Origin of the sequence: Microseira sp. BLCC-F43, from assembly GCF_041929235.1 — a bacterium.
Taxonomy (GTDB): Bacteria; Cyanobacteriota; Cyanobacteriia; order Cyanobacteriales; family Aerosakkonemataceae; genus Microseira.
On record NZ_JBHFNP010000058.1, the window covers coordinates 1 to 42,629 of the forward strand.

Below are 42,629 nucleotides of genomic sequence, written 5' to 3' on the forward strand. Positions count from 1 at the left end.
AAGATACATTGACTGGCAACTTCCGTCATCACGACTCTGGTCATCACCTCATCGGTGCCTTCGATTAATTCCCGATCTATAGATGCGATTTTCATAGACTTGTTTAGCCTCTACCCTATCAGCATAAAATCCTGTAGCTGAGAAGGCAGTAAGAATTGCTACGGAAAGCGATATGCCAAGGGATAGCTACGCGATCGCGCGCTTCAATTCAAGGTTCTGCCTCCTGCTGGGGTTTCTGTTGTGGTTCCCCAGGATGTTTACCTGTTCCGATGTACGCTGCTTGAGCTAGCATTGTCGCCGCCATATTACTAATCGTGCGATTTTCCTGAGCAGCTCGATTAGCAATGATCTCGTAAACTTCCGGCTCTACGTAGGTCGTGATGCGCTTTAGGTGCTTAGCAGGCAAGTTTTTTATCTCAATTATTCCAAATAGGTGGGCAATTCAGCAGGGGTAGCCAGTGGTAGCTATGTGAGCATGAAAAGAGAGGGTCAACTGTTACTAGGTTCATTTGATTTATCTGTTTTTGCTTTGCGCTTATCGAGCCACTCTTCGATCAGTTCGCATACAACCTGACTCATGTTGACCCCTTCGAGTACGCAACAGGACTTGAATTCTTTTTTCAAGTCTGTGGGGATAACAACGTGCATTGTAGTTTCTTTAGTCATCTTTGCTGCTTCATTCTTTTGCCTCATACCGGGGTTTCTGTTCTTCGCTAGTCTGGCCTTGATTAGTTTGGTTACCTTCTACTTTCTGTAACCATTCGCCGATCAGTTCGGTTACAACCTCTCCCATCTGCCTATCCCTTGCGACACAGGCAGTTTTGAAGCGGCGCTTTATATCGTCATCAATCTTTACGTGCAAAAATCCCAGTCCACCCTCAACCTTTGTCTGGTTAAAAGGTGGTTTAAAGTGTTCAATCAACGCCCTTTCAACGCCCGACAGCAAACTGGCGTCACTGCATTGCAACCAAGCTATACGAATATCGCCACTCATTGCCTCCAACTGATGCCACCGATGATGACCAAACCATCGCTGCTGCAAGTTGCTAGTCCTGCCGATGTACAAAACCGTCTGACCTTTCAAGACAAAATAGATGGCTGGACATTTTGGCAGTTCAGAGCGGTTGGCTAGTGGCAGTGAAGGCAAGGTAAGAAGGTCAATCTTTGCCAGATTCATTACCTTTCTGCTCCTCCACAGCACGCTGTAGCAGCGTAACTATCAAGTTTGAGAGCGATCTGTTTTCCTTTGCTGCCATCCGCTCTAAGGCTTCCCTTAGTTCTGGTGGCATATAAACCATTGTTTTAGTTTTAATGCTGATGCCTTCACATTCAACCTTTGTCTGGTTAAGACATGGTTGAATGTGCTTAATCAACGCTGTTTCAATCTCAGACAGCAAACTGGCGTCCCCGCATTCCAACCAAGCGATACGAATATCGCCACTCATTACCTTTAATTGATGCCAGCGGTGATCTGCTATCCAGCGCTGATAAAGGTTGCTAGTTCTGCCAATGTACAGAACCGCGTCACCGTTCAAGACAAAGTAGATCGCCGGACAGTTTGGCAGTTCAGCACGGGTAGCCAGCGGTAGCGATGGGAGGGTGAGAGGGTCAACTGTTTCTAGGTTCATTTGATCGATCTGTTTTTGCTTTGCGTTTATCGAGCCACTCTTCGATCAGTTCGCATACAACCTGACTCATGTTTACCCCCTCGAGTACGCAAGTGGACTTGAACTCTTTTTTCAACTCTGCGGGGATAACAACGTGCATAGTAGTTTCTTTAGCCATGCCCAAATTTTTACATAAAGACATGACTGCATTTGTTTAATTTTCCATATTTCCATGTTACCATAATTCCACAGCAAAACCAAACCCCCACCGTAAGTGATGCCAATCACGAACGGTGGGGGCTGGGAATCCTATATTCAGGACGAAGCTCTATGATATCAACTCCGAAGTCAGTGCCGGAACTGCTGCGGGAAAGCATTCTCGATCTACCTGGTAAACACCCGATCCGCTTGCTTGCTTGCGGCGTTCCTAAAGGTGTAGAAAACGTTGTTAATCAACTGTACGTAGTGCGTTTTGCACAGGTGAGCGAATGGAGTCCGCCATTACCTTCGCCGGTGAAGGGTGAGGTGATTCGGATTTTGACTCGCTATTGGGTAGAGTAACAATCTAAAGCGATCGCATGTTTTTTCTGTTGTGCGATCGCTTCGTGCATTTGCTTGATTTATATGGTAAGGTAATTGCCCCAAGCGATCGCAGGGATTAAGTTTAGAATAAATAGAACCAATTGCTACAGGTAAGCTGCTACGCATTTAAATCCAATAAAGAGGCGGGCAAGATGCCCACCCCACAAGAAGAAGGGAAAATTTGACTCTCAAATTAGGTGCGTAGCAGCTTAGTAGCTTCTCAAAGTAGCGCCCTCGATTTTAATCTGCGGTCTTAGTTCTACTTGGACTTTGGTGTTAATTTCTTGACTTTTAGGCGCTACTGTAAAAGCAAACGTTCCTTTCTCTGCATCAATAATTTCAATGGCTTCAACCATTTCAAAAGACAAGGTAACTACAGATAAATTGGAAATTTTTAGGTCAATCTGAACTGACTCTTGAATCACATCCATACCAAACCGAAGGCTGATACCTGAAGAGTCTGTGACTTCATAACACCAGTAACCATCGGCTGGATTAGCAATGATTGGTTCGGCATAAAACAATTCCAGCATTGCCAGTTCATCAAACTTTTCGCGGAGTTTCATAGGGCAGTGTAGCGCAACGAGTTGATATTCTGAGCATAACGCTTCACAAGCCTTGGTGTAGTCATCCGCCGTAAAGTTCTGCACTCACAAATCTGCGAGTTCCATCTGGCATAACTTCCCAGGAGCTTTTCACTTTAGCAAATTTTCCCGATGCGCCAGCAAGAAGCGACTCGCGAACCTCAATTTCTGACTCTCCTATTGTCCCATTCCTGTCTATAAAAGTTTTGGTGAAGCGTTCAAAAACGTTGTTGGGAGTTTGAACCACTTGTTGAAGATGCTCTCTGACTAATTCCCTATCTTCTGGAGTATCCCACAGACCCAACCGCTTCATTTGCTGTGCATTTTGGACTGCCCGTGGACTGTTGTGGAAGTCCAGTGCTATGTTTTTATTGAATAAATAATCAAGTTTACGCTCTGAGATATCCATGTTAATTGAGTAAGTAAATCCCTCTGGATTGGTGTTAGTTTTTGTGTCTCTATTTTCAAGTAATTTACTTGAGCCTTGATAAAGTTGAAACAACTAGGCTAAAAAAATTAGGCCGAGGGATATAAATCCCCCGGCCTGGGTTGGATATTTTTAATTTTTCAAGGCTTATCTACTAATCATACACCCAAGAGCAGCTTTAGTACAATCATTTGGGGGCAATAGGTTCAAGGTTTTATATGTCGAGCCTTGAACCTGGGTAGAACGTTCTAGGCACTGCCCAGTAAAACTGATGTTCACGCAGATATTTGCCTATAAAGAAATGTAACAGAACAAGGCAACGCCTTCGTCCGCTATCCCCGCATTTTCAGATCTGAAAATTCCGCTAGGGTAAGTTTCACGTCTCAAGAAGGCAACGCCTTCGTCCGCTATCCCCGCAAGGCGTTGCCTAGCAAAACTGATGTTCGCGCAGGTACTCGGCTACATCCGAACAGCTAGGCATTGCCTAGTAAACCTGTTTCTACTTGTTCAATATTGGAAAAAGAGATCTCGCCCGCATCGGAAAAGTGCGAACTATTGTTTCCAAACTTTCTATTGGCTAGCACAGCTAACCCTCATGAAGAGTTGCCGAGATCTGCATTTAATGTAGATTCGCTATTGAAGTGCTTTCACAGAGTTTCTAGGCCAGCGATCGCTGATGCGATCGCAATGCCGGGAGTTTCCCCGACTTTGAGTTATAGCTACTGTTGTAAAACATCAGCGGTTGTAAATCACCACAAATAAATTACTTTTATGGTTAAATAAATAAATACTTGTTTACTGTTGACTGCCGAAGGTAATTTTGCTAAGGTATCTTATTAGTAGAATATTAGCGTGTGATAGGAGGAAAATTTTCAGCATACTTGAAAAAATTGCTGACCCAAACAACATTGGTATCCCTTCGAGGTGCTGGTGTGTGCCAAGAAAAAAACCAGTAGTCGCCAAACCACTGGTTCATTAGTGCTTGGGTTCGACCCCAAAGCACTGTTGTTTCATTATTTTTGAAGTATGACTCTAAAGTATCATAACAGGGCTGGGAAAGTCCAGCCCCCAAGCCCGTTTGACCAAAAGCCGGAACAATACAAGCAGCTGAGTTTCTGCCTTCAACAACCTGTTTCCGGTGAACAGTCTTATTACCGAGACGAGTTCGACGGAGAAATTCGTCCAGCCCTTAGTCAAGTACTGAATGCGATCCGTCCTCCAAAGTCAACAACTGTTTCAAAACACCGGCGGCAGATATACGATAAGCAAGAAGCTGAGTGGTTGGCTCACAAAAACCGTTCAGTGGGGAAATCTTTCCATAAGCGCATGGAACTACACCTTAAGAATGAGCCTAACCAATCCCACTACTGTAACCTCGTCAACGCTGAGTGGCGAAGTGTACAGCCAGTGTTGGAGAAAATCGGCGAAATTCACCTAGTAGAGCAAGTTGTGCCTTGGAATGGGTGTTTGCCTTATGCTGCTAAATTAGACTTTTTAGGTCAGTATAATGGCTTACTTCACGTCATAGAATGGACAACCAGTACAGAATTTATCCCTGAGTTAGAGTATCTCGGCGATAAGCTGAAACAAGTAACCGGACAAGTTAAAGCTGTGAGGGACTTCTATAACTTGGATATTAATCGCGCACTGGTTGTAGTGGCTCACCCTTACGGAGAGGCAACTGTTTTCACCCTTGAGCGAGAAGAGTTGGCTAATTGCTGGGAAAAACAGCTATTACCTGATCTGAGGCGCTTCTACGCTAAGCAGATACCTATGGTTTCCTAGCACCAGTTTGGGAAAATCTAGAATCTTTAAAACCCGGTAGCGATACCGGGTTTTTCTGTACAAGAGCCGAAAATGTAGTTGCGCGATCGCTCTCACTTACACCCAAATTGATTCTATACCTTGCACCACCGACCCACGGGAATTCGCTACTGCTATTGTTGAAATAACAGGCAGCGATCGCTGCCTCGCAATGATGAAATAAAATCAGGAGCAAGGAAGCATGTTTTATAAAGTTAACGTCGTGATTGAAAAAGACGAAGATGGCTATTATGCCTATTGTCCTGGATTAGAAGGCTGTCAAACTCAAGGAGATACGCTAGAGGAAGTGACTGCCAATATTCAGGAAGCTGTTGAACTTTATCTAGAAACCTTATCCACTGAGGAAAAACAAGCGCTTTTGAGCAAAGAAATCTTGACGATGACTTTAGAGGTGCAAGTTGCCTAAACTACCGCGAATGACCGCACAGGATGCAGAAAACCTCTTATTCGATGCTGGTTTTGCCTTAATCAGGAGTAAGGGCAGTCACCGAATCTATTTTAAAGAAAACATTAGGGTTATAGTTCCTTACCATTCTGGCAAGATATTGCATCCCAAAACCGTCAAACAAGTTCTCAAAGCCATTGAAATTACTGAAGAATAATTGGTGCTAGTCGTCTAGAGGCAAAAATTGACGGCATTAAAAAACCCGGTTTTTTGAAAAAACCGGGTTTCTGAGAAAATCAATACCGATCTTCCTCTTCGTATTCTGGTGCTTTAGTTTTCTCCGGAATGTTCAACTTGGGTGCTTTATAAGGTTGAGGCGACTCGTCATCCGCCCAGGCGTCTTGCTCTACGTCGTAGTTGTCGTACTTATTATCCTGGTAGGATTTTTTGGGTGTGCTATCTGGTTCGGATTGGGCATAGGATCGGTTAGCGTAGCGATCGCGCGGTTGCGATGCTTCGCTCCAGTTTTCTTCTTCTTCGATATCTTGGTCGTAGTATTTTGGTTCGGGTGCTTGGGCAGCTTTCTGCAAAGGTTGACGCCCGACTGCGGGTTTTTCCCACTCGTCGTCATCCCATTCTGGTTCTGCCGGTTTGGTAGCTTTCATCGGCGCAACGGGTGTACGCAAAGGTTCCCCACTACTCAGTAGATTAGCAGGATTGGTGATGGCGCGGGGTCGATAGCCTTCTTCCTCTTCTTCTTGTTCCCAAGGTGCTTTACCCAGTCCCAAACGCTCGATCACGCCGACGGTTAATTGAACTAGGCGCTCTTCAGACCCTTCAAATACAATAAGGCGATTCGGGCCGCTGCTGACGATTTCTTCAATTGGTAACTCGTAGGTGCTGATGGTTTCAAAACCGCCGATTCGGTCGGGAAGTTGGGGCAGTCCCAAGGAAGCGATAATTAAGGAGGTAACTTTTCCATCTTCGGTGTTGAATTTAAATCCTCGCACCCTTCCCAAGAGTTCGCCAGTTTCGGTAATAACTTCGCTGTTAATCAGGGGACTGTAAGCTTCAACATCTACATCGTCTTCTAAGACGCTGTCATCATCAACTAATATCACATCGCCAATTTGACGAATTCGCTCTAAAAGCATTGCTCGTGGTACGCTGCCAATGGCAAGTAAGTTTTCGCGCAGTCCCAGCGCGACTACTTCCCGCCTGTCTATATCAACCCACATTTGACTCACGATCCCAAGGCGCTTCCCGGTGTCGCGGGTAATCACCTGAGTTCCCATGATGTCTGAGCGTTGGCGGATTTGTTCAGAAGTCATTATTTGTCCCGAATCCTGGTTTCAACCCTGTAACTATATCAATCTTAATAAAGCCATTTGCTGGTTATGTTACACTTAGCTGTTTGGGGATTGCAACTTAATGCCCACGACTTGGGTATAAGCGCCCCTGGCTTGGGTAACACCAATCACGCGCTCGGCAGATTTTATCATAGGGCCTTTGTGGCTAACTACAATAAATTGGGCTTGGTGTGACTGTTGTGCAATCATTCTAGCTAATCGTTCGACGTTTGCACCATCCAAAAACATATCAACTTCATCAAAGGCGTAAAATGGCGAGGGACGGTAGCGCTGCAGCGCAAAGATAAAGCTGAGTGCGGTCATTGATTTTTCGCCGCCGGACATGGATGATAGACGCTGGACTGGTTTACCTTTAGGATGGGCAACGAGGTTGAGTCCTCCAGCAAAGGGATCTTGAGGGTTGTCTAGTTGTAGGAAACCGTCGCCTTCGGAAAATTCTAAGAAAATGGTTTGGAAGTTTTGGTTAACGGCGTCGAATGCTTCAGTGAAGGCACGCAGGCGCAGGGTGGTAAAATTTTCTATCCGCAGTAGTAGTTCGGTGCGTTCTGCTTCCAGGGTGGATAATTTTTGAGATAGTTCTTCTAAGCGTTTTTGGGTGCGTTCGTATTCTTCTAACGCCAGCATGTTGACGGGTTCCATTGCGTGCAGGCGTTTTTGCAGCGTTTTGATTTCTTGATGCAATTCGTCTAATTTTACCTGTTCGGGGACGGATGGCAGGGGGTCGGGTAATTCTGCCTGTTTTTCTTGCAGTTGCGGTTGTAAGGTGGCGAGTTCTTCCTTTCTGGTGGTTTGGGTTTCTTGCAGTTTTTGCAATTCCCATTCCAATTGTTGTTTGGCGAGGTGATGCGATCGCAACTCGTTCTCGGTGCGATCGCGCAATACTTTCTCTTCCCCCAGTTTCTGTTCTACCTCTGTTAAGGCTACCTTGGTTTGTCCAATCTGTTCGCCTATTGTCGATAGCGCCAGCATAACGCTTGACAGTTGATTATTAACCCCTATCTGCTGCTGCTGATATTCTTGCAGTCGCTGGTTACATTCCTGGATTTTTTCTTGCAATCGCTGCTGCTGCGATGCTAAATCTCTAATTCGCCCTTCCGCGTTGCGGAGGGTTTGTTCCCTCTGATTTAATACCGCTTCCCGTTCTTTAATCATGACTTGAATTTGTTGCCACTCCCTGGGAGTTTGAGATTGTTCTAATTCTGCCAGAGATTGTCGCACCTGGGCTAATTGTGTTTCTTGCGCGGGTAATTCGCTATCCAAGATTTGCAGGCGTGACTCAGCAAGTGCGAATTCCAAGGTATTTTTAGCTAGAAGGTTTTGCGTCCCCGACTGCTGGGAGATTAAACTTTGGATTTCTTTCCGCAACTGTTCAAAGTGTAATTGTTGTTCCCGCCGTTTTGTTTTTGCTTCGTTTACTTCTTGACTCAGATGTTTGGTTTTAACAGTCAGAGACTGAATCATTTCGCCGCAGCGTTCTAAAACGATCTCAATTTCTTCTAATCTCTTTTTCAACGCTTCCGCTTCCGCCGACTCTGCCGGATCGCTAATCCCAAACCGCAATCCGGAACGCTGGTTGACGCTACCTCCCGTCATCGCGCCGCTACTTTCTAACAATTCGCCTTCTAAGGTAACGATGCGATATTGACCCAAATTTTGACGGGCGCTATTTAAATTGTCAAACACAACGGTATTGCCGAATACGTAAGCAAAAATCTCGCGGTAGCGCGGTTCGCATTCGATTAGATTTACCGCATAGTCTATATATCCATTCGCATAACGCAGCGCCACCGTTGTAGATAATTGCCCGGCGCGAATCTTATTCAAAGGTAAGAATGTAATCCGCCCCGCGCGCTTCTGTTTTAAAATTTCAATTCCTTTGGCGGCGATACTATCATCTTCTACCACTAAATTACCCAACCGCGCACCGGCGGCAATTTCTAATGCTAATTGATAGCGCGGTTCGACTTTACCAAGTTGCGCTACTAATCCGCAAATTCCCTTTAGTCCGCTTTGGAAAATTACTTGCGCGGCGTGTGTTCCCGATGCTTCTTGTTGCGCTTGGGTTTGAGCTTCTAGTTTATCGAGTTGGCGTTGTTTCTCCCGCTGTTCTTGTAATAAACGTTTTTGCGTATCTTGTTGAATTTGTAAATCTTGTTCGGCGGCAGCTAAAGCTTGAGATAAAGATTGAATTGTTTGCTCGGATTCTTGCAGGAGCAATTCAAAATCAACCCCTAGGGATTGTTTGGAAGCTATTTGGGGTTCTAAGGATTGTAAAAGTTGGTTTTGTTCTTCAATTTGGCGCGACAAGTTAGCGAATCTTTCCCTCAGTTGAGCTTGTTCGGTGCGCTGGGGTTCGATAGTTTGGAGTAAAGTTTCAATTTGTCGATTGAGGGCGGTTTGTTGCTGCACCCACGCTTCGCTGGCGGCGGCGATCGCATCCGCCTGTTCCCTACTTCCAACCAGTTCCCGCCGCGCTTCATCCCGCCAGGAAATTAAACCAGCAAGTTGGTTCTCAACCGTTTCTTTTTCTATTATTAATTGTTTTAAAGTCTGTTCTTGTTGTTGACTTTCTAGTTGATTTTGTTTGATATTATTCTCAAGGGCAACTATTGATAAATCTAACTCGCGTTGCTGACGCTGAAGTTGACGCTGTTCAGCGTCTTGAGTGGCGAGAGTAGATTGCAAAGCTAATAATTCTTCTTCACCTAAAGCTTTGACGCGGGCATTTAACTGGTCGAGTTCGACAGTTTTTGATGTAATTTCTGCGGTGAGGTTAGTTAGCTGTGTGGTGAGGTCGGTGTTTTGGCGATCGCCTGCTGCAATTTGTTCGCGTAAGTTCCAGACTTGATGAGTCAGCTGGCGCACCCCGAGGACGAGTTCCCATAGTTCTTTATCTTGAAGTTCGGCGCGGAGTTTTTGGTATTTTTCCGCTTTAATGCGGTCAGCGGAGAGACGATCGCGCTGAGCAATTAATTCTGCCTCTACAATGCGATAGCGGTCTTCCTGCTCTTTGACAGTATTGAGGGTTTCCTTAGCTTGGGAAATTTTACGGTCAAATGCCGCCACGCCAGCGAGTTCATCAATAATTTCCCGCCGTTCCCTGGCGTTCATCGTGATAATGCTGGTGACATCTCCTTGCAGCACTACGTTATAACCTTCAGGATAGATTCGCAGGCGTTCTAGTTGTGCGTGGAGTTCGGTCAAAGTGCAGGATTCGCCGTTGATATAGTAATTCGAGGTATAACTGCCTTGCTGGGTGACGCGCAAGCGGCGGGTAATGCTCCAGTCGGTCGATTTTGGATTTTGCACTCCCCCCTTGGCAAGGGGGGGCAGGGGGGGATCCGATGGTGAATTTTGCACTCCCCCCTTGGCAAGGGGGGGCAGGGGGGGATCCGATGGTGAATTTTGCACTCCCCCCTTGGCAAGGGGGGGCAGGGGGGGATCCGATGGTGCCTGCTCTTGAGCACCCCCACTAACCTGCTCTTCCTCCAAAGTTCCTGGCGCGTCAGAGAGGTCAAAAGTAACGGTAACGCTCGCTTCGACGGTACCGCGATGGTTGTGACTGTTGTTAACCAAGTCTGGTAAGCGTTCGGCGCGCATTCCCCTGGAACTGGCGAGTCCGAGACAAAACAGTAGCGCATCGAGAATATTGGATTTACCCGATCCATTTGGTCCAGAAATCACGGTAAAACCAGGCAACAAAGGAATTCCCGTCGTGTTGCCGAAAGATTTGAAGTTGGTGAGTTCGACGCGCTTGATATGAACCATAGGCGCGATCTTAGCTGGGTTTGGTAAGGTACAAGTGTATCAGATACATTTAACCCGGAAAAATCTGGCAATAACTGGAAGTTTCTCAGTATGGCACAATCTGAAATGAGCCGCTCGCGCCAGATTTGACACTTCCCGCTCTAAAGAGACGGGTATTCTCCAGATTTTCTGCCATATTTTCTGGATATCCGTTTGTCAGCAACTGTATACTGAGTTAAATCAAACAAGCTTAACTGAATATTCAATTGCTCATAGTCATGGTTCCTCGACTCCTTGCCAGACGGCAACGATATCTTCACAGGCATAACTTTCCCGCCGGGAGCAGGTAGCTTTTTTATTTTAGTTGAAAATAGTAACCCAACGCGCTTGGTTATTAATCTAGAAGTCTTACTATCAGCGCGTTCTGTGTAGTTACATTTAGTACGCATAAATTTTTCGCCATCACGGTTCTTCTTGTCGATATGTCGCCATTTGGACATGCTTGACTTGAATGCTTAGGATTAACTGCAATGACTGGTTTACCAGATTTAGCAGCTAGCGAACCAATCATCTTAAACAAAGACCCCCAACTAGCATCTAAAATAACTTTGTTTAATCCAGTTTTTCTATATCTAGCTTGATTGCCACAATATCTAGCTGCTGATATCGATTTTCTGCAAATTTTGGCTAGGTTGGTTTCCGGGTCAACTCGAATCTTCTTTGAGATTAGAAAAGTACTTTCTGAGTCCTGCGATTCGGCAACTGAAGAGGTGGAGAATGGCAAGGATATCTTCAACCTTTTGTCGTTCTGGAGACAAGTCACTGGGGTTGAGAAGCACGAATTTGCAATCTTGTTGCTGAGCGATCCAGTCGATAAGGTCAAACTCAACCCTTGCGAGTCTATCTTTGTGGCAGACCAGAACCTCTCTGACGTTTCCTGACAAAACTTGTCGGAAAACGGATAACAGACCTTTTCGTTTGTAGTCAAGACCTGAAGCAATTTCTTTGATGAGTGTTCCGTCACAGAAGAGGGACTGGAGATCGTCAGCTTGTCGCTCAAGGTCTGCTCTTTGTTTTTAGCTGCTAACTCTGGCGTAAAGGATGGGGATTTTTGTATCGCTTTCTGAATTGACGACGGAATCGATATCATACCGTTTATGACCTGATGGCATTCTAACTGTTCGTATTTTGGCTTTCTTGTCGCAATTTCTCAGGTTTTTTTCTGATACTTGGAACGCTTGACACGCTTCTCTTGTTGTGACATACCTCACGATGAATCTTTAATGCTTTCTCTACATTATACAACCATCCACCAGGTATTTGCGTAAAACCATCTAATCTTCTGGAACTTTGTTACTTAATTAAAAGCATTCAGTTGGTCTGTTGAGGTGACTGTAACCCCATGAGTAAATTTTAGCCTTCGCATCGCCATGCTGTTTTTTTTCCGTTGGTTTTGCAGGCGTTGAGTTTTTTATTCACTACTATAAACGATTGCTAATTAGATTCATGCCTCAGTCTACTCTTGACAATTACCCATTCCTCTTGCCCGCGGTATATCCTAGCAGTTAGAAACCTGGTTTCTTCTTATATAAACCGGGTTTCTAAGTCAAGGTATGTAACTATCGACTTGATTTATTTATCATATAAAGGCCATTTCGGAGGTCAGAAACCTGGTGACTTTGGGTCAGTCATGAGAAAATATAGGCAATCTTAGAACACCGAAATTGTCAATTACCAATTACCACTTACCAATTCCCAATCTGCGAGTGAATTATTGTTTTGGAGTAGGTTGTTGTTGCAACTTTCTAATCTGAAACTGTGCATCTTTAAAACCTTGGGTGCTACCTTGTTCCAGCCTAAGTTTTGCAGCTTTCTGAAAATCTGCTATCGCTTTTTGTTTATCTCCTATTCCAGCAAGGATGCGACCTCTTTCATAGTAAGCACCTGCATCTTTGGGATTGGCGCGGAGTGCTTGGTTAAAATCTTCTATTGCGCCTTGTCTATCTCCTAAAGCCAATCGAGCGATCGCGCGGTTATGATAAGCTTCTCCCAGGTTGAAATTGCCCCCACCGGAATTGATCTGAATGGCAATGTTACTATCTTCAATTGCTTTTTGATAATTGCCTAACCGGAAGTTAACTAGGCTGCGGTTGAGATAAGCTTGTACCTGGTTGGGATTAATTTTAATTGCATAGGTGCAATCTTCAATAGCTCCCTTGTGATCGCCTGAGTTTGAGCGGGATAAACACCTATTTAGGTAAGCGGCGGCAAATTTGGGCTCGACTTTAATTGCCATGGTAAAATCTGCGATCGCGCCTTTTTTATCCCCAAGTTTTTCGCGGACGTGACCCCGACTGTTGTAAGCTAGTGCATGTTTGGGATTGATGGCAATGGCTTGGGTATAGTCTGCGATCGAGCCTTGGGAATCTCCTAATGCCAAACGAGCAATTCCTCGGTTAGTGTAGGCTTGATATGCTTGAGCAAAGTTAGTTTTTATTTGCAGCGCGTGGTTGCAATCTTCCATTGCTTGCAAGCGATTTCCCTCCATTAAATAAGCATGACACCGCTTGTTGTAAGCTTCGGCATATTTAGGAGCGATGCTAATCGCTTCGCTTAACTCTTTAATCGCAGCTTTGTAATCTTTTCTATCAATTTTTTCCACTCCCCGATTGTACAGGTAAGCTGCTGTGACTGCTTGCGGTAATTTCTTATAGAAAATCAGCGGCAGGATCACAAAAATCAGGCTAGCTACCCCGGCAAACATCAGGCGACGCGGTCTTCTCACCCAGCGTTTTAACTGACTCCAGTTAATTCTAACCGGGCTATTAATATTTTTCAAATCTGCCAAAACATCACTGACGGATTGGTAGCGCTGACGGCAGTCATAGCGCACCATTTTGTCAATAATATCTGCTAGTTTTGGTCTAATTTGTACTTGGTTACGCCAGAGGACTTCACCCGTGTTAGGATTGTTGGGGTCGCGCAGTCTGATTAACTCGCTAGCAGATAATCCTGCTAATGCTTGAATGGCAAGCATTCCCAAGGCGTAAATATCGCTGTTAAATTGGGGATAGCCGTGAAATTGTTCGATCGGCATGTACCCGTGGGTTCCCACTGCAACGGTAGGGTTAATTTGCCCCTGAGAATTAACCGCTGGACTGGTTAGTTCTTTGACTAATCCAAAGTCAATTAAAACTAATTTATTGTCGGAGGAGCGTCTAATTAAATTAGCGGGTTTAATATCGCGGTGGATAATTCCTTTCCCATGTACGAAGGCTAAAATCTCTAACACTTCCTCTAAAATGCAAATGACTTGGTCTTCTAAGATGGGGTGACCTGGTGTAATTTCCTGGGTTAATGGATGACCGTCAATGTATTCTTGAATCAGGTAAAATTCACCATTTTCTTCAAAGTAAGCATAGAGATCGGGTAGCTGGTCGTGTTCGCGACCTAGTCTTTCTAAAATTTTGCCCTCGCGTTCAAACAGGCGTCTAGCATTTTCCAGAGTGTAGGGGTCGTCACTGGGGGGTCGCAGGTGCTTAACGACACATGGGGGAGCGCTGGGACGGTGGGTATCTTCTGCTAAATAGGTTTGTGCAAAACCGCCGGAACTCAGTTCAACAACGATGCGGTAACGTCCTGCTAAAAGTTGATTAATCATGCTTTTACCAACCTTTTTGGGTTAGATTATGCCATGAAATCCCGCCAAGGCGTGCATGGAATTCCATCCTCAATCTTAACCGCGCGTTCACTCCCAGCCTACCTTGGGACAGCTGGCGCCACCGAATTGCGATTCCCTTAGCTTCGGGTGTGCATATCGCTTCCCCCACAACTAACTTAAGAAAGATTTTGCTGAAACTATATAATTGTACTTGACTGTTATAGAAAATCTAGCTGGAAAATCTCCGTCCTACATCTGCGGTTAAAAGTCTCTCAAATTTCCGCTGCGGATAGACTCTAATAAATAATGGATAATCAGAGAAATAAAATTCGCTATCATAACCATTTTTCTGACTTTCCCTCTTTCCTGGTATAACATCCGATGTCATCGCCGTTGCTGAATAACCGCTATCGTATTATTCAAGCTTTGGGAACAGGTGGGTTTGGCGAAACCTTTCTGGCAGAAGACACCCACATGCCTTCCCGTCGTCGCTGTGTAATCAAGCAACTCAAACCCGTAGCGAACAACCCTCAAATCGGCGAATTCGTGCAACGGCGATTTGAACGAGAAGCAGCTATTTTAGAACAATTGGGTGAAGGCAACGGGCAAATTCCCAATTTATACGCTTATTTTACGGAAGCGGGACGGTTTTATTTAGTCCAAGAATGGATCTCAGGCAAAACGCTGTTTCAAAAAGTGCAGCAGCAAGGACTTTTAGACGAAATCGCAGTTAAACAATTCCTGGTAGATATTTTACCCGTTCTGGAATATATCCACGGCAATGGGGTGATTCACCGCGATATCAAACCTAGCAATATTATTTTCAGGCAGCAAGATGGCAAACCCGTTCTAATTGATTTTGGTATTGCCAAGGAAATTATGAGTACGGCAGTCAATGCAAGGGGGGAATTTACCACATCGGTTGCTATTGGGACGCGGGGTTATATGTCGCCAGAACAAGCGGCAGGTAAACCCGTATTTGCCAGCGATCTTTATAGTTTAGGACTAACGGCGATTTATTTACTAACGGGGAAACTGCCGCACCAACTGGATAACAATTTAAAGACGGGTGAAATAAATTGGCGCCAAGATAATTCAAAGATTAGCGATAGTTTGGCGGCGGTGATTGATAAAGCGGTGAGAACATTGGCAAGCGATCGCTTCTCCACCGCTGCTGAAATGCTAACCGCTTTGCAGTTGAGGGATATGGTTACAGAAACGATTGACCCATTTTTACTCGCCAAGACTGACACCCAAACAAAGCAAAACCCAGAAGCAATAAAAGTAGTTGAAAACTCCCCCCGTCCCCGCGTCCCCACGTCCCCGCGTCCTCCTTACACTCCCCAAGAATATCGCAACCGCCAAATCTTGCTAAACAAGGTTAAAAATTACTGGGTGAAAGGCGTTTTAGAAACTTCAATTCACGGCAAAGCGATGATTTCTCTCGGTTTAGAGAAACGATTGGATGCCGTAGATCGTCCTTGGGGTATGGTGTGGGAAACCCCCGATCAACCCCGACAAACCTTGCCGATTAATACCAAAATTATCGACCAATTCGACCAACTAGGAGATGGACGAACTTTATTAATTTTAGGCGATCCAGGTTCAGGTAAAACCACAACCCTGTTAGAACTTGCCCGCGATTTAATTAACCGTGCCGAACAAGACATTAATCAACCGATTCCCGTTGCCTTCAACCTGTCTTCTTGGGCGACTGATAAGCTTAAAATAGCTGATTGGATCGTGCAAGAATTGAATACAAAATATCAGGTATCTAAACCTATCGGTCAAGCTTGGGTAAAAAACGAACAACTGCTGCTTTTACTCGATGGTTTAGATGAAGTCAGTCCCCCGCGTCGCCAGTCGTGCGTTCAGGCAATTAATCAATTTATTGGGTCCCACGGCGCCACTGAAATTGTCGTTTGTAGCCGCATTAAAGAATACGAAATGTTATCAAATAGCCTGAAATTTCAAGGGGCAATCTTTATTCAACCGCTAACTATAGACCAAATTCAAACCTATCTTTCCCGTGTCGGAATAGAACTCGCAGCAGTCAAAACGGCACTGCAAGCGGATAGGACTCTGCAAGAATTAGCCAAGTCACCTTTAATGCTCAATATTATGACCTTCGCTTACCAGGGAATGCCCATGACAGATTTACCTGGGATGAGTTTGTCAGAACGCCGCCAGCATCTATTAGACCAATATATTCAACGGATGTTTGATCGCAGAAATGCTAATCCCAAATACTCAAAATCAAAAGCCATGCGCTGGCTAAGTTGGCTGGCTAAAAACCTATCTCAACAGTCTCAAACTGTATTTTTAATCGAGCGAATGCAACCGAGTTGGTTATCTCACAAATGGCAAAAAAAACTATATTTCTTGATGACTATGATCAGTTTTATAGTGCTTGGAACAGTATGGGGCAATATCCTCTTGCCTATTAGGAAAGTGTTCGTTCTCCAATTTTTGGTCGGGTTGATTTTTTGGTTTGTTTTCGGTATTAATCAAATTAAACCTGTAGAGAATCTGAAGCTATCTTTAAGAAATACTACTTATCACCTAGGATTAGGTATAATATTAGGAGCATTATCGGGACTGGTAGTAAAAGCAATTTACGATCCGCTGTTTCATCCGATGGGATGGCAAATTTATAGTGCTAAAATGCTTGATATGCAATTTGAGTCGTTGCAACGCGGCGTTGTATTTGGTCTCAGCGTAGGCATAATTATTGGGATAATTCGCGGGTTAACAAGTCCTTCGATAAAAACAGTTACAGTACCGAATCAAGGGATACGCCAATCGGCAAAAAATGCGCTGGTATTCGGGTTAATTGGATTTTTGGCACTGGCACTAGCGGCGGCATTATTGCGGTGGCGAATATTGTTTTGGGGGATATTTGGGATGGGGTTTGGTTTGGTAGCGGGAGGGGGCGAAGCTTGCGTGAAACATTTCATCCTGCGGGTTATCCTTTACTGCAACGGGTGTATTCCTTGGAACTACTCGCGTTTCCTTGATTACGCCACAGAACGCATCTTTTTGCAAAAGGTAGGCGGCGGTTATATTTTCGTCCATCGACTGCTGTTAGAACATTTTGCACAAATGCGATAATGGGTAATGAGTAGTTGCCATTACCTATTACCTATTACCTATTACCTATTAGCAATTACCAGATATGATAATTATCTAACTAGAATTTGCCCTCGCTCTCTCCTATGCCAGATGACCCCCAACCGCTGGATATCCCAGGAAACCACACTTTAGCTGCTATCGCGTTTACCAAGTCAGCGAACTTCAGCACCTTGATAGGGGAAGATGAACAACACACCCAGACTATCCTGAGTCGCGATATTGAGCTAATGACCGAAATCTGTCACGAGTTTGAAGGCTCTGTGCTAAAATCAACCGGCGATGGCTTATTAATGTACTTTGTCAGCGCCGTCAGTGCCGTTGCCTGTGCCGTACAAATTCAAAAAGCTTTAACCGCAGCGGCAGAAAACCTGCCTCCCCAAGATATATTGCAACATCGAATTGGCATTCATTTAGGGGATGTATTCTTTTGCGACAGCGATGTTATGGGTAACGGTTCCCTCGTGGCGGCGCAACTGCAAGAAGTCGCCGAACCGGGGGGTATTTGTATCTCCCAAACCGTCTACGATGTGGTTAAAAATGGTTTGGCGCTGCAAGCAACTTATTGTGGTTTAAAAGAGTTAAAAAATCTTGCCGACCCAGTGCCAGCATACCAAGTTGTGCTACCTACAAAAATTGCTGGAGGTGCAGCAGAGGAAGGGGTAGCGGATGTTAGAACTTATTTGACTAGGAAACAGTACCGCGATCGGATAGTTTTAATTAACAAAGTCAGGAAGTATTGGATCTCCGGAGTTTTGGAAACTGGTTTGCGCGATCGCGCGTTAATCGCACTCGGTTTAAACCCTCGACTCGACGCCTTAGAATTAACTTGGACAAACGCCGACCCAGCTTTCAACTCCCTACCGCCAGTCACTAAAATTATCGATAAATTTAAACAATTGCAAAAGCGAAGAACGCTGTTAATTTTAGGCGAACCCGGTGGGGGAAAAACCACCACGCTGCTGGAATTAACACGAGAATTATTACTTAGTGCCGAACACGATTATACCCAGCCATTACCCGTTCCGTTCAACCTATCTTCTTGGGAAACAAAGCAAAGTCTTGCCGACTGGTTGCTGCAACAATTGCATATTCAATATCAAGTTTCCAAAGATATTGGTAAAAATTGGCTGCAAAATCAACAACTATTGTTAATGCTAGATGGCTTGGATGAAGTCAGCATCCTGAAGCGGGATGCTTGCGTTCAAGCGATTAACCAATTCAGCCTAGAATTTGGACATACACACATTGTTGTCACCAGTCGCATTCAAGATTACGAGCTATTATCCAATCGTTTAAAAGTGGAAGCAGCCGTTTATTTACAACCGCTAGATTTAGAACAAATAGATGAATATTTAAACAAAGCTGGAGCAGAAATAGCCGCGTTTAAACAAGCGCTGAAAGAAGATGTCATCCTGCAAGAGTTAGCGAGATCGCCGCTGATGCTCAGCATAATAACACTCGCTTATCAAGGCAATTCTTTTGAAGATGTGGCTCAAATGTATTCGCTTGAAGAACGCCGCCAACATGTATTTAATGCCTATATCGAACGCATGTTGAAACGCCGGAGTTCCCAGCAATACTCCCAGATTAAAGCCATGCGCTGGCTGATTTGGTTGGCGAAGCAAATGAGGGATAAGTCTCAAGCCGTATTTTTAATTGAACTATTACAAAGTTCTTGGTTGCCAAACATTTGGTACAAATTAATTTATGCTATTATTATCGGAATAATTGCTGGGCTACTTTGCGGAATCGGTGGAGCGTTAAATTTAGGAATTCTGATTGACTGGGAATTGGGAAAAATAGCTGGATTAATTATAGCACTAGGAACTGGAATAATAGCTGCAATAATTTTTGGATTGATTTATGATAAAATTAACCCCGGAGAAACCATAAAATGGTCAAGGAAAAAAAGTAGAAAAAATCTCAGGCTGGGATTAATTGTCGGGGGAATTTCCGGGGCAATTTTGGGGCCGTTTGGGGGGTTATTTTATAGATTTGTTTTGAAGCTAGGAGATGGTTGGGGTGAAGCTTTATCCTTGGGATTAAGAATCGGTCTGGGTGTAGCGCTAATTTTTGCTTTGTTGCGCGGACTGAACGAACCTAGCATTGAAACCAGTACAATTCCAAATCAAGGAATTTGGCAGTCAGCTAAAAATGCCAGAATTTTTTTCCTATTAGGAGCAACCGGAATGGGGCTAGTAGCTTTTATACTAGGTTTACCAGTTTTAGTAGGAGCAATTACCGGGTTGCTGTTTGGCGTGTTCGGTGCAGGAGAAGCGTGTATTAAACACTTAGCTTTACGACTTGTCCTTTTCTGCAACCGTTCTATTCCTTGGAACTATGCGCGTTTTTTAGATTGGGCAACCGAACATATTTTATTGCAAAAAGTAGGCGGCGGATATATTTTTATCCACCGCTTACTTTTAGAGCATTTTGCTCAGATGGGGAATAGGTAATTGCTAATTGCTAATTGCTAATTGCTAATAGAAGGATTAACCAATTACCAATTACCGTTAGCGACGAGATTTTTTATCTCGGTCTTGCCGTCGGCGATCGCGCCATTCTACTATCGTTAGGTAGATGACTCCACCGGAAACGGCGAGTAGCAGCGCCAAGGAGGCTACAGCGATGACGTTGAGAATTGTTGTTTCCACTTTCTAGAAACCGTTACGACCCCAAATGACCATTGAAATAGAGTATGTAAACAGAACCAGTACCGAAACCCAACCCAAGGTGAGAATATCCATAGCCGTGCTTGCAAAAAAACGATACAAAACTATTACACGTTTAATGATACCAAGCTGGGGAATCTAACTTTGGACAACTTGCAAGCCGAACGAATAGAATCTCTCAAAGCTGGCATCCTGGCAGCTTTTTGCCTCCTGGTAGCGGACGCCATGGCGACGCTTTTCCACCAGGTGTTGTTGGTAAAACAGTTGGACCTGCTTGCCAGTCTGGGCATTACCACCAGTTTCAGCTTACTTGCTTCGTTGGCGATCGCTTGCATTAGCGGTTTTGTTTTCGGCATTACCTACCGCTACGCCATCCGCAGCGACGATAACTCCCACCTCGGCGATGGTGCAGTCCTCGCGTTTGGTTTAGTGCGGGGACTAGCACAACTAGAAGCTGGTTTAAATTATCCCGCCCTTTTGTGGTCGAGTGCGGTGCTGGGAGTAGAGAGCCTTGTGTTGTTTGCGATCGCTCGGTATATTCTTGATTGGGCGATCGCAAACCGTTGGGTTAAACCCCTAAAATAAGGTTAAATTCCTTACATGTCTATCCAGCACACTCCTCTACAGTCCTCTGTAATCGGGCAACCGTGGCGCGGATTTCGCCCCTGAACTGTCCCGAATGATACAAGTACATGTCAAGCAACAGGTCAATATGACGGCTAGATAGATCGTGACTCAAGCCATCTTCAGCCAGATAGCACCGAACAGGTACTGACAAGATCTTGCAGTTCTCCCAGGGTTTGCAGACACTCGGTAATGTATGCCAGATCGTCAGAAAAGCTTTGGAGAGTAATAAAACCCTCACAAAGTAAAGTTTCGCGATCGCCAGACCTAAGCATCGCCGAAAAGCTAGACAAAGGTGGAAAACGCATACATGTAACCATCATTGCGATGAATTACTTTGCAGTATTTGTGGCGCACTGGGCTAACCTTTCCTCTAGCTGAAATCATCTCAAAAACTCCACTTTCCCTAATTACTAGCCTACCGACATGAGTGCCTGCAAACTTTCCCGTGGGTAGAGTCGCTTGCACCATATCGCCAGTTTGAAAGCCAAAGAACTTCTTACACCGCGTTCTATGTTTGGTTGGAAAGCCGTATTTATTGGGAGTACACATTTGACGATTTCCCCACCCCTTAGCCATAATCAACAATGGATTAGAGGTCAAGACTTGCAAGCTTTCTACTGATCCCACACAGGCAGCATCTAACCAATGAGTTTTTGGTAATCCCAACACAGTGCGGTTGTATTTAGTTCTGCCGCCCGTCCCGGTTTCAACTGGTAGGGATGTCTCTTTCAATCTGTTGAACAGTACGAAACGTGTAGCATTTACTGCGGCTGCATCTTTCAATGGTTGTTTAGCTTGCTGGGTGATACGACTTAACAGATCCGGCTTTTGTGCCAAGAAATCTTTAATATCTTTATTTCCTTTTGCTTGATTGCATTGATGGCAAGCAATGGTCAAATTAGAAACGCGCGAGCTTCCCCCTCGAGATTTTGGTTGAATATGCTCAACCTCAAGGGGTAAATTTTGCTCGCCACAATAAGCGCATTTTCTGCCCCATTTCTCAAGCAAATATTGTCTAACCTCATACCCTGCAAGTTCTCCTTGTTGGTACTCTAAGCCCGATATTTCAGGGTTTTGTATTTTTTGGGTATCGAATTTGATCAACTCCTGAGATATGCCAGTAATCGGAACATATCTGCGTAGGCGGTTAACCCAGGTGAGGATATTTTCTACTAATGATTGCAAACTGGGTGGCAGCCACCCCGACTTCCGATTACGGTTTAAAAACCGTGGCTTGCGATACCTGGTTTTACGGTTTCTGCGGTTGCGGCGAATCGCGCGACGCGATTCTAGAGCCTTCTTGATTTGCTGTCGTCTGTGGGTTAACTGGGCAGCCCAGACAACTTTGTCATGCTGTAAAATTGCTAACCCCGTAACCTTAGAACCCGGAGCAATTTTTAATTGATGCGTCTGTGTTTTAGCGTTAGAAACTGCGTATTTTAAGATGATTGCAAATGGATAACGCCGATAAACAGAGGCTTTTCCTTGGTTTAACAATCGCCTTGCTTGTCCCGGGGCTACTGGGTCAAGCGGTTGAAAGTTGCTGTCTAGAACGAATACAAAATTAGACATTTCTGTCCTCCCTTGCGGGGTAATGTTTTCCTCGCCAATGTTTTGAGGGCTTGTTATGTCAATCACACTTCCTTAACCAAATACAGATGTTTAATGATTGACGACAGGGCTGCAAGCTGGAAAGCACTCGTAGGTGTCATGACCCTCAAAACGTAGCTTTTGCTCAGGCTGGCTATCTGTCCAGTGATGCGCTAGTTATCTGGCTAGAGTTCACTGTTTGGTTGATAGCCAGATCGCGATTCATCAGAATTAGATACCATAGACTGTGCCTCTCCTATCGCCTCTTACGTTAGGGGTTGGAAGTCGTCGTGATGCGGTGGTGCTAACACCGCATCCGGCGCCTTATTTATTTGGCAGTCAGTATACCACAAACCATACCCTTTTTCCCTGGTTTGACTACAGGTTCAAAAGCTAAAAATTGTAAAGATTACCGACCTCTTCCTTCTTCTTCCTTCTTCTTCCTTCGCGTCCTAATTCGCTACCCTTGAATCGCTTCGCTACCGCGTCTTTGCGGTTAAATAAAACAATGCTTAGGGCTAATATCGAATTTTCCATAGATTGGTTAACTCATACCTTTGATTTGGGGCAACCCTATAGTATAGTTCAGGCAGGTCGCGGTCAAACCAATCGACTGGGAGTACTCCGTCTAGAAACATCAATTGGTTCCTTTGCCATCAAACAATTTGAGCAAGCACCAAAACAGATTGCACTCTTAATCGAAGAAGCCGCGCACAAAACAGGTTTTCCGATGCCGCAACCCCGAAGGGCAATAGATGGAAAACCCTATGGGATTTATACAAAAGGGGCAAATAATATTTGGGTTCGTGTCTATTCCTGGGTGGAAGGAACTCCTTATGATTGGGGTTTCGTTTCTCCAGAGGTTTCGACTCAAATTGGCAAGCTTTTGGCAAGGATTCACGCTTTACCCGTATCGTCCTCGGAACTTAAAGATGAACCTTGGATGCCGCTAGGTTTGTTTGGTTGGGAGCAATTGGCTCAAACAGCTATGGCAAAAGGTATGGATTGGGCGCTTTCGTTGCAAAACAAAATCCCTATCCTTGTGGAATGGGAAGAGTATATTCTTTCCAGTACAGTCAGCGATGAACCCGTCGTTCCTAGCCAGCGAGACTTGCATCCTCCCAATGTTATCCGATGTTTTGATGGTAACCATGTAGTTGTCGATTGGGATGCTGCCGGACCTATGAATGCGCGTGAGGACGTTGCCAAGTTTGCACTCGTATGGGCAACCCCTCCCGGTCAACCACCGCAACAGGATGCCGTTCGCGCTTTTATCCAAGGCTATCGTGAGGCTGGGGGTTGCTTTGAATCGCGCGGAATCTTGGATTTAAATCATCAAGCTCGAACGCGACTTTGGTGGCTTGCTTATAATGTTCGTCGAGATGTGAGCGACAGTCCCGGTTTTGTGCCTGACCTGACAATAGCTCTACTATCTGGTGTGCATCCGCTCGATTTAGAAGTTTTAAAGCGTACCGCAGCTTTATTGGAAATTTAATATCATGTCGGGTAGATTACCCATAATTGGCAGTCGGGACACGGCACGATTAACGTTATCTGTTTGTCCGAGATATCTATGATGCCGTGTCCCTACGCAACAACTCTGTGAGGTTTTTTTATTATGGGCAATTCAACGAACATGATGTAATTAGCCATAAAACCACTAGGGGCACGGCATCAGTAAGCTTTGTTGCCAGCAAAAAATTCCTCACCTGCCGTGCGCCAACCAATGATTCAGATAGATTCCCGATTTGATCAAAGTAGGGGCACGGCATCAGTAAGCTTTGTCGCCAGCAAAAAATTCCTCACCTGCCGTGCCCCTACTCTTCAATTCACGTTAAATTCCTCAAACTCCAGCCTTCCGAACGGCATATTTCTGTCAATTGCCGACAATACCTTATTATTAGCAGCATCGGAAAACAGACAGCGACACACCAGTTGCGCCACATCAGCACGGTGAATAGTACCGCCAACTTTGGGATCTTCGGTTAAAACGCCGTTACCCGTCGCCGGTTCCGACTTTAACCCACCGGGGCGGATAATTGTGTAAGTTAGTCCGCTACCTATTAAATGCTGTTCGGCTTTATCTTTTTCTGCCAAAACTGCCCCCAACGTTGCTAACGCTTGCGGTGATAGCGCCACGACGCTATTACCCGTACCAATCGAAGTAACCAGGATGAATTTTTTTACGCATGCTTTTACCGCCGCATCGATTAAATTTTTGTTCGCCAAATAATCTGGGTTTTGTTCTGCTTGGGGTAACCCGCCGATAGTAGTAATAACTGCATCAATCGGTTCTGCTACCATCGCTTGTTCCACCGCAGCAGCTGCCATTGCATCCCCGATTACAACATTAACGCCCATCGCTTCCAATTCGGGGCGCGATGCCTCTTTCCGCAGCATCGCTTTTACTTTTTGGTTTTGTTCCACAAGGCATTTGGCAATTTCTCGCCCTACGCCTCGACTCGCCCCTGCTAGAAAAATATAGGATGCTTTTGTCATCTTCCGTTTTTTGGTTTTGTATGTCTATTCTTTATCAGGATAGGGAATTTTGGCGCAGTTCCGTCTCTCAAAACAGATCTCATCCGTTACCTACTCGTTTTGGAACCAATTGGTTCCATTTTTTTTTAATCCTTGCCAATTGCCGTTTTTCGCCCTACAATTACCAGCCAAGATTGCGCCTCAAACCGCACGCCAGGGGGACGATAATAATGGTTAACAATCTCAAATCCGGCTGCTTCTACACAAGGGGCTAATGTTTCGTATTCCCATCCACAAACGTAGCGATATCCCGTCGGACGGGCGCTGTAGCCTTCGCTGTCGCCGCGACACATGGACATAATGATCGCACCGTGAGGCACTAGCGATCGCTGCAAATCCTCCAATACCCGCACCATTTCAGTCCGAGGAACGTGAATCAGCGAGGCATTGGCGAAAATACCATCAAAGGTTTCCCCTGGCAAGTCTAAACTCAAAAACGACTGCTGCCAAACTTCGCACCCCGATACCTGTTTTGCCATTTCCACAAAAGCAGGCGTTGCATCCAACCCCACCACGGTATGCCCTTGCTGTTTGAATGCTACCAAGTCCCGCCCCGGCCCGCAGCCTATATCCAGGATTTTTCCGGGATTTTTGGGTAAAAAACGCACCAAGCTGTCTCGATTTTGCGATACGTCGTGTTCCCATGTCCCCGCGCGAAATGCTTCCGCCGTTAGTTGGTACTCTGCAATTGTTACTTGCTCGTGTTGTTCCACTATCGATTATCCCTGTGCGGTTTTCTATTTTACTACGCCGAAATTTCCTGAACGCCACCCCTACCTTGTGTAAGTTTAGTTAGTAGATCTATTTAAACAATTTTCTCGCTTTACGAAAATTTGTTTAAAACCCATGCTGGTGGGGGAATTACAAGGTCTGTTAATTGGCAATTTGACCAATAGGGATTATACCATAAGTTTGTCAGTAAAAACTAAGAATAAAAAAAATTAATCGTGTGGACTGTCAATCAAAGGTGAAACAAAACCGATGGGAACGAAAGAAAAATCGCTGATTCAAGCTATTATTGATGATTTAATAACTGCGATCGAGCAATTAGAAACGCAAGATCCGATGAAGCTTTGGACAACGCGGAGATTGCTGAAGAGGACACTCCATAAAATGGAGAAAATACAAAAACAGGAAGAACAGAAGCAACAAGAGCAAGCGATCGCCTATACCGGGTACGATCGAGAATGGCTTTTATACCAGGCGCCCGTGAATACTAGAGAAATATTTCCCGGAGAAGTGTTTGCAAATACCGCTGATTTTGATAGCGGGATTAGACAATTGTTACCCCGGTATGATGAGATGCTGAATGCGATCGCTCATTGTATACCGCCAACTGCCCAACGCATCCTAGAACTGGGTTGCGGTACGGGGGAACTCAGCTTAAAAATACTCCATCGCTGTCCATCTGCCCAGATAATTGCCTTAGATTATTCGCCGCGAATGCTTCAGTTTGCCAAAAATAAAATCGAGTCCGCCGGATACTTAAACCGATGGACAGGAATAGAAGCAGACTTTGGAGACTGGACAAACGAACCGGATAAAATCAACATCGGCATTGGATTTGATGCTGGGGTTTCATCTCTAGCAATTCACCATCTCACCAACGAGATGAAATTAAAGCTATTCCAGCGAATTAGAGAAAGTCTCAACCGCAAGGGTGTATTTTGGAATGCAGACCCAATTTTACCCGAATCGCCTGCCCTGGCAGCAGTTTACCAAGCGGTGCGAGAAGAATGGGCAGCTTTTAGTAGAACAACTCTAGCAGAAATTCGCGCCAAAATCGGCAAAAGTGCGCCCCACGGTTACTCCCATCCCGATCAACTAGCAACCCTGGATAACCACCTGCAAATGCTCAAAACCGCTGGATTTGAGACAGTAGCAGCGCCTTGGAAATATTATGGTTTGGCAGTATTTGGGGGCGGGGTAAGTTAGAACTGAGATGGAGATGGGAATAATAAATCATAGCTAGATCTCCGACTTCTTAGAGAAGTCGGAGATCTGGGTGTCATCTACTTATTTTTATACTCACAGGACTTACGCAGTGGCTCTATATATAGTGGTTGCGGTGCGTTACGCAACGGTTACGCACCCTACATTTAGATTCTTTGCGTAAGACCTGACTCACCCAAGTTGGAAACCAAACGATGAGCGTATTTGACCTTGTTTACGAAAACTTTGCCAAACGCATTGTTTACTTGCCCAACCCAACCGAAAACCCTATAGTTCTCGGCGCATTAACAAGCGCAGGTTATCGAATTGACCGAGTATTTAACGATGCGGTTACAGATTTTCAAGCGTTAGCACTAACTTCTCTCACCCCGGATAAACCACCCGTTTTAATATTTAAAGGAGGAGTCGATCCCGGTGACGATGCGGCATTTACAGACCGGCGGGGCGTAGGATTTAATCAATTTGAAGCCAATAAAACAGCGATTGGCAATTGGTTAACCCAAATTAGTCGAGATCCTGTTAAAAACCCCAGAAGCTTGCTGCCAGATGTAATCGGTCACAGCATGGCGGGTGCTTTAGCCCAGAGGGCGGCGGCTGAATTTACTAACTCGATCGGGGAAACCATCACGTTCAATTCTCCTGGAATAGATCGGGCGACTGCTAATCTTTTTAGGCAAAATGGCGGGGCAAACAAACCAGTTACTCACTACGTTGTCAACGGAGATTATGTCAGCTTGGGGGGAGAAGAATTTATCCCCGGACGAGTGTTTTTACAGTCTTATACCAATCCCCAGATCGACCCCAGATTTTTATCGCGAAAACATGGGGAAATTGCATCCTTGCTTTCGAGTCCGCCACCGGGTTACAGCCAGCGGGAAATTTCAGTTAATGAACTAAATAACCCTAATTTTAATTTCAACAACGACTCAGATTTTGCTGAGTTTATAACGGCTTTAGCAGTGAGACAACCGCAGCTAGCAGCCGCTTTCTCTAGTCGCAGCAGCGCCGAACAATTTAGAACCAGCGGCGCTTCTTTTTTAGGAACGAGAAGTCTGATCGAACAAGAAGTAGAGGCGCCTAACCCTTTGTTGATGGTTGGCGATAATGCAGATAATTTTGCCTTTGGTTTGGAAGGTAACGATACGATTATCGGCAATGGTGGAAATGACACCCTGTATGGCAATCAACAAAATGACTTGATTTATGGAGGTGATGGCAACGATAGCTTGTATGGTGGCAAAGATAACGACACGCTTTATGGCAATCAGGGGAATGATGTTATTTTTGGCAACCTCGGTAACGATGTCCTTTATGGAGGCAAAAACAACGACATTCTTTATGGCAACCAGGGAGATGACATCCTCAACGGCGATATAAGTAATGATACCTTGTACGGCGGTCAAAATAATGACAGCCTTTCGGGAGGCGATGGGGATGACATCCTCAACGGTGACTTTGGCAACGATACCCTCAGCGGTGGCGGTGGAAGGGATGTATTTGTTTTAGGCGCGTTGCGCGGTGCGGATGTGGTGCTGGACTTTCAAGATGGTCAAGATTTGCTGGGGTTAGCGGGTGGTTTGACCTTCGCGCAACTGTCGATTACAACTGGTAACAATGGAACGCAGATTCGGATTGCCAGTACGAACGAATTGCTGGCATCGTTAACTGGCGTGCAAGTTAGCGCGATCGCATCTTCAGACTTCACCCCGATCTAGGCAATTGTTCTTAGTTGGGTGTGACGAAATTCCCCCGATAGGAGGATATAAAAGGGGGATGTGCATAAGTAATTAGTGCTGGGAAATATGTAGTTATGAAGTAACAAACATTCTTTCACCTCAAGCAGGTACGGAAAGATGAAACCCTCGCTGCTTACAACTACAACCCTACTCCTGATCGCTAGTTTTGCAATACAATTACCCTCACAAACCGCGATCGCACAACCGAGTCAAAAGCAAGTGCAACAGCAAACTGCTTCTAATACCCGATCCGGTGCCGTGGGGGTATTGTACCGCTACTTTAACGCGATCGCGACGGGCAACTATCAGGTCGCTTACGATCTCCTCACCCCGCAGTATCAGGCAGCTGTCCCCTACGAGGAGTTTGTGCGGATGTATCAAGACTACATCGGATCGATCCGCATCCGGTCAGTAGAACCGCTGTCTAATGTTCCTGGCGGCGATCGCAAAGAATTTCGGCTGCAATTCAACGTTTCTTACATTAAACCTTTTCCCGTTGGCAACGGCAGAGTTCCCGAACTCTTCGTTTTAACTGCCCCCACCAACGGCGAGGGCGAATGGTTGATTGACGGTATGGCGCCAGGACAATAAACTCTTGCTAATTGCTAATTGCTAATTGCTAATTGCTAATTTAGCAGGACTTAGGCAAACACCAAAGTTTCTCCGAAAAATCCTTGGGAGAGGAAACTCGAGATCGACGGTCGAAACCGGGTTTATTTTCTCGTCCTGCGTCAGTCCTGTAATTGTAAAGAGCGTTAACTACTCACTAGATCGCTGACTGCTCCAATAATATCATATCCGGTTGATTAGTTATTGTACAATTTGATGGTTGTAGTAGCACAGCATCCACAATATTTTGCTTTTGTAAACAACATTGAAGGTGCCGTGCCCCTACGCCTAATTATAAGCAATTAACCGGACATGATATAACTCAGGGATCTGAGTTTTGCTCTGCGCCTAGTAGCATGATTTTTTAATTGGCTGTTGCCAGTGCGTTTAATATGCCGAGTAAATCGTCAATTGGAGTTAGGTAGCGATCGTTAAAATCCATTAATACTTCTAGCTTTGGTGTAAGTGCTATAAACCGCCAAACTTGACCAGTAGTAACAGTGCCATACACCTTTTTTTCTCCTACATCAGGTAGGCGTCGATTGAGGATAAACGAGGCGAACATTGTAGCTAACTACAGAAGTTTTGGTGCGTTAGCCAAGCGTAACGCACCCTACTGAGTAATGACTACAAAGTTTCCCAAGCGGTGCCTTTATATCCGTATTGGAAGATTTCAGGATGCAATATTTCAGCCAAAATTTCTAGAGAATCGGCTAACCTTGGCCCCGGACGGTTAAAGTACCAGTTGCCATCGGTGACGTAAACTCTGCCAGTTTGTACGGCGTGCAAAGATTGCCATTCCGGATGCTGGGCTAATGCCTTGGCTTCAGAACGAGTGCGGTTTAAATCAAACCCACAAGGCATGAAAACGATAATATCTGGATTAGCCGAGAGCAAAGACTTCCATTCGAGTTTTGGCGAGGGTTGACCAGGGACGCCAACTAAAGGCTGACCTCCTGCCAATTCGACTAATTCTGGTATCCAATTTCCGGCAACCATTAGGGGGTCAGTCCACTCGATGCAGGCGACTTTGGGACGGTCTAGTTCGGGTAAGGCTTGGGTTTTTTGCTGGCAAATTTTGACGCGAGATTCTAAGTTTAACAGCATCGGTTCCGCGCCCACACCAAAAGCATCGGCAACCCTTTCTATATCTGCCCAAATGTCGGCTAGCAAATTTGGCTGCAAGGAAATAATTTCGGGTTGGCTGTGGGTGAGTTGACCAACGGCGTTTTTGACATCCGCTAAGCTAACGGCACAAACGTCGCACTGGTCTTGGGTGAGAATGTGTGTGGGTTGCAGTTGCTCTAAGACATCAATTTTAATTTGATAAATGCTTAAAGCTTTTTGTAACAACTCATTGACATCTTGATCAATTTGTGCGCTCGGAGTTTCTGAGTTTAACCTTGCCCCGGTGCAAACGGGGCGGTCTTGGACATCGGGGGGATAGTCGCATTCGTGGGATCGCCCCACCAAGGCATCGGTTAGCCCCAACATGGTTACAATCTCCGTGGCACTGGGAATTAGGGAGACTATTCGCAGATTTTTGGCATCAGTCATTGCTACCACCTGTTTTTCAGCTATTTTTAAGGTAGCGCTCGATCTATCGAGTTGTGATCCGTCTCTAGAGTTACCAAATTCTTAATTTTTGGCGGTTAATTGCTGGATATGATGCCATGCTTGGACGAGATTGCCTTGCATCAGCGCCGCTACGCCGCTTAGTGCTTGGAGTTCGGGAAAATTGGGGTTGAGTTGGCGCGCTTGTTTAAGGGCAATTTGGGCAGCACTGGGACGCCAGTCATATAAGTTAACAAATGCTAGGTAGGCAAAGGCATAGGGATTTTGGGAATCTAGTTGAGTGACTCGTTGTAAGGCTGCGATCGCATCTGGAACTCGTTGTTGCAATACCCTTGCCAAAGCCACCCCATAAGCCCATTCTAAGTTTTGCGGTTCCCGTTTTAACCGATATTCCAGCGCCTGGGCTGCTTGTTCGAGATAATCTTGAATTGGGTCATATTGATTAATTCGCCCGATTTGATCGAACAAGGATTCTAATGCTTTTGCCCCTTTGGGTAACTCGGCAGATAAAATCCGTAACTGGGTGACTAAATCTAATTCCGGTGCAGGTTTTGCGGCGGCAGTGGGGTCGATATTTAAAGTAACTGGCGGTACTTGGATGGGATAGGTTTCGCCGGTTTGTCGATTGAAGTAAGCTGCCTCCAAGGTATAAGTTCCGGGGGTTATATTCCCTGGAGGCAGCATCGCAGTTTGTTCGATGACTCGCAATTCCTTGGTTGTCGTTTCAAGATCCGGTAACCCCGTCTCAAAAGAAGTACCCGGATATAAAAAACCCATAGCGGTCGCATGGTCGTGTAACCACCACTGCTGTTGAGTTTGTTTTTCCGGGGTAACCGCGGATTTGCGCCATGTTAATAGTACTAAACCCGTTCGCAATTGCTCTGAGGGGCTTGACCACTCATAGGTAACGGGAACCGGAATACCAGGCGGGGCTTTTTCCGGTACGATAACTCGATTTAACTTAATTTTTTCACTTCCCTTTTCTGGACTCAAAGGCTTTACCACAACAGAAGGCTGGCGACGATGGTACAGTTTTAAAGTGCTTTTATCCGGCAATTTCCAACTTTTGTGTAATTCAAAATCCGAGCTTTTTTCAATTAGTTGAACCATAGCAGGTTGCGTCTTGGGAATTGACCCTTGTTCGCCGGTTTTAGTGACGAACCAAGAAAGACTTCGCGCATCTTGTTTTAGATGTTTTTGTCTCGTTCCCACTTGTCGCCCGTAAACTTGGAAGTTCGCCAATGCACCGTAGTAATTAAAATTATGCTGGTTAATTTGCGGGGTTGAAGGTAGAACCCCTAACGTTGACTGTAAATCAGGTTCGGTTTTGATAATTTCTGCAATTACTTGTTGATGAGGCCACTCAGCACCCATGTATGCGTAGTGCTGAACGCGGGGACTGAGAATTTTGGTGATTCCATCACCACCTATAGGCCACAAATTGAGCAACATTAATATCACTGCCAAACTTGCAGTTACCCAACGGATATGTTTGGAAAAGCGTCCCCTCCACAGGGTTAAGCCATAAGCCAATAATATTGCTCCAACTGGTAAAAGTGGCAGAATGTAGCGGGCATCTTTGTTGATATTTAACGAACCAAGTAGATAACCACCTACTAAAAAGATTGCCAGCCATTTGAAGGATGCAGCTGTGCGGGTGTGCGGTTGTGCGGGTGAGAATTTAAATATAGATTCAGTTTTGCTTATCTGCTTCCAGAAATAAAGGAGAATGCCGACAATGGGGACGAGTAATAAAGGCCAGGAAACTAGATATGGTAAGATTTTCCAATAGTAAATCCAGGCGTCGATGGTGTTGAGGGCGGGATCTCCTTCTGCGATCGCAGAATCTATTGTCGCCCGTTTCCCCGACGTTAACATCAATAACCAATTGGTACGATACCACGCCCCAAATACCAACACCGACAAGCAAGAAGCACCTATTAATTGCCCTATTTTTCCCCACGCCCGTTGTCGGAATGCACCCGCTTCTACCCACAATATTGGTGTTAAAAGAAACAGTAAAGCCGTTTGCTTCACCATTAAAGCTAACCCCAAAGAAAGACCAAACATCCCTGCCCAAAACCAGCCAGAGAACCCCCCCTTAACAAGGGGGGGCAGGGGGGGATCTCTTTCCTCCTCTTCTCTTCTTCTCTGCGTCCTCTGCGTCTCTGCGGTTTTAATTTTCCAAAGTGTTAGGCAATAAAAACTAAAAGTAACAACTGCCGTTACGGGATAATCTAACAGAAAATCGAGGCGATATCGGTAGAGTGCGGGTAACACTTGACACAAAAAAGCCGCCCATAAACCCACTTGACGATTGAACAGTTTTTCCCCCAAACCATAAACTGAAATCAGTAAAATGGCGCTAAAGAACAAGTTAACTATAGTAGCTTGATCTGGCCCCCTACCAAATAAATTCTGAATGATTGCAGCGGCGATATAAGTGAGGGGAGGAACTTTCGTGGTGATTTGCCAGAAACTCGTCCACCATTGGGGAGAAAACCATTGGGGATGTTGTAACGCTTGCCAATAGTTTAAAGTGCCGGTGAGGTAGTCGGCTTGATCCCAATATGGGATATTACGATCGAGGGCGAACCAGATGCGATCGCACGCCGCCCCCACCAGCCATATTATCACCAGTGGGAGCCAATCTTTGAATCTGTTTTGTTTATCTTTCTCGGTCATTCAGCTATACTGCCAGTTGCTTCAGAATTGGCTGGTATTTGTCCAAACAATTGTGGCAACAACAATCCAGATTGTGCTTTGTATTGGGCAAACTCAGGATAGCGGGAGAGGGATCGATCTTTTTTCAGCATATTCGGCACAAAAATAGCTGCGATAAAGCCCCCAAAGATTAAAAATGGCAGCCAGTGTTGAGTCAACATCGCAAAGGAAAGATAAATCAAAACCTCTCCCAGATAGTTAGTATTGCGACAGCGGGCCAAGAAACCTTCTGTTATCAATCCAGGTCGATATTTGAGCGTGTAGTATTTTTGAGCATCGCTGCTATAGGCCAGAAAAATTCCCACAATATTGCAGGAAATAGCAGCAGCTACTAAGGGCAAGGATGGCACTGTTCCACTGCTAATTAAAATGAATGGGGCTACCCAATACAAAAGCAGTTCCCCAAAGACAAACATACCCTGTCCAAGGGAAGTTTCTTGTTCCCACTGCTTATCTGGGAAGATGCGATCTTTAAGCAGCCACAGCAGTCCATAGGTGCCGTGGAGAGATAGGTAAACCCAGGGACCAAGGGTGAAGTTTTGGTAGGCAAACATCAGTCCTAGCACTACGAGGGGGGTGCTTGCTTTGTGCAGATTAATAGAATGCTTGATTTTCATAAACCCACGATCTCCTAAGTTTCTAATCGCAGAAACCGGGTTTCTTGAAGAAACCCGGTTTCTCAGTTTAATCTGCCCCTTCAATCGGTGCAAAACCTTGCCGCTGGATATTTTCGGTAATTACCCGCGGTTCGAGGAATTGTAGCAGGTAATCTGGCCCACCTGCTTTGGAACCAACTCCGGAAAGTTTGAATCCGCCAAAGGGTTGTCGCGATACAATTGCACCCGTAATGCCTCGATTGATGTACAAATTCCCGACTTCAAATTCAGCTTGTGCTTTTTCGATGTGGGAAGGAGTACGGGAATACAACCCGCCTGTGAGGGCAAAATTAGTGCCGTTGGCGACTGCTAATGCTTCAGGGAAATTCTGCACCCGAATTACCGCCAAAACTGGGCCAAAAATCTCTTCTTGGGCAATGATTCCATTCGGCGGAACATCGGTAAAGATGGTCGGGCTGATAAAATATCCCGTATCGGAAACTGGCATTTCTAATGCGAGTTGGGATTCTTGTTTTCCCTTTTCTATGTATTCCCGAATGCGGTTAAATGCATTGGCGTCGATCACCGGACCCACTTGGGTACTTGGAAGTTCTGCCGCACCAACATTTAAACTGCGGGTTGCTTCGACTAACCGATTGACAAATGCTTCGTAAACGGGTTCCAATACGATAGCGCGGGAACAAGCGGAACATTTTTGACCGCTATAGCCAAATGCGGAGTAAACTACCCCTGCAACTGCTTGATCTAAGTCGGCACTTTCATCGACGATGATGGCATTTTTTCCGCCCATTTCGGCGATGACGCGCTTGAGGTGTTTTTGTCCTGGTTGTAAGATGGCGGCATCGGCGTAGATGCGACATCCGACTTCTTGGGAACCTGTGAATGCGATCGCGCTCACGTCTTTATGTTTTACCATGTACGCACCCACGGTAGAACCTTTACAGGGTACGTATTGGAAAACGCCTTTGGGTATTCCCGCTTCGATTAATATTTCGGCTAATTTTGCCGCAATTACTGATGAAACTTCCGCCGGTTTGAGTAAGGTACAGTTTCCCGCGACGAGGGATGCTACTGTCATGCCGCAAGGAATTGCTAGGGGGAAATTCCACGGGGATATGACTAATGTTATTCCCCGCGGTTGATAGTGATAGCGGTTGGTTTCGCCAGCGAGATCGAAGTTATGTCCTTTATCTAACCGTTCCATTTCATCGGCATAATACCGACAAAAATCGATCGCTTCGGATACTTCCCCGTCGCATTCCCTGACAGCTTTGCCAACTTCTAATACCATCCAAGCGCATAATTCATGCCGCCGCTGTTCCATTAAATCCCCAGCTTTCCGCAAGATAGCGGCGCGTTGTTTTGCTGGGGTGCGACTCCAACTAGAAAATGCGGCTTTCGCTGCTTGCAATGCTTGTTCTGCACCTTCGATGGAAAGCAGTCCTACTTTGCCGATAATTTCCGTTGGATTGGAAGGATTGAGGGAATTAAAGGTATCCTGCGTCGGTGCGTATTCGCCATTCACAAAAGGCCAATAAGTTTTACCCAATTGCTGACGAATTGTTTGGATTGCTTGTTGCGATCGCTCTCTTTTCTCCTTATCTGCATAGTCGGTATCCGCCGCGTTGGGAAATGCCCGTTTTTCCTTCAAATTCGTTTCTGCTTTGGCATTATTTACCTGGGGCGGCGCTAGCAATTCCTCAACTGGACGGTCTTCTAAATTTTGCCGCAAGAACGAACTATTGGCAGTATTTTCCAATAGGCGACGAATCAGATATGCCATCCCCGGTAGCAAATCGCCGTAGGGACAATATACCCGCACGCGATAACCTTGATCGACCAAGGCTTTAGCTAATTTATCGCCCATGCCGTAAAGCACTTGCATTTCAAACCGACGGCGGGGGATATTTAAACTTTCCGCAATCGCGATGGCGTGGGCTTGCGATCGCACGTTGTGACTCCCAATCGCTGCATATAAATATTCGTGATTTTCTAGCAGCAATCTGGTTAAATTTTCAAAATTAACATCGGTTGCACCTTTGTCGTTAAATACAGGTTGAGGCCAATCTTTTTGTACCGACTTAATCGTTTCCTGATCCCAATACGCGCCTTTAACTAACCGAACCGTCACCGGATATCCCCGTTGTTTAGCCCAAGCAATTAACCCTTGCAAGTCTTTTTCCGTATCTCTTAAATAACCTTGCAGCGTTACGCCAATATCGGTACGGGAACGAAATTCCTCTTCCATCAATAATTCTTTTAAGATGGCGAGGGTAATATCTTTATAAACATATTGTTCCATGTCAAAGTGTACCGCCGCCCCCAATTCCTTGGCGCGGCGCAACAGGGTGCGGATGCGCCCGCTGACTCTTTCCTGACTCCCTTTCGCATCTAGGGGGTCAAATTGGGAATAAAACGCCGTTAACTTGACAGAAACTTGAACTTGTGGTATAGGTTCCCCATCCGCCAAATCGATCGCATCGACTTTAGACCAAGTTTTGGCGACATCGGTTAATTGCGCCATTAATTCCAGATAGCGGTCGAGGTAAGACTGCGCCTCGGCTTCGGTTATCACCGCCTCGCCTAAAAGGTCGATGGTGAAGGCCATTTTATCCTTTCGCAGGCGTTCGATGGTCTTGATGGCGCGTTCGATGTTCTCCCCGGCAATATATTTGTGGGCGAGGGTTTCTACCGCCGAAGAAATAGTCGTGGCGGCGAGTTGTCCCGGCACCGAGTCGGGATTGGCGAAATTGAGTAACGCTTTGAGGGCTGCTGGTAATTCTACCGACTCATCGCCTAAATATTCTTGCAGGTGGCGGGCGATTTCCGATTTGCTGCGGAGGGCGGGTAAGCAGTCGATAAAGCGAAATAGCTGCAAGCGCAGACCGGGGCTACCCATCGCCCAAGCGAGCAGTTTATCATCCCAGCGCATTTGGTCGCGCATTTGGGCGAAAAACGAGCGATTTTCCTTAGTTGCCGCCAAAAGTTGCTTGGCGATCGCTTGTGTTTTAGTTTCGTAGGTATCTATTTGTACGACCACAGTTGATATACTCCAAAATCTGGGCAAGGCGTTGTTCAAGGACGCTAAAGACGCGGGGACGCTAAAGACGCGGGGACAAAGTTCAGACGAGGATAAAAACTTTGCCTGAACGTGCCGCCCTGAATCTTCGATTCAGTCCGGGTCTCAAACCCTTGGAACAGATGTTCCAGACACGAAACTAACACTTTAAACGCTCCGCGTCTGGTGCGTCTTTGCCTCCCCGTGTCATCTTCGATGAGGCTAGTTTGAGGAGATTCCCGCGCCAACCCTGTACCTGTACGCTTGCATTGTATCGTTTTGCGGTAATGTACTTGAATGGTTGCGGGGGTAATGGGGAATTTTTATAGAATAATCGGGATCAAAACGAAGCGAAATGTAGGTAGGCGTAAATCAATCGCACAGCGAGACACCCCGTTGCTTCAGACACCCATGCTGATCAGAATTACAACCACCTAGAAACCGGGTTTCAAGCTGCGATCTCTAGTTCCAAAGCGAAGATTTTTCATAGAAACCCGGTTGCTTGGCGTAAGTCCTGACACCGATTGTATTTTCCTGACGCACAAGTGAAACGAAAGTAGCTTTTAATAACCGAATTTATACGATTGATTTTTGCACAGTTAACGATAATATTCATAAGTGGCATTGTGAGCGCAAAGGGGGAGATAATTTTGTACGCTTTCCTTCAGTCCCTTGGCATTGCTAACCCTACAGGCAGCGGCTGGCTGGCGGTGATATTCACCTTTGGGTTGGCTTGGATAGTGACTCGGTATTTAATTCCAAAAGTACGCGCTTTTGCCCTCCAGGTGGGATGGGCAGATCAACCCAACCCCCGTAGGCTGAATAAAGAACCTTTACCCAACGCGGGAGGTTTGGCAATTTACGCGGGGGTGATTGCGGCTTTAATTCTGGCAACTGTCTTAAGACCGATTATCATCGAACCTGTATTAGTGCAGGTACTGAGTATTCTGCTGGGCGGATCGATTTTAGTTTTGGTCGGGTTTATCGACGACCAATATGGTTTGTCGCCTTACCTGCGCTTGTCTACCCAAGTTTTAACCGCATTGTTGCTATATTCCAGCGGTATCCGCATCGAAACCGCTTTTGCAACGCCCCTCGATCCCTTATTCTCTCTCTTGCTGACGGTATTTTGGGTAGTGGGAATTACCAATGCCGTTAATTTAATGGATGGGATGGATGGTTTGGTGGGCGGGATTAGTTTTATTACCGCGATGAGTTTATTGGCAGTTTCGGCACAATTTGAAACCAGGGCGGCGGCGACTTTGCTATTAGCGGCGTTGGGCGGTGCAACCTTGGGATTTTTGCGCCATAACTTTTATCCGTCGCAAATTATTATGGGGGATGCGGGGGCATATTTTTTCGGTTATGTGTTGGCGGCGACAAGTATTATTGGTAATTTAAAAGTTACCACCGCATTTGCTTTAGTGCCGACGCTATTCTTTTTGTTATTGCCGGTTATTGATACAACTCAAGTCGTAATCCGGCGACTAATGGCGGGGAAAAACCCGATGAGTACTCCGGGGAAAGACCACCTGCACCACCGCTTGCTGGCGTTGGGGTTGTCTCAGCGCAATGCGGCGATTGCTTTGTGGACGCTGAGTTTAATTTCTAATAGTTTGGCGATGAAGTTGCAAGGGATGACGCCTTTGGTAATTTATGTAACCACTGGCGGCATTGTGGGGCTTTTAGGTTTCACAGTTTGGCGGAAAATTAGACGAGATTATCGAAGTTGAAAGTTTATTTAACCATCCCACAAGTTGAAAAAGTACCGATTATGTCTAATCAGGAAATTTTCCAGGAAATCGACCTATTTTTTATGCAGCAAGGTAGAGTTTACCAGACCTGAAAAAATATTTTTCAGAGCTTATCTAAAGCTGGAATTGATTATGCGATTATTGGGGGCATGGCTTTGGTGACTTATGGTTATGTTCGGGCAACTCAAGATGTGGATCTACTCCTGAGCAAAGAGGGACCCGAAGCGTTTCGCAAGGCATTAGTCGGAAGAGGATTTGTGGAGTGCATTTCTAAGGGGTTGCCAAAAAAGTATTTCGCGTTCCGCAAACAGATGTGCGAGTTGAGATTATTACAACAGGTGAATTTCCTGGTGATGGCAAGCCAAAATCTGTGAGTTTTCCCGCTCCAGGTGCGGTTGCAGTAGAAAGAGATGGGATTAAAGTTGTTCAAATGACGACGCCGATCGAATTAAAGCTGGCATCTGGTTTAAGTGCTAGCGATCGCTTAAAAGATTTAGCCGATGTGCAAGAATTGATTCGAGTTCTAAATCTTCCCGCCGAGTTAGCAGAACAAATTGATGCATCTGTCCGCGATGAATATAGCCGTTTATGGAATGCTGTTGAGTCAGCACGTCAGAGAGATTTTAGATTTTATATTTTAGATTTAATCTGCAATCTGCAATCTTAAATCTGTAATTACCAATTACCAATGCAACGAAAACCGAAGCTTTAGGGTTGATTTCCATTTCCTGACTGTCTGAGCAGATATTCCCAAATCCGTCGAATTTCTGTCTGATTGTCCGTACTGATGCGAGCAATTTGCACCATAAATGTTGCCAGTTGGCTCACAGTAGCCTGCAATGATTGTTGATTCGTGGTTAGCGCGTCTACCCGCTGGGTTAATCGCTCTATTCCATTAGCAAGGTTAGTCGTTTGCTTGGATAGCGCTCTCAATCCGTCTATCAGTAGCGAAGCTGTCTCTCTACTGTCTGTTTCGAGTCGTTCAAGTCTAGCCTCCATTGCGCTAATTCGTTCTTCTACTGTCCCCTCTGGGTTGCTGTTGGTCATGGAAAACTCCTGGCTAAAAATTTTTTTAATCTCTATTAAGGATTTAGATAATTTGCAACTGGCATAGAATTTATTTTACTACTTTTTGAATTATGTTTCAATCCCTATTAAGGATTTAAATTAGTTGCAAGCATAGGTACTGATATCGCAAGCAGTAGAAGTAACAAGTTTCAATCCCTAATAGGGATTTGAATTAGTTGCAACCGATGACACTGTAGGTAATTGACATCATTGGCCTGTTTCAATCCCTAATAGGGATTAATGTTAGTTGCAACTAAAATTGCCTTGCTGATTTCGCGATTTGCTTCGTTGGTTTCAATCCCTAATAGGGATTAATGTTAGTTGCAACATCGTAACTTTTAACCAGAGTGAAGATAGGATAAGCAAGTTTCAATCCCTAATAGGGATTAATGTTAGTTGCAACTCAAGATTTAAAAGGCGCGTCTATTATCCTTTGTCCAGTTTCAATCCCTAATAGGGATTAATGTTAGTTGCAACTGTTTCTCACCCTTAGAATAAAGGACTATTATTACGTTTCAATCCCTAATAGGGATTAATGTTAGTTGCAACCCATAATGTCTCCTTAAGAATGTAGTTCTATTCGCCTGTTTCAATCCCTAATAGGGATTAATGTTAGTTGCAACGACTCCTGCCTCTATTTCCCCAGTGTGCGACCACCGGTTTCAATCCCTAATAGGGATTAATGTTAGTTGCAACTTACAAAAGGAGATTCTGTGGCGATTATCAAACTTGTTTCAATCCCTAATAGGGATTAATGTTAGTTGCAACCTGCGGCCGCTACGTCTTCCCAATTTAAAGTTGGTGTTTCAATCCCTAATAGGGATTAATGTTAGTTGCAACCGAAGGCAAGCATAAACATGGTCTATCCACCCAAGGTTTCAATCCCTAATAGGGATTAATGTTAGTTGCAACTTTAGAACATCAACGACACCCTGGTACTGACGAGAGTTTCAATCCCTAATAGGGATTAATGTTAGTTGCAACTCAAGCGGACATGGACGATAGACCTACAAGAACCGTTTCAATCCCTAATAGGGATTAATGTTAGTTGCAACGTACGCTTACGGCTCCTGGTCACACTTTTATCAATGGGTTTCAATCCCTAATAGGGATTAATGTTAGTTGCAAGAGGGTTGCAACAAACGATTAAGCAGCAGTTTGAGTTTCAATCCCTAATAGGGATTAATGTTAGTTGCAACAGGCCAGAACTGTAGCTTTGGGCTGCGTTACTGGTTTGGTTTCAATCCCTAATAGGGATTAATGTTAGTTGCAACGCAAGAATCTCCAAAATTTGGTCTATTTTACCACTGTTTCAATCCCTAATAGGGATTAATGTTAGTTGCAACCATAGAGCGAGAGCGTTTACTAGCAACAATCGCCGGTTTCAATCCCTAATAGGGATTAATGTTAGTTGCAACGTCGAAAAAGCATGGGCGAGAACCCAAGAGGCGATTGCGTTTCAATCCCTAATAGGGATTAATGTTAGTTGCAACAAATATCCTCGTCGCTATCGCTAAGCGTCTCCCCATCAGTTTCAATCCCTAATAGGGATTAATGTTAGTTGCAACTTACAGCAAAAAAGTCAACCATTAGCGCCAATGCGTTTCAATCCCTAATAGGGATTAATGTTAGTTGCAACCGGTAGACGGGAATATCGGTGCGTGAAACGCCATTCGTTTCAATCCCTAATAGGGATTAATGTTAGTTGCAACTAACTACAGTTGCAAGGATTTTAGTCTCCACGTAGGCGTTTCAATCCCTAATAGGGATTAATGTTAGTTGCAACAAAGGACAACTACAGAACCTCCTGTAGGCATCGAGACCGTTTCAATCCCTAATAGGGATTAATGTTAGTTGCAACCGATTGCTCCTGTTGATTTAATCTCTACTCAGTTCGTTTCAATCCCTAATAGGGATTAATGTTAGTTGCAACAGAATCAATTTGCCTTTTGTCATTGATGGCAGCTAAGTTTCAATCCCTAATAGGGATTAATGTTAGTTGCAACTTTCTGTAAAGCACGGTCGCGGAGGGTGGCGAGGCGTTTCAATCCCTAATAGGGATTAATGTTAGTTGCAACTCAGGTTCATGAGCTTCTTCACTACCAAGATTTGGTTTCAATCCCTAATAGGGATTAATGTTAGTTGCAACACAATCCAGACTGCCAGCCTTGTCTTTTCGGGTTCTGTTTCAATCCCTAATAGGGATTAATGTTAGTTGCAACTTTAAGCACCCTGAGGGCCGAAGGTTACAGCGTTGTTTCAATCCCTAATAGGGATTAATGTTAGTTGCAACCGAGATCCGCCGGGACAATCCCCAATACTGCGATAGTTTCAATCCCTAATAGGGATTAATGTTAGTTGCAACCCAGCGGTCGCCATAGATACAGCTTGCGATTGCGGTTTCAATCCCTAATAGGGATTAATGTTAGTTGCAACAGGCGATGGGCAAGCAAAGTCCATCGGATCGTACTCTTGTTTCAATCCCTAATAGGGATTAATGTTAGTTGCAACCCAGCGGGGAGGTTTGCGGCTTCAACTGAAACCGGAAGGTTTCAATCCCTAATAGGGATTAATGTTAGTTGCAACGCGGAGCAGCAACCTCGAGATAGATAGGAGAGGGCTGGTTTCAATCCCTAATAGGGATTAATGTTAGTTGCAACTTGAGTGCGGGAATGAGGGAAGATACGGGCACAAGGTTTCAATCCCTAATAGGGATTAATGTTAGTTGCAACGAGATATCTCTCGCTTGGAGTTGCCGAATCGTTAAAGTTTCAATCCCTAATAGGGAT

Annotated in this window: 35 protein-coding genes, 1 pseudogene and 1 CRISPR repeat array; of the genes and pseudogenes, 14 read left to right on the forward strand and 22 right to left on the reverse strand. The window is 45.2% G+C overall.

Annotated features, from left to right (window positions below; genetic code table 11):
* Positions 1–208: 208 nt before the first annotated feature.
* The 4 genes from ACE1CM_RS10030 to ACE1CM_RS10045 form a co-directional block, all read right to left on the reverse strand.
* Positions 209–406 carry a hypothetical protein gene (locus ACE1CM_RS10030; RefSeq protein ID WP_374877278.1) on the reverse strand — a complete coding sequence of 66 codons (198 nt, stop codon included), beginning with the start codon at positions 404–406 and terminating at the stop codon, positions 209–211.
* Between the two features lie 83 nt (positions 407–489).
* Positions 490–666 carry a hypothetical protein gene (locus tag ACE1CM_RS10035; RefSeq protein ID WP_374877279.1) on the reverse strand — a complete coding sequence of 59 codons (177 nt, stop codon included), beginning with the start codon at positions 664–666 and terminating at the stop codon, positions 490–492.
* Between the two features lie 10 nt (positions 667–676).
* Positions 677–1,177: a plasmid partition protein ParG gene (locus tag ACE1CM_RS10040; protein WP_374877280.1), complete on the reverse strand. Its 501-nt coding sequence runs from the start codon at positions 1,175–1,177 to the stop codon at positions 677–679.
* Positions 1,158–1,628, reverse strand: a complete 471-nt coding sequence (locus tag ACE1CM_RS10045) for a hypothetical protein (RefSeq protein WP_374877281.1) — start codon at positions 1,626–1,628, stop codon at positions 1,158–1,160. The genes ACE1CM_RS10040 and ACE1CM_RS10045 overlap by 20 nt, the downstream gene beginning before the upstream one ends.
* Positions 1,629–1,937: 309 nt before the next feature.
* On the opposite strand from ACE1CM_RS10045, the gene ACE1CM_RS10050 reads away from it, so the two are divergent.
* On the forward strand, positions 1,938–2,168 hold the full coding sequence (locus tag ACE1CM_RS10050) for a hypothetical protein (RefSeq protein WP_374877282.1): 231 nt from the start codon (positions 1,938–1,940) through the stop codon (positions 2,166–2,168).
* A gap of 230 nt (positions 2,169–2,398) precedes the next feature.
* Here ACE1CM_RS10050 and ACE1CM_RS10055 read toward each other — a convergent pair whose 3' ends face one another.
* Positions 2,399–2,839 (reverse strand): hypothetical protein, encoded by a 441-nt coding sequence (locus ACE1CM_RS10055; RefSeq protein WP_374877283.1) that lies wholly within the window; start codon positions 2,837–2,839, stop codon positions 2,399–2,401.
* Positions 2,817–3,182, reverse strand: a complete 366-nt coding sequence (locus ACE1CM_RS10060) for a hypothetical protein (RefSeq protein WP_374877284.1) — start codon at positions 3,180–3,182, stop codon at positions 2,817–2,819. Before ACE1CM_RS10060 ends, ACE1CM_RS10055 begins: the two co-directional genes overlap by 23 nt.
* 1,044 nt (positions 3,183–4,226) lie before the next feature.
* Here ACE1CM_RS10060 and ACE1CM_RS10065 point away from each other — a divergent pair.
* The 3 genes from ACE1CM_RS10065 (at position 4,227) to ACE1CM_RS10075 (ending at position 5,626) form a co-directional block, all read left to right on the forward strand.
* Positions 4,227–4,985 (forward strand): hypothetical protein, encoded by a 759-nt coding sequence (locus ACE1CM_RS10065; RefSeq protein ID WP_374877285.1) that lies wholly within the window; start codon positions 4,227–4,229, stop codon positions 4,983–4,985.
* 220 nt (positions 4,986–5,205) lie between these two features.
* Positions 5,206–5,430: a type II toxin-antitoxin system HicB family antitoxin gene (locus tag ACE1CM_RS10070; protein ID WP_374877286.1), complete on the forward strand. Its 225-nt coding sequence runs from the start codon at positions 5,206–5,208 to the stop codon at positions 5,428–5,430.
* Positions 5,423–5,626, forward strand: coding sequence for a type II toxin-antitoxin system HicA family toxin (locus ACE1CM_RS10075; protein ID WP_374877287.1), 204 nt, complete (start codon positions 5,423–5,425; stop codon positions 5,624–5,626). Before ACE1CM_RS10070 ends, ACE1CM_RS10075 begins: the two co-directional genes overlap by 8 nt.
* A 79-nt stretch (positions 5,627–5,705) precedes the next feature.
* Here ACE1CM_RS10075 and ACE1CM_RS10080 read toward each other — a convergent pair whose 3' ends face one another.
* The 4 genes and pseudogenes from ACE1CM_RS10080 to ACE1CM_RS10095 all read right to left on the reverse strand — a co-directional run bounded on the left by ACE1CM_RS10080 (position 5,706) and on the right by ACE1CM_RS10095 (position 14,187).
* Positions 5,706–6,740, reverse strand: a complete 1,035-nt coding sequence (locus ACE1CM_RS10080; protein ID WP_374877288.1) for a PRC-barrel domain-containing protein — start codon at positions 6,738–6,740, stop codon at positions 5,706–5,708.
* Positions 6,741–6,815: 75 nt separating this feature from the next.
* Positions 6,816–10,547: a chromosome segregation protein SMC gene (smc, locus tag ACE1CM_RS10085; protein ID WP_374877289.1), complete on the reverse strand. Its 3,732-nt coding sequence runs from the start codon at positions 10,545–10,547 to the stop codon at positions 6,816–6,818.
* Positions 10,548–11,230: 683 nt separating this feature from the next.
* Positions 11,231–11,539, reverse strand: a pseudogene (locus ACE1CM_RS10090) (recombinase family protein); the annotation flags it as partial.
* A gap of 758 nt (positions 11,540–12,297) precedes the next feature.
* Positions 12,298–14,187 carry a tetratricopeptide repeat protein gene (locus ACE1CM_RS10095; protein ID WP_374877290.1) on the reverse strand — a complete coding sequence of 630 codons (1,890 nt, stop codon included), beginning with the start codon at positions 14,185–14,187 and terminating at the stop codon, positions 12,298–12,300.
* A 381-nt stretch (positions 14,188–14,568) separates the two neighbouring features.
* Between ACE1CM_RS10095 and ACE1CM_RS10100 the strand changes: the two genes are divergently transcribed.
* Both ACE1CM_RS10100 and ACE1CM_RS10105 read left to right on the forward strand, forming a co-directional pair.
* On the forward strand, positions 14,569–17,298 hold the full coding sequence (locus tag ACE1CM_RS10100; protein WP_374877291.1) for a protein kinase: 2,730 nt from the start codon (positions 14,569–14,571) through the stop codon (positions 17,296–17,298).
* 86 nt (positions 17,299–17,384) lie between these two features.
* Positions 17,385–19,775 (forward strand): NACHT domain-containing protein, encoded by a 2,391-nt coding sequence (locus ACE1CM_RS10105; RefSeq protein WP_374877292.1) that lies wholly within the window; start codon positions 17,385–17,387, stop codon positions 19,773–19,775.
* Between the two features lie 57 nt (positions 19,776–19,832).
* Here the strand turns inward: ACE1CM_RS10105 and ACE1CM_RS10110 are convergent, their stop codons facing one another.
* Positions 19,833–19,973 carry a hypothetical protein gene (locus ACE1CM_RS10110; protein WP_374877293.1) on the reverse strand — a complete coding sequence of 47 codons (141 nt, stop codon included), beginning with the start codon at positions 19,971–19,973 and terminating at the stop codon, positions 19,833–19,835.
* A 3-nt stretch (positions 19,974–19,976) separates the two neighbouring features.
* Positions 19,977–20,066, reverse strand: a complete 90-nt coding sequence (gene petN / locus ACE1CM_RS10115) for a cytochrome b6-f complex subunit PetN (RefSeq protein ID WP_226591425.1) — start codon at positions 20,064–20,066, stop codon at positions 19,977–19,979.
* 69 nt (positions 20,067–20,135) lie between these two features.
* On the opposite strand from petN, the gene ACE1CM_RS10120 reads away from it, so the two are divergent.
* Complete coding sequence (locus ACE1CM_RS10120) at positions 20,136–20,576, forward strand: hypothetical protein (protein WP_374877294.1); 441 nt, start codon at positions 20,136–20,138, stop codon at positions 20,574–20,576.
* A 161-nt stretch (positions 20,577–20,737) separates the two neighbouring features.
* Here ACE1CM_RS10120 and ACE1CM_RS10125 read toward each other — a convergent pair whose 3' ends face one another.
* Together ACE1CM_RS10125 and iscB are read right to left on the reverse strand one after the other, a co-directional pair.
* On the reverse strand, positions 20,738–20,908 hold the full coding sequence (locus ACE1CM_RS10125; protein WP_374877295.1) for a hypothetical protein: 171 nt from the start codon (positions 20,906–20,908) through the stop codon (positions 20,738–20,740).
* Entirely contained in the window at positions 20,901–22,190 is a 1,290-nt protein-coding gene (iscB, locus tag ACE1CM_RS10130; RefSeq protein WP_374877296.1) for an RNA-guided endonuclease IscB, read from the reverse strand. Before iscB ends, ACE1CM_RS10125 begins: the two co-directional genes overlap by 8 nt.
* 526 nt (positions 22,191–22,716) lie before the next feature.
* On the opposite strand from iscB, the gene ACE1CM_RS10135 reads away from it, so the two are divergent.
* A complete protein-coding gene (locus tag ACE1CM_RS10135) occupies positions 22,717–23,703 on the forward strand; it encodes a phosphotransferase (protein WP_374877297.1) in 987 nt (328 codons plus the stop codon).
* 329 nt (positions 23,704–24,032) lie between these two features.
* On the opposite strand, the gene ACE1CM_RS10140 is transcribed toward ACE1CM_RS10135, so the two are convergent.
* A complete protein-coding gene (locus tag ACE1CM_RS10140) occupies positions 24,033–24,707 on the reverse strand; it encodes an SDR family oxidoreductase (protein WP_374877298.1) in 675 nt (224 codons plus the stop codon).
* A gap of 125 nt (positions 24,708–24,832) precedes the next feature.
* Positions 24,833–25,459 (reverse strand): class I SAM-dependent methyltransferase, encoded by a 627-nt coding sequence (locus ACE1CM_RS10145; protein ID WP_374877299.1) that lies wholly within the window; start codon positions 25,457–25,459, stop codon positions 24,833–24,835.
* Positions 25,460–25,727: 268 nt separating this feature from the next.
* Here ACE1CM_RS10145 and ACE1CM_RS10150 point away from each other — a divergent pair, with 268 nt between their 5' ends.
* From ACE1CM_RS10150 to ACE1CM_RS10160, 3 genes are all read left to right on the forward strand, one after another.
* Entirely contained in the window at positions 25,728–26,681 is a 954-nt protein-coding gene (locus ACE1CM_RS10150; protein WP_374877300.1) for a methyltransferase domain-containing protein, read from the forward strand.
* 212 nt (positions 26,682–26,893) lie between these two features.
* A complete protein-coding gene (locus tag ACE1CM_RS10155) occupies positions 26,894–28,414 on the forward strand; it encodes a calcium-binding protein (RefSeq protein ID WP_374877301.1) in 1,521 nt (506 codons plus the stop codon).
* A gap of 138 nt (positions 28,415–28,552) precedes the next feature.
* Positions 28,553–29,026: a hypothetical protein gene (locus ACE1CM_RS10160; RefSeq protein ID WP_374877302.1), complete on the forward strand. Its 474-nt coding sequence runs from the start codon at positions 28,553–28,555 to the stop codon at positions 29,024–29,026.
* 382 nt (positions 29,027–29,408) lie between these two features.
* Here ACE1CM_RS10160 and ACE1CM_RS10165 read toward each other — a convergent pair whose 3' ends face one another.
* The 5 genes from ACE1CM_RS10165 to pruA form a co-directional block, all read right to left on the reverse strand.
* Positions 29,409–29,609: a hypothetical protein gene (locus ACE1CM_RS10165; protein WP_374877303.1), complete on the reverse strand. Its 201-nt coding sequence runs from the start codon at positions 29,607–29,609 to the stop codon at positions 29,409–29,411.
* A 62-nt stretch (positions 29,610–29,671) separates the two neighbouring features.
* Positions 29,672–30,601 carry a cobalamin-binding protein gene (locus tag ACE1CM_RS10170; RefSeq protein ID WP_374877304.1) on the reverse strand — a complete coding sequence of 310 codons (930 nt, stop codon included), beginning with the start codon at positions 30,599–30,601 and terminating at the stop codon, positions 29,672–29,674.
* A gap of 81 nt (positions 30,602–30,682) precedes the next feature.
* A complete protein-coding gene (locus ACE1CM_RS10175) occupies positions 30,683–33,304 on the reverse strand; it encodes a glycosyltransferase family 39 protein (protein ID WP_374877305.1) in 2,622 nt (873 codons plus the stop codon).
* Positions 33,301–33,960 (reverse strand): DUF1295 domain-containing protein, encoded by a 660-nt coding sequence (locus tag ACE1CM_RS10180; RefSeq protein WP_374877306.1) that lies wholly within the window; start codon positions 33,958–33,960, stop codon positions 33,301–33,303. The genes ACE1CM_RS10175 and ACE1CM_RS10180 overlap by 4 nt, the downstream gene beginning before the upstream one ends.
* A gap of 67 nt (positions 33,961–34,027) precedes the next feature.
* Entirely contained in the window at positions 34,028–37,000 is a 2,973-nt protein-coding gene (gene pruA / locus ACE1CM_RS10185) for an L-glutamate gamma-semialdehyde dehydrogenase (RefSeq protein WP_374877307.1), read from the reverse strand.
* A gap of 668 nt (positions 37,001–37,668) precedes the next feature.
* Here pruA and ACE1CM_RS10190 point away from each other — a divergent pair.
* From ACE1CM_RS10190 to ACE1CM_RS10200, 3 genes are all read left to right on the forward strand, one after another.
* Positions 37,669–38,751, forward strand: coding sequence for an MraY family glycosyltransferase (locus ACE1CM_RS10190; protein WP_374877308.1), 1,083 nt, complete (start codon positions 37,669–37,671; stop codon positions 38,749–38,751).
* 170 nt (positions 38,752–38,921) lie between these two features.
* A complete protein-coding gene (locus ACE1CM_RS10195) occupies positions 38,922–39,146 on the forward strand; it encodes a hypothetical protein (RefSeq protein WP_374877309.1) in 225 nt (74 codons plus the stop codon).
* Positions 39,086–39,439 carry a hypothetical protein gene (locus ACE1CM_RS10200; protein WP_374877311.1) on the forward strand — a complete coding sequence of 118 codons (354 nt, stop codon included), beginning with the start codon at positions 39,086–39,088 and terminating at the stop codon, positions 39,437–39,439. Before ACE1CM_RS10195 ends, ACE1CM_RS10200 begins: the two co-directional genes overlap by 61 nt.
* A 41-nt stretch (positions 39,440–39,480) precedes the next feature.
* Here the strand turns inward: ACE1CM_RS10200 and ACE1CM_RS10205 are convergent, their stop codons facing one another.
* Positions 39,481–39,819, reverse strand: a complete 339-nt coding sequence (locus ACE1CM_RS10205) for a hypothetical protein (RefSeq protein ID WP_374877310.1) — start codon at positions 39,817–39,819, stop codon at positions 39,481–39,483.
* A 22-nt stretch (positions 39,820–39,841) separates the two neighbouring features.
* Positions 39,842–42,572: direct repeats of the CRISPR family, unit length 37 nt; unit sequence GTTTCAATCCCTAATAGGGATTAATGTTAGTTGCAAC.
* Positions 42,573–42,629 lie beyond the last annotated feature (57 nt).

Excerpts from the sequence above, each read along its gene's own strand:
- ACE1CM_RS10035 (WP_374877279.1), bottom strand. The coding sequence starts at position 666 with ATGACTAAAGAAACTACAATGCACGTTGTTATCCCCACAGACTTGAAA.
- ACE1CM_RS10040 (WP_374877280.1), bottom strand. The coding sequence starts at position 1,177 with ATGAATCTGGCAAAGATTGACCTTCTTACCTTGCCTTCACTGCCACTA.
- ACE1CM_RS10045 (WP_374877281.1), bottom strand. The coding sequence starts at position 1,628 with ATGAACCTAGAAACAGTTGACCCTCTCACCCTCCCATCGCTACCGCTG.
- ACE1CM_RS10050 (WP_374877282.1), top strand. The coding sequence starts at position 1,938 with ATGATATCAACTCCGAAGTCAGTGCCGGAACTGCTGCGGGAAAGCATT.
- ACE1CM_RS10060 (WP_374877284.1), bottom strand. The coding sequence starts at position 3,182 with ATGGATATCTCAGAGCGTAAACTTGATTATTTATTCAATAAAAACATA.
- ACE1CM_RS10065 (WP_374877285.1), top strand. The coding sequence starts at position 4,227 with ATGACTCTAAAGTATCATAACAGGGCTGGGAAAGTCCAGCCCCCAAGC.
- ACE1CM_RS10070 (WP_374877286.1), top strand. The coding sequence starts at position 5,206 with ATGTTTTATAAAGTTAACGTCGTGATTGAAAAAGACGAAGATGGCTAT.
- ACE1CM_RS10080 (WP_374877288.1), bottom strand. The coding sequence starts at position 6,740 with ATGACTTCTGAACAAATCCGCCAACGCTCAGACATCATGGGAACTCAG.
- smc (WP_374877289.1), bottom strand. The coding sequence starts at position 10,547 with ATGGTTCATATCAAGCGCGTCGAACTCACCAACTTCAAATCTTTCGGC.
- ACE1CM_RS10095 (WP_374877290.1), bottom strand. The coding sequence starts at position 14,187 with ATGATTAATCAACTTTTAGCAGGACGTTACCGCATCGTTGTTGAACTG.
- ACE1CM_RS10100 (WP_374877291.1), top strand. The coding sequence starts at position 14,569 with ATGTCATCGCCGTTGCTGAATAACCGCTATCGTATTATTCAAGCTTTG.
- petN (WP_226591425.1), bottom strand. The coding sequence starts at position 20,066 with ATGGATATTCTCACCTTGGGTTGGGTTTCGGTACTGGTTCTGTTTACA.
- iscB (WP_374877296.1), bottom strand. The coding sequence starts at position 22,190 with ATGTCTAATTTTGTATTCGTTCTAGACAGCAACTTTCAACCGCTTGAC.
- ACE1CM_RS10135 (WP_374877297.1), top strand. The coding sequence starts at position 22,717 with ATGCTTAGGGCTAATATCGAATTTTCCATAGATTGGTTAACTCATACC.
- ACE1CM_RS10140 (WP_374877298.1), bottom strand. The coding sequence starts at position 24,707 with ATGACAAAAGCATCCTATATTTTTCTAGCAGGGGCGAGTCGAGGCGTA.
- ACE1CM_RS10150 (WP_374877300.1), top strand. The coding sequence starts at position 25,728 with ATGGGAACGAAAGAAAAATCGCTGATTCAAGCTATTATTGATGATTTA.
- ACE1CM_RS10155 (WP_374877301.1), top strand. The coding sequence starts at position 26,894 with ATGAGCGTATTTGACCTTGTTTACGAAAACTTTGCCAAACGCATTGTT.
- ACE1CM_RS10160 (WP_374877302.1), top strand. The coding sequence starts at position 28,553 with ATGAAACCCTCGCTGCTTACAACTACAACCCTACTCCTGATCGCTAGT.
- ACE1CM_RS10165 (WP_374877303.1), bottom strand. The coding sequence starts at position 29,609 with ATGTTCGCCTCGTTTATCCTCAATCGACGCCTACCTGATGTAGGAGAA.
- ACE1CM_RS10170 (WP_374877304.1), bottom strand. The coding sequence starts at position 30,601 with ATGACTGATGCCAAAAATCTGCGAATAGTCTCCCTAATTCCCAGTGCC.
- ACE1CM_RS10175 (WP_374877305.1), bottom strand. The coding sequence starts at position 33,304 with ATGACCGAGAAAGATAAACAAAACAGATTCAAAGATTGGCTCCCACTG.
- ACE1CM_RS10180 (WP_374877306.1), bottom strand. The coding sequence starts at position 33,960 with ATGAAAATCAAGCATTCTATTAATCTGCACAAAGCAAGCACCCCCCTC.
- ACE1CM_RS10195 (WP_374877309.1), top strand. The coding sequence starts at position 38,922 with ATGGCTTTGGTGACTTATGGTTATGTTCGGGCAACTCAAGATGTGGAT.
- ACE1CM_RS10205 (WP_374877310.1), bottom strand. The coding sequence starts at position 39,819 with ATGACCAACAGCAACCCAGAGGGGACAGTAGAAGAACGAATTAGCGCA.